The organism is Mycobacterium sp. ZZG (genome assembly GCF_054786995.1).
On record NZ_JBTBFV010000027.1, the window covers coordinates 1 to 57671 of the forward strand.

The window sequence follows — 57671 nt, forward strand, 5'->3', positions numbered from 1 at the left end:
AAAAGGGGGTCTGGACAGATTCATGGCCGCCGACGGGCACTTTCGTGTCCGCCGGTGGGCAGTTCTTATTGGCCGCTACTGGGCATTTTCATGTCCGCCGGTGGGCAGTTTTTCATGTCCGCCGACACATCTCGAACGGGTTAACCGGACCGCCGAATCCCGGGCGGGATATCCGCACACCGGTGATGTCGGGAAGATGCGCAATACGGCCAGCTGTCCGTGAGCAGCGGCCCTTCGCCGCCACCCATTCGTCGTCTGACACATCAGATCTCGGTGTCACGGCGGGCAGACTGGCGTAGCCGGCAAGTACCTCGTCAGGCAGGTCGGGACCAGCCATCGCCCGAAGCCCAGCGGTGAACTGACACAGCTCGAGCAGGGCGCTGAACGCCCGCTCAAAGTCGCGCACCTGTTCCGCTGCTCGCCGCAGGAACCGTGGATTCAACTTCAGATCGTCATTGTCACCCATGTACGCAGCTCAGGGCCCAGTCGCATACGGCGCGTTCGCCCGCACGTTCTCGGCGGCGCGCTCCGCGTTGTAAGAGCTGGCGAACGACTCACCTGAGGCGGCAACTTTGTCACTCGACCGCCATGCGCGCCACCGCCAGCTTCCGCCGACGTCCTGGAATGTCTCATACCGTGCTGCGGACCCGCCGGACTTGAAGGCATTTGCCGCTCTGGTGGCGTTGGCTTGCGATTCGAAGCCTTCGCCTGCCCAGGCGACCATCTCATGGTTGTCGCCGTACAAGGCCCACGTGGGATAGCGGTTGGCGTCACCAGTGACCGTGACCTTGAAGTACATCGGATCCTCCTGCCTGTTGACCACAGGTACGCAGTCAGCTCGCAACAGTCTTATCAAGAGACACCGACAGCCAGCGCTTGCGACGCAGCGAACAAACTCGTCCTCGAACAGACCTCTGATTTGGGCATTCACCCCACTCGGAATTCGACCCCTCTGCCAATAAGCACGATCACTTAACGACGGACGATATCCGGATAAAGATCCGCGGCGCAGACACCCCGCGTCCCAAGGATTGCGAGACCGCGGATGCGAGGGGTTGCCCGCGAGACACCTCACGGACGTAGGGGGAAGAGTTCTCAACGCGGGAAACGGCGGTCCGAACACTGAGGTGGTGCACTCACTTTGCCGGCACGAATCGTCACGCGGATGCCCATGGAATCTGCGCGCACGGCCTCGCCGATGATGGCGACGAACGGTCCTTCGATGCCATCGCCGACGCGATTTGCGAGAAGGCGAAAAGGGCCCGAAGACCAGCCGGCTGGACGCTGTGATTTCGTTGTGCCTAGCGAGCTAAGCGCGCGGGGCGGCCCGTCTTCTTGGTGGCGATCTTCGACTCTTTGGCGTCGCTATCGGTCTTGCGGTGGGCGGCGAGGAAGTCATCGACGATGTTCGCGCAGTCATTGTGAGTGATGGTGCGAAGCCCGGTCATTCGGGCGAAGGCGAGTGGTCCGACGAGTTGGCAGAGCGCCAGTTCCCGGTCGAAGTCGTCGAGTTCGGCTTGTGCTCTCGGGCTGGTGAGTATGGCGTCAAATGGTTGACGGTACTGGTCAACGACTCGGGCCCGTAGCGCCCCGGATGTGTGGCGCTCATCCGCTTCGTTAGTGGAGCCGGTGGGCCCCAATGAGAGCCACGCGAGTGTCGTGACATGCAGCGGTGCGTCGTTGAAGAGTGCGGCTTGGCGGCTGAGCAATTCGATCAGCTGCTCACGGAGGGGTCCGCTGGTCGGTGCCGGAGTGGTCACTTGCGGAAGTAGGCGTTCGAACGTGGCTGCGAGCAGATGCGACGAACTGTGGAAGTGGCGGTACAGCGTGGTTCGGGCCACTTTGGATGCTTTGGTGACGGCATCAATGGTGACCGCTTCCACCCCACCGGTGCTCAGTAGCGTTGCCGCAGCATCCAGCAGCCGGGTGCGTGACCGGATGCGCCGCGGGTCCACGTTGTCGTCAGGGACTGGCACTGACTGGCTGTCGCTCACTCATTCACCTCGGCGGTCGATCTTTCACGCGATGCTGTCACGGCAGTCTAGCAGTGTGGTACTAACGGTAGCGCAGCGAAACCGATCGTATTGGAGGGTGATGGTGCCCGAAAGCGTGTTGCCGCCGGAGCGGCTGCCCTCGCACACCACGACCTGCATGGGTTGCGGCCCGGACAACCCCCACGGACTGCGGCTAGTGGTGCATCGCAGCGGCGACGCGGTGTACACCGATGTGACGTTCGACGAGCGGCATATCGGGGCCCCGGGCCTGGCTCACGGCGGGGCAGTGGCCGCCGCATGTGATGACGTCCTGGGCTTCACGTTGTGGATCGCCGGCACCCCAGCGGTCACCCGCACCCTGACGGTCGAATATTTGCGGCCGGTGCCGCTGCATCAGACCCACCGGATTACTACCCACATCGTCTCTCGTGAAGGGCGGGCGCTGCATGTCACGGCGACAGGCACGGGTGAGGGTGGGATCGCCCGCTTCACCGCCAGTGCAGTATTCATTGCCGTCAGCCCTGAGCACTTCGCCGCACACGGCGATGTCAGCGCTTTCGGCGATCTTCTGGAGCAGTTCTCGCGCCGCGGCGGTCTCGACCCGGAGCCGTCATGACTTTCCCTCAGGCGCGCTGCCACGGGAAAACCCTGCCTTCGGAAGCGAACTCGGTCGCTACCGAGAAGCGGGCCGCTAACGCGTCGCGTTCACGCGCCTCCGCACGGCGCCGGGAAACGATTCTGGATGCAGCTTTGGCCGTGGCCGCGGCCGGTGGTTACGAGGCGGTTCAGATGCGGACGGTTGCCGAGCGGGTCGGCATCGCCGTCGGCACGCTTTACCGCTATTTCCCGGCGAAAACCCACTTGCTGGTAGCAGCGCTGACGCGCGAGTTCCGTCGACTCGACTCCGCCGGCGACTGGGCGAGTGGTGAGGGCCCACCGCTGCAACGGCTCGAACGCCTCACCGCACATCTGCATGACCGCTGGCAGCGCGACCCACGGCTGACGACAGCCATGACACGGGCCTTCGCCGTCGCAGACACCCGCGCCGCCGCGGAACTCGACCGCGCGGCCGATGAAATCCAGATCCTGCTGGCCCGCACGCTCAGGGGCGGCGAGCCCACCCCTACCGATCTGCACGTCGCTGGGGTCATCTCCGACATCTGGTTGGCCAACCTCGTGGCCTTCAGCGGCCACCGCGCGACAGCCGCCGACACCCGCGAGCGCATTGACCGAGCCACCAGGCGCGTCGTGACCAGCGCTGCTCGGCCCACCGCAAACCGGTAACGATACTACTGATATCGCAGCGCTACTTAGCGTACTCTTTGGAGATACGGCTCAACGATGCGTCGAAAAGAGACTGCCATGTACACCCAATGGATCGAAAACCGTGTCGTACAACGCCTCTCGCTGCATGGCGGCCTGGTTCTGGATTTCGATGACTACAACGAAATCGTCATCTCCTGCCCCCTGCTATTGACCCTTCCGGCCGTCGGCACCTACCCCATCGAGGCGGTGCGTATTGACCCCCTCAGGATCGCAACCCACGAACGCCCACTGCTGAACCTCGCCGGCGCAGTGTGCACCCAGGCCTGTTCCAGCGACGATGGAGGACTACACCTGAGCTTCTCGCGCGGACATCGCATCGATGTCGATCCCGACACTGAACAGACAGCGTGGGAACTCTACGGCATGCGCCACGGCTACATGGCCTGCCTACCTCAAGGACGGGTTCGCGTGGTCCGCCATGACCTCCCCGACACCGACGACGCCAACATCGTCAACAGCGCCACGCAATCATCGGCGGGGTCGGCGCGGCAGAGCCACTGATGCGGCCGCGGACGCGGCGACGGGTCGACGTGGGCGGCAATGCGTGGATCAGGTTGAACGTGGACCGGACCGCCCTCGCGACATCGAGGCGGGCGAGCATTCCCCGATGATGCTGTCGACGTTTTGCTGCACGCGTTCCGCAGCGATGCCGACCGATGGTGAATACAGCATGATGTGGTCGAGGACGCCGTCGTAGCGTCTCAGTTGTTCACGGACTTCGTGTGCCGTCCCGGCGACGCCCATGGTGTCGATCATCTCGTCGGACACCGCGGCGAACATCGCCGGGAAATCGCGCTGGGCGAATGCTTCCCGGATGGTTCGGCCTTCGCTGGCGAATCCGTTCACATCGAGTACCGTCTCGTAGGATTTGACCGAGGAGTAGAACGCAATCTGCTGCGCCAGTTCGCGCCTGGCGACCTCGGTGTCGTCGTGGATGGCGCACATCACCATGGAAATGATTTCCACGTCATTGGGGTCGCGGCCGGTGTGCGCGGCACCCCTGGCGATAGCGGGCCGGACGATCTCCTCGACGTAGGTGGTTGTGAACAGCGGATGTCCGGCCAGGCCGTCGGCCACCCGCCCGGCCGCCTCGCACATCCGGGGCCGGACACCGGCAGTGACGATCGGGATCGGCCGGCTGGAGGGTCCCATGTCGCCGGTCGGGGTGAGATTCATTCTGTAGAAACGGCCCTCGTGATGGATCGGGCCTTCATGCAGGTTCCATATCCGGCGCAGCAGCATCACCAGTTCTTCCATCCGCAGGGCGGGTGCGGAGGTGTCGGGCACGCTGTGCCAGTCGCTCATCATCCGTTTGGTGCCGTTGCCGATGCCGAGTACCAGTCGCCGGTTGGAGAGTTCGTCGAGGTCACGCGCCTCGGTGGCCAGCACCAAGGGGCTTCGGCCGACGCCGTAGAGAATGGAGGAACCGATCCGACAGTTCTGTGTGCTGTTGGCCATCGCGGCCATGGAGATCGATCCGGACCGAGAGTAGAACTCCGAGGCCCATACGGCGTCGAACCCGGCCGCGTCGGCGGCCTGTGCGGTCTGGGCCAGTGACTTTAAATCCGCGCCGAGAACCGACAGGCCGTAGGTGCTCATGACTGGTCTCCTGTGCGCGGGCGCAGGCCGTCGAACATGACGGCGCTGAGCGTGCCGGCGACAACCGTCTCGTCGAGGTGGTTTCCAGTGACCAGGTACATGAGTGCATTGATGGTGACCGCGCCGAACAGCGCAATGGACGTCGATCGTGCATCGGGCTGAGCGACGAGGGACCCGTCGCGGGCCCCTTCGACGAGCAGAGTTTCGACGGGTTGTTGGTAGGCGGTATTGATCATCTCGGCGATGGCCGGCATGCGGGCCGCTCGTCCCAGTTCGCCGATGAGTGCACGGCATACCGCTGGCCGCTGCGCCATTGCCCGCAGTTGTGCGCGGATGACGAGTTCGAGGCGTTCGGCACCGGTGCCGTCGGTGTGCACGATCGTGGTCACGGCCTCGGAGATGTCCTTGAGGAGGTCTTCGAGCAGGAAGGCGAGGATGTCCTCTTTGCCGGCGAAGTAGTAGTACAGCGTCGCTTTCGGCACACCGGTCACCGCGGCGACCTCTTCGATCTTGGAGTCGTTGAGCCCCTTCTCGGCGAACAAGTCCGCCGCGGCGGGAAGCCGGTCAGAGATCTGACGTGGAATCTTGCGCATTGCCCCCCTGTCCCGTTCGCCCGGTTTAGACTGCAAGTCTAAACCGTCGTTACGTTGGTGGTCGGAGGTCTTGGTGGTCTCGGTGCAGATTCGTTACGACCCGTTCGACGCCTCAATCCTCAACGACCCCTATCCGACGTATCGGTCGTTGCGTGAGACGGCTCCGGTGTACCGCGCCGAGGGATCCCATACCTGGGTGTTGAGCCGGCACGCCGACGTCCAGGCCGCAGCACTGGATCACGGCACGTACTCCTCGGTGGACGGCATCTTCCCCACCCCGCCGGGATCAGACTTCATCGGCTCATTCCTGCCGATGATGATCGTCATGGACCCTCCCCGCCACGACCAGTTGCGTGCCCTGGTGAGCCGGGCGTTCACTCCTCGGCGGGTGGCCGGGTTGCAGGGCACCATCACGCAGATGGCCGCGGAGTTGTTCGAGCGCCTCGACGAGGGGTCCGGATCGGCGGACTTCGTGACCGACTTCGCCGCGATCCTGCCCGCTGCGGTGATCGCCGATCTGCTGGGCGTTCCCGCCACCGATCGTGATCAGTTCCGATTGTGGTCGAGCCAACTGGTCCAGGTCGACGTCAACCACGGACAAACCACCGATGCACTGGCCGCCGCCGCCGCGATCTACGCCTACTTCACCGACTTCCTCGCCGACCGCCGCAAGAATCCCCGCGAGGACCTGATGTCGGCGTTGGCCAACGCCACAGTCGACGGGATCGGACTGACCGACGAGGAAGTCCTCGGCTTCTGCGCGCTGCTGCTCGTCGCGGGCTACGAGACCACCACCAATCTGCTGGGGAACTCCGCGGTCGTGCTGGCCCAGCATCGGCAGACCCGCCGACGCCTGGCCGCCGATCGAACACTGTTAGGGCCGGCAGTCGAGGAGTTGTTGCGCTACGACTCACCGGCACAGGGACTTTCACGAACCCTGACCCGCGACGTCATCCTGCATGACACGACGATGCGTCAAGGTGAGAAGGTGCTGCTGCTGTTCGGGTCGGCCAACCGCGACGAGCGTGCCTTCCCCGACCCAGACGTGTTCGACATCGAGCGCACCAGTGAGCACCAGGTCGCCTTCGGTCGCGGCATCCACTTCTGTCTGGGTGCGGCGCTGGCGCGGATGGAGGCCCGCATCGCTCTGGATGCGTTGTTGGACAGGGTGCCTGACTGGGAGGTCGATCTTGAATCGGCGCGGCGGCTGCGCTCCGGACCGATCCGCGGCTACACGTCGCTGCCCATCACTTGGACCACACCAGTCTAGCTCGTGTCCCTCTTCAACGACGCGTCGTGCGCTTCACCGCAACGGCCAGGTTCGTCGCCGTCGAGGTCGAGCCCTCCGCCGCGCACGGCGACGTCGGCGCATTTCGGCGACATGCTCAAACGATTCGCGGGCTCGAACGGTGATCGACACATGACCGGACAGGAGAAAGGGGCATGGTGGTGGCAGTGACATTCGCGCACTTCGATGAGCAGATCGCCGACCAGCTGCTCAGATCGGCGAACACAGCCGGTGGACTGTCGACGTTTCTGAGCTTTCGGCACACCGACCTCGCCGCCGGTCGGCTGGTGGCAGAGATGGAAACCCGTGCCGAACTGCTCACACCCTTCGGCACCCTGCACGGCGGATGTCTATCGGCGATGGTCGACCACTGTCTCGGAGTCGTGTTCTACCCCGTCATCCCGGCAGGATCATGGGTCGCCACCACCGAATTCAAGCTGAACCTGCTGCGACCCGTGTCCACCGGGGTGTGTGTCGCAGTCACCGACATCGTGTCACTGGGCAAGCGCAGTGGAGTAGCGCGCATCGACATCAGCAACGGCGACAAAGCCGTCTGCGCAGCCCAGGGCACGGTCACGATCGTGAACGCCGCGGGCAACGCACAATGAAGGTGCTTGTAACCGGTCGCACGCTTCGGGCGGACTCCGATCTTGCCAGGAAGGTGTCATGACCTCCGCCGTGCAGCATCGGGTCCGAACCCAGGACGGCATCACCCTGGCCGCCGACTGCTACGACCACGATGACGCCCGTCCCGTCGTGCTGCTCCTGCACGGCGGCGGCCAGAACCGGCACGCGTGGAGCACTTCAGCGCGTCGTCTCCACGCATGCGGATACACAGTCGTCGCCTACGACACCCGCGGTCACGGCGACAGCGACTGGGACCCAGCCGGCAGGTACGACCTCGAGCGACTCGCGACCGATCTCCTCGCCGTGCGTGAGCACTTCAGCGCCGATACCGCCCCTGCCGTCGTAGGTGCATCCCTTGGGGGCATGACCGTGCTCGGCACGCATCTGTTGACATCCGGGGCGTCGTGGACGGCGGTCGTCCTGGTCGACGTCACCCCGCGGCTTGAATTCCAGGGCGCTCGTCGCGTGGTGACGTTCATGGCCGCACATCCCGATGGCTTTGGCACCCTCTCCGACGCCGCCGAGGTGATCGCCGCATACAACCCCCACCGCTCGCGCCCGGCCAACGTCGACGGCCTGCGCAAGGTGCTACGGCAGCGTCACGACGGCCGCTGGATCTGGCGGTGGGACCCGGCATTCATTCACTCCAACTTCGACTTCCTCCGCGACGAATCGACCACGGGAACGGAGCAATTCGACGCAATCAGCCGCCTGCTGATCGACGGAGCCCGACGGGTCAGCGCCCCAACACTTCTCGTAAGGGGTCTGTTGTCCGACGTGGTCTCCCAAGCCACCGTCGACGAGTTCAAGCAACTGGTTCCCCACGCCGAGACCGTCGACGTATCCGGCACCGGACACATGATCGCCGGCGACGACAACGACGCCTTCGGCTCCGCCGTCACCGAGTTCCTCGGCCGGAGCTTCCTGTAGGTCGCGACGTGATCGAGCACCATCGAGCGGCCAGTAGAAAGGACTGGGCTTGACTTCACTGCGCGCGGAGCGAAGCCCATGAATTGTTCTTCGCTTAGGCCGACTTTGACCGCGACGGGCTCTGGTCGAGCTAGACGTTACTACGCATTTGTTGGCCACCATCGGCGTCGAAGAGTTCCTTGGTCCAGCGTTCGAGGATTTCTGCGCTGTCCCAGTCGTCGGGATGAAATCCGGCGCGGGTGTAGGAACGAAAGCGCTCAATTGCTGCTGGGCTGAATAGCGGGTTATGACGGAAACCTCGAAGGCTGCGCAGCAACCGCACCGGGTTGTAGGCGGCACGGTCACCGGCCAGAGAGCGGGTGGTCTGGATGACCAACTCGCTGAACAAGAGGAGGCTGGCGATCCGCATCCCCCAGACCCTGGTGCGTTCGCTTCCACCGACCGTCTCGTAGACATCGAAAGCGACGGCCTTGTGCTCGCATTCTTCCAGTGCGTGCCAGAGCAGAATAGGCCGCACTTCGGTGTCGCCGATCAATTCTTGAGCTTCGTCGCTGGTGAGAATGATCTCGGCGAATGTCGCTGTGTAGTGCTCGAGGGCGGCCGTCACAGCCAGGCGCATCTTGGGAGAAAAACGCTTCTCAAGTCGGCCAACCAACTTCTTGATATGGCGATCGATCCCCTCGGTGGGATAGCCCATCGCTTGGAGCCGATCGTTGAGCAGCCGATGCTGGTGTCGGTGCGTGGCCTCTTGTGCAATGAATCCCTTGACCGCCTCCTTGAGGTCAGCGTCGCTGATGTGGTCCCGATACTCGCGGACTGACCGGATGAAGAAGTCTTCGCCTTCGGGGAACGTGGCCGACAAGGTGGACACAAAGTGGCTCATCACCAAGTCGCCATCGACGAAGTGCTGCCGACTGGTCCCAGCAGGCATGTCGAATCGAACACGGCGGGGCTTCGGGACGACCCTCGTGGTGGGCCGAGTGAACGAATCGTCGCTCATGTTGTTCTCCCGTTCGTCAAGGGCACGCTGGCAATCTGACTCTAAGACTTGTCAGAATTAGATGGCAAGCTATCCACGTGGTTTCGGCGCGGGTGTATAGCGGGATGTCCGCCGAGGAGCGTCACCGGAACCGGCGCACCCGTCTCATCGAGGCCGCAACCGAGTTGATCGGCACGCGCGGTGTTGCCGCCGCCACTGTGACTGCCGTCTGCGCTGAATCAGGTGTCACGTCACGCTACTTCTACCAGCACTTCTCCGGCCGAGACGCCCTCCTGCGGGCTGTCTACCAGCAGCTCTATGCCACCTTCCAGGAGGTGATAGTCGACGCGATCCCCGATGCCGGCGAGCCACCGGAGGTGCTGGCGTACGCGCCGATCCACAGGCTGGTCAGCATGATCGACGACGACCCTCGGCTGGGTCGGATCCTGTTCGTGGAATCTGCAACCGAGCCGCTGCTCCGAGAGCTACGCAGCGAACTGATGGCCGGTTTCACCGACCTCGTATTGCGCGAAGCCAGACTTCACCTCGATATCGCCGACTCCGCCGTGGGGGTTGCCCATTTGGCTTCGACCTTGGGCGTGGGAGGGCTATTCGAAGTCTTGCGCCGCCGACTCGACGGAGAACTGGAGTTCACCACCGATGAACTCGTTCAGCACTGCGCAGGTTTCCTGGGCAGCCTAGGCAATTACGTGCTGCTGCAGAACACGGGCCAGTCGGCCACAACCGAAGCGCAAACCTAGAGCTAGCGGCCCCGCTACGCGATGTGGCCGTCCGTGCGCTCGATGTCAACGTCCGAGACCAGCAACAGCAAGACCTGAACAACATCCAAGGCCAATGCCGTCGACTGAACAACGTCGGCCTGGCTTCAGAAGCCAACTGAGTGTTCGACCATTCCCTGCCGGCTGTGACCGGCGGCCGGCGCTGGACTCGATAGCGGCCGCCTGTCCTTCCCCAGTCGCGCATTGCGCGGCCTGGCGTCCTACGACGCCGTCACCACTTGCACTACATGCGGTAGCGTAGCGATACCGACAGTATCGCTACGCTACCAGTGGAGGTCTAGTGACCGACGGCACTGCAGATTCCCCAAGCCAGGCCACGCGTTCTGGTCGGGGCGCCAACGGATCACCCGACCCGGCCGACACCCGCGAGTACAGCGAACGGTTGGCAGCGCTAGCCCGATTCACCCTCCGGCACAAAGCGCTGGTCATCGGGGTATGGCTCGGCGCCGCGGTGGTTCTCGCGCTGCTGTTTCCCCAGCTGGAAACCGTGGTGCGCCAACAGTCGGTGGACCTCATTCCTCGCGATGCGCCGTCCTTGCAGACGGTTGACCGCATGAGCGCCGCGTTCGGCGAAGAAGGCTCGAAAACCATGGTGTTTGTCGCCATGGAAGACCCCAATGGGTTGACTCCGACTGCACGGCAGCGCTACGGCGAACTCGTGAGCCGGTTGCAGACCGAAGGCGACCACGTCCTGCTGGTGCAGGACCTACTGGCCGATCCGATTACCGAAGCCCAGGCGGTCAGCGTCGACCGCAAAGCCTGGTACCTGCCCGTCGGCGTCGCCGGCACCCTCGGAGACCCCACTGCCGCAGAATCCGTCAACGCGGTGCGCGACATCGCGGCGGAGGTGTTCACCGGCTCGACCACGACCGTGCAGGTGACGGGACCACCGGCGACCTTCAGCGACATGATCGCCTCGGCCGAGCACGACCTGCTGCTGATCTCAATCGCTACCGCGGGCGTGATCGCCCTGATCCTGCTGATCGTCTACCGGTCGGTGTTCACCGCGCTGTTACCGCTGCTGGTAATCGGGTTGAGCCTGGCGGTCGGGCGCGGCGTGCTGTCCGCCCTCGGCGAGATGGGCATGCCGGTCTCCCAGTTCACCGTCGCCTTCATGACGGCGATCCTGCTCGGCGCCGGAACCGACTACACCGTGTTCCTGATCAGCCGATACCACGAGCAGCGCCGCGCCCAACTACCCGCCGATCAGGCCATCATCCACGCCACCGCCAGCATCGGGCGTGTCATCCTCGCCTCCGCCGCCACCGTCGCACTCGCGTTCCTGGCCATGGTCTTCGCGCGGCTCAGCGTCTTCGCCGCCCTGGGCCCCGCGTGCGCCATCGCCGTGCTGTTCGGATTTCTGGCCACCGTCACCCTGCTGCCACCCGTGCTGTCGCTAGCCGCCGAACGCGGCATCGGTGAACCCAAACCCGACCGCACCCGCCGCTACTGGAACAGCGTCGCCGTCGCCGTGGTCCGCCGTCCCGTGCCACTACTCATCGTCAGCCTGGTCATCCTGCTCGCCCTATCAGCAGCCGCCGCAACCATCAAAATCAGCTACGACGACCGCAAGGGACAACCAGCCACCACAGCCAGCAACCAGGGCTACCACCTGCTGGACCGCCACTTCCGCAAAGACGTCGTCATCAGCGAATTCCTCGTCGTGGAAAACCCGACCGACATGCGGACCGGGAAAGGACTGGCCGACCTCGACGAAATGGCCTCCCGCGTCTCCCAGATCCCCGGCGTCACCAAAGTTTCCGGAGTCACCCGCCCCACCGGAGAGCGCCTCGACCAAGCAGAACTGGCCTGGCAGAACGGCCAGATCGGCGACAAAATGGCCGGCGCGGTCGCCGAGGGCAACTCACGCAAAGACGACCTCGCCAAACTCACCGGCGGCGCCGACCAGCTCGCCGACGGCCTCGCCCAACTCGACAGCACCGTGCGCACCGCCCTCACACCACTGGCCGGAATCCTCACCCAAGCCCAATCCGCAGGAACTCAGGTCAACCAATTCCGGCCACTGCTGCACCAGCTATCCGCCACCGCGCCCGCCGTCGACCAAGCCATCCAATCCGGCCCAGGACTACGACCGCTGGCCAACCAAGCCCAAAACGCGATCACCCAACTCGACCCACTCGTCGGCGCCCTCAACACCTCACCGTGGTGTGCCACCACCCCGCAATGCGCCCAAATCCGCGACCAGGTGCAGATCCTGGTCACTCTGCGCGACAGCGGATTCTTCAACCAGATCGCCGACCTCGGGGACCGCTACGATCCCGCCACCAACGCCACGGTCGGTGGCACCCTCGCCAACGTCCAAAACGCAGTCGCCTCGCTGGACAAGGCATTCGGAGCCCTCGGTGACCCCGCCGACCTGGCCACCAACCTCCGCCGACTACAGGACGGAATCGGACAGCTCGCCTCCGGCGCCCAAGCACTCGCCACCGGCGTCCGCACCCTCGCCGACAGCAACATCGAAATGCTGTCCGGCATGAGCCAGATCGCCACCCAACTACAAAACTCTTCACGCGCAGCGGCCGACTCCGACTCCTCGAGCGGTTTCTACCTGCCCGCCAACGCATTCGAGAACCGGCAATTCACCGACGTCGCCGAACAATTCCTCTCACCGGACGGCAAAACAGCGCGGTTCATGATCGAAAGCAGCCACGACCCATACAGCGTTGAAGCCATGGACCTCGCCAGCCGCATCACCGACACCGCCAACACCGCACGACCCAACACGTCACTCGCCGACGCCACCGTATCCGTCGCCGGCTTCCCCGCCGTAAACTCCGATATCCAACGACTCCTATGGGCCGACTTCGCACAACTGGCCATCGCCACCATAATCATCGTCGGCGTCATCCTGGTCCTACTGCTGCGAGCGCTCCTAGCACCGCTCTACCTACTAGGCACCGTCGTGCTGAACTACCTCGCCTCGCTCGGCATCGGCGTTGTGGTCTTCCAATGGGGACTGGGCCACGAAATCGCCTGGCCCGTACCGCTGCTGGCGTTCATCATCCTCGTCGCCGTCGGCGCCGACTACAACATGCTGCTCGTCTCACGGCTCCGCGAAGAATCCGGAACCAACATCCGCGTCGGCGTCCTGCGCACCGTGGCAAACACCGGAGCCGTCATCACCTCCGCTGGCCTGATATTCGCCGCCAGCATGTTCGGCCTCATGGTCGGCTCAGTCGCCATCATGATCCAAGCCGGCCTCATCATCGGCTTCGGGCTGCTGCTCGACACCTTCCTCGTGCGCACCCTCACCGTGCCCGCCATCGCCACACTCCTACGCGAAGCCAGCTGGTGGCCGACCAAAGCAACAAACCCGCGACGTGGTCAGACCAACGCAGGAGGCATGAAGGACGCACCTCACGTGCTGGTCCAGGAGAGGTGAGAAGCGAACAGAGCAATACCCGGCGCTACATGCCGACCAGCGTGAGGGCGTATTCACCCCGAATGAATACGACCCCTGCGCCAGTACCTCGAATCTAAGACTTTTCTAAGAACCCCCGGGATGGTCGTGGTTTTTTCCGCAGGAAACTTCGTACTGTCCGGGCCATGCGGACCCCTGTGTGCGCGTCATGGTGATGACGCTGCACAAGCTGACCGCCGGGGACGGATACCTGTACCTGGTGCGGCAGGTCGCTGCCGCTGACAGCACCGAGCGGGGCCGCTCCACGCTGGCCGACTACTACTCGGCCAAAGGCGAATCGCCCGGTCGGTGGATGGGGCGCGGCCTGGCCGGCCTCTCTGATACTGGCCGCTGCGAAGTCACACCCGCTGTGCGCGAGGAGATTTGGGCTGTTGACGAGGGATCCGGCGTCAGTGAGGCGCAGATGCGCGCCCTCTATGGGGAAGGTCTGCACCCCAACGCCGAGCGCATCGACAGCTACGTCGCCGGCCGAAGCATGGGCACTCAGCATGCGGCCAGCCGCCTTGGGCGCAAGTTTCTGGTCCGCGACGGCGAGCCGGAGTTCGCGCGCCGTTTGGCGGTGGCCTTCCGCGATCACAACGCCGAAACCGGCGCGCATTGGAACGCCACGATCGCTCCCGACATTCGCGCCCAGATCCGCACCCGCGTGGCCCTGGAGCTGTTCGGCGAGGAGTATGGCCGCCCGCCCGCTGATGACCGGGAACTGTCGGGGTTCATCGCGCGTAACACCCGTGCGCGCACGACCGCTGTCGCCGGATATGACCTGACGTTCTCACCGGTGAAATCCGTGTCCGCACTATGGGCCATCGCTCCGCTGCCGGTGGCTGAGCAGATTGAGGCCGCCCACGATGCAGCGGTCGCCGACGTGCTGGAGTGGCTGCAAGATCAAGCCACTTTCACCCGCACCGGCGCTGGCGGAGTCGCCCAGGTCGACACCGAAGGGCTCATCGCCGCAGCGTTCACCCACCGCGATTCTCGTGCCGGTGACCCCGACCTGCACACTCACGTAGCGATCTCGAACAAGGTGTCCCACATCGACGCCAACGGCGTGCGTCGATGGCTCGCCCTGGATGGCCAACCGCTGCACCGTGTGACCGTCGCGGCTTCGGAGTTGTACAACACCCGCCTGGAAGCGCACATGATCGCCACCCTGGGCGTGCCGTTCGTCGAACAGTCCCGTGGACGAGGGAAACGGCCGGTCCGAGAGATCGACGGAATGTCAGCAGAACTGATGTCTCGGTGGTCGAGCCGGCGGGCCGCAATCAAGGCGCGCACCGCCGAGCTGTCCAAGCAGTTTCAGGCCGATCACGGTCGCGAACCGACCAACACCGAAATCATCGCGTTGGCCCAGCAGGCGACGCTCGAATCGCGCGAAGCAAAGCATGAACCGCGCTCGCTGGCCGAGCAGCGCGACGTGTGGCGCACGCAAGCTGTGGAGGTCCTTGGACGCGACGGGCTGCACAGCATGCTGGCCGGTGTCCTGGCCGGCCCCAACCGAACCCGCACCGCACCCGTCATCGACGAAGAATGGGTGGCGTCGCGTGCTGGCGAACTCGTCGCCACGGTGTCAGAAGCCCGCTCCACCTGGCAGCGGCACCACGTGCGCGCCGAGGCGCTGCGCATCGCTCGAAACCACGACGTGGCGCACGATGTCGCACTGGTCGAACGGCTCACCGATACCGCGCTCGGTGACGCCTTTTCGGTACCCCACGCTCGCGTCACCGACGCCGAGTTGAGCGAGCCTGTCGCGCTGCGTCGCCGCGACGGTGCCAGCGTCTACTCCCGCCACGGTGTGGCGCTCTACACCAGTCGCGACACCCTCAATGCCGAGCGGCGCATTCTTGACGCGGTGCAGCGCTGCGACGGACGCGCCACCACCGCCGCCGATGTCGAACTGGCGCTCGCAGATTCGGCCGCGCGAGGACGCACGCTCAACCCCGGCCAGGCGGCCTTGGTATCGGAGATGGCGACCTCCGGACGCCGTGTCGCACTGGCGCTGGCGCCCGCAGGAACCGGCAAAACCACGGCCATGGCGGCGTTGACCCATGCGTGGCGCAGCTCGGGCGGACACCTGATCGGCTTGGCCCCCACCGCCGACGCGGCCATCGTGCTCGGAGAAGACCTGGGCGCGGTCACCGACACGCTCGACAAGTACGTCTGGTCCGCCGACCCGAACAAGGCCGCAATCTCCGGTGTGCCCGACTGGTTCACCCACGTAGGCCCCGACACTCTCATCGTCGTTGACGAGGCCGGCAAGGCCGCCACCGCGGGCCTGGACGCCATGATTGCCGACGCGCTACGTAAAGGCGCGAGCGTACGACTTGTCGGTGACGACGGGCAGCTGTCGTCCATCTCCGCCGGCGGTGTTCTGCGTGACATCGCCGAAGCCACCGACGCGCTCACCTTGAGCGAAGTCGTGCGATTTAAATCCCCCGCCGAAGCCGCCGCCGGGCTCGCGCTGCACGACGCCGACCCGGCCGGCATCGGCTTCTACATCGACCACCATCGCATCCACGTCGGCACCGACGAGACCGCCGCCGACATGGCCTATCAGGCATGGCGGGCCGACCTCGCGGCGGGCGGGGACTCCATCCTGCTCGCCCCGACCAACGACGTCATCAACGAACTCAACGCCCGCGCCCGCGCCGACCGCTTGGCCGCTGATCCCGAGGCTGCCGACGCTGCCAGCGTGATGCTGGCCGATCACCTGCACGCCAGCGTCGGAGACACCATCCGCACCCGCAAAAACAACCGCCGGATCACCATCGGGCGCAACGATTTCGTGCGCAACGGCTACCGCTACACCATCACCGAAGTTCTCACCGATGGCAGCGTAAAAGCACGCCACCTACGCAGCGGACGCATCGTCACGCTGCCCGCCGACTACATCGCCGAACACGTCACGCTGGGCTACGCCGCCACCATTGACTCCGCCCAAGGCCTGACCGCAGGACGGCGCGACACCAAGGGCACCTGCCACATCGTCGGCTCCGACACGCTCACCCGCCAGCACCTCTACGTCGCGATGACGCGCGCCACCGACGAAAACCACCTGTACCTGTCCACTGCCGAAGGCGATCCGCACCGACTGCTCTCCCCCAAGGCCACCCACCCCGACACCGCCGTCGACGTCCTGACCCGCACCCTGGCCCGCGACGGCGCACAGGTGTCAGCCACCACCGAAGCCCGCCGCGCCGAGGACCCGGCGACCCGACTGCAAGCTGCGGCCGACATGTTCTACGACGCCTTGGGTGTCGCGGCCGAAAATCAACTGGGCGCCGGTGCACGGGACAGGCTGGATGCCATCGCCGACGACGTGATCCCCCGGCTCAGCCAGCGCGAAGCCTGGCCGGTGCTACGGCGCAACCTCTCCGTCCTGGCCATCGGTGGCGCCGATCCTCGCCAACTGCTGACCGACGCGTTGGCCAAAGGCAGCGTCGACGACGCCGCCGACCCCGCCGCAGTTCTCGATCACCGCATCGACCCCGCCGGCACCCACTCCGCGAGCATCGGGGTACTGCGCTGGCTTCCCGGCATCCCGCCCGCGCTGGCCAATGAACCGCACTGGGGCGCGTACCTGACCCGCCGCGAACAGCTGGTCGAGGGGTTGGCCGACCAGATCCGCGACCGCGCACGGGCCTGGACCAACGCGACCGCCCCCGCCTGGGCACGCCCCTTGATCACCGTCAATCCGGCGCTGACCGCCGAAATCGCCGTCTTCCGCGCCGCCACGGGCGTCGAGGACACCGACACCCGCCTCACCGGTGCGCGCCAATACCCCGTGCGAACCCGCGACATGCAGGCCACCCTGCAGCGCTACGCCGCCGCCGACATCGGCCGGCGCAGTGCAGACACCACCCGCTGGAACGACCTCATCGACGCCATCGACCCCCGCCTACGCGCCGATGCCTACTGGCCACAACTGGCCGCCCAGCTCGCCCAGGCCACCCGCACCACCCCCGACCTACGCCAGATCATCACCACCGCCGCCCGCCAGGGACCACTGCCCGACGAGCTGCCCGCCGCCGCGCTGTGGTGGCGCATCGCGGGAGCCCTGTCCCCGACCGCGACCCTGGCCACCACGCACTCGCGCCTACGCCCTCCGTGGGTCGCAGATATCGATGTCGTGTTCGGAACGGCGCTGGCTGAAACCATCACCTCAGATCCGGCCTGGCCCGGCCTCGTCGCCGCCATCAGCGCCGCCGACCCGAACACCTGGACCCCACGCGACCTGCTCCATGTCGCGGCCGAACACCTCGCCGACGCCACCGACGCCGACCACCGGATCCCGCCGGGCGACTACGCCCGCCTGATCACCTACACCGTCGACGCCTTCACCCACCGCCTGCAAGCCCGTCTAGGCATCGACGTCGAGGACCTACCCACACCCGAGGACGCTCCGCTCCACCCCGACGAGGAAGCACTCTTTCCGCCCGACCCGGAAAGCCCCTTCGCCGAGCTCGACGAGGCCCCGCCCTTCGACGACTACTTCGACATCGCCCCGCCCGAAGACCTATCTGAATACGCGTCCGATGAATTCGGAGACCTTCAATTCGAAGAACTCACAGCAAACCGCCCCGCACCGGAATTGGGCATCACCATGGAATGGATTACCACCCTGAAAGAGGAATACCGCGACGTCAGCGCCGCCATCAAATCCCTCGACGCAGAAATCCGAGCAGGAAATGGCCCGGCTCTGCGCGGCGCAGCCGACGAGCTGTTAAGAATGCGCCGCCAGGTCGACGCCGACCGACCCTATGCCCACGCAGTGACCGCGGTGATGGAGCAGTGGTCCGACGCCGATGCCGTCTACAACGACAAACTGCGCATGGTCGAGCACGCCCGCACTCAGCTCGCACTCCTGCAGGCCAACCCCGACGCCGACGAACTCGACATTGCCTCTGCCCGACAAGATGTCGCGTTCTACACCGAGCTACTGCCGGACAAGCCGCCCTCGATGCAATTCCAGCAGGCCCTCGCCCAGGCGCAGGCCGCGCGCACCGCGGCCGCCGGCGGACACAAGATCGTCACCGAGCACGACATCGCCAAAGCGCGAGGCGACGCCGAGCGCGCGGACCTGGCCGCCCGCGCGCAGCTGCGCGACCGGCGGCAGGTGCTGCGCCGCGACCTCGAGCGCGCTGAGCGCGACGTCGCGACAGCCTTCGCCGCCGCCCAGACCGCGACCTCCGACACACTCGACCGCTTGCTCGAAACGGCGCGCTCGGAGGTGGCCCTACTCCAAGTCGCCAGCGACGTCGACCCCAGCCGCACGCCCCTCGTCATCCCCGCGGCGGCCTTGGCAGGCCACGAGCCGCACAACGCGGAGCGACTCAAAGCGCTTGCCGCACAGCCTTATCGGATCAGCGTCGTCCGGGCCGACATCACCGACGGCGAAACCGCGGCGTCGCTCTACACACTGCGCAACACCGCTAACGCTAACGACCGCAAGGTGCTGTGGCTCTCGACCACGGACACCGGGGCGGCACCCGCTCGCGACGCGGAGTTGGCCGACACCATCACCACGGTCAGCCACGCGCACCAGCAAGTCAGCGGCCAGCAGTGGGCACTACCACCGGGAGCCATCGTCGTCGTCGATGACCCAGCCGCTGCCGACCCCCACCAGCTCGCAGATATCGCCCGTCACGCCGCCGCGTCCAACGCTCGGGTCATCCTGCTCGACCCGGAAGCCAGCCGCGGCGCAGGCTCCTCAGCGCTGCGGCTGCTCACCCATGCGTTGCCGTGGAGCACCACTCTCACGACGGCGCCGTCCGCACCTGCCGACCCGCTGCTTGACCCGGTGCCGGCGGTCACGTTGGCCGACCGTCTCGGCCGCACCCATCTGGGCGACGAGTGGCGCCAGGTCCTCACCCAGTACGACAACGCCGCGCGCGCCGTTCGAGCGGCTCAGCGCCGTCAGATCGCATTGGGCTGGAACGTGCCGGCCAACACGATCGACGAGCGCGGACAGCAAGCTCTCGATCATGACGAGCGGGGGCAGGCCTTCGATCACGACGAGCGCGTGCAGGCTCTCGATGACGACGACCTAAGCCTCTAAACCAGCTGTCCCCGTGGACCGCTCAATCTTCGGGCAGCAGGTCGTCTGGGAGGAAGTAGGTCGGCGCGACCCCAAAAAGCACCGCCAGCTCGTAGACCAGAGTCACACTCGGTCTGGCCTCACCGTGCACGTAGCGGTACATGTGCGTCTGCGACACGGCCAACTCAGGTGCCTGCTCATGCAGCAGCTGCTGCAACCGTCGTACTGTCAGCTTTCGCGTCCGGCCGGTTTCCAGACTGCGGACAGCCAGCCCGTCCATCAGCTCACGCAGTCGCGCCGCGAAGTAGAGCGTTGCCGGGTGAGGTGTCGGCTGCCCGCCTGCATCGGTGCCGTTCTCCTCGGCCGGAACTAAGGCGCCCAGCGCCCCCGCGCTCTTTTCGCGGACCGCTGTCCCACGATGGCTGCTCATCTGGCGTCACTCCTTCTTGCTGCTTGTCATCCAACTTAGGTGCCAATCCGGCTCTGGTGGTGGACTGGCGCGCACGATCCCCGCGACGATGAACCGCATGAGCAAGCACCCCGAGCCGTACAGCCCCTACTGCGGACTTGTCGTCAACGACAACGAGCAGTACGAAAAGGTTCAGGGCGCTCCACATCTGGCGATCAGCGCACCCACTCGAACCGGTAAGACACGGCGCCTGCTGGCCCCGGCCGCGGTGCTGCACCCCGGCCCGCTCGTCGCCGTCTCCAGTAAGGAGGACCTCGCCGAGCTGGTGTTGATGCGCCGCGGTCTGGGGCCCACCGGCGTCATCGACTTGCGGCCGGAAAAGACCCTCGTCTGGCCCGATGGCGTGCGTTCCATGGTCAGTGACCCCACCATGTCCATCACGTCCGCCGATGAAGCGCTGACCGTCGCGGAAACCATGCTCGCGACCTCCGGTGTGGGGTTCGGCGGTGCGTCAAGCGGACAAACGGTAGCCGCCGGCGGACTGTGGGAGTCCACTGCCAGCCGCCCCTTGGCCTGCCTGCTCTATGCGGCCAGCCCGCAGGGCAACAGCCAGGGCATGCCCTGGGTGCTCGAAGCCGTCGAGAACCTCGGCATCGAGGACGACGAAGAAGGCGGTGCCACCACACAGTTGTCGCTGCACGCCACTCCATCGTGGATGACCGCCGCCGCGCTGTGCCCGCACCCGATGCTGTCCGACCCGATGCAGCGCGTGCTGACCTTCAACAGCCGCATGCGGGACAGTGTGGCGATCACCGTGTCCAAGGCGGTGACGCCGTGGGTGCGTCTCGGGCTGAGCACCACCGAGCATCTGGACCGCCTTAGCGGTGTCGACGAACTCAGCATCGAATCGTTCGATGTCTCGATGCTGGATGACCCTGACGCGAGCTTGTTTGTCATCGCCCCCAACACCGGCACCGTCGCTGGCGCAGCCGTGGCACTTATCGACTCGATCATCCGTCACTTCCGCAAGCGCACGGCCCAGCACCAGCTTGAACACCGGCTGCTGCTCGAACTCGACGAAGTGTGCAACTCCTGCCCGCTGCCGGCGTTACTCAACTACGTCGGTGAGTCCGCCGGTTTGGGCGTCAACATCATGGCCACCGTGCAGGCCTCCAGCCACTTCGACGTTGTGTTTGGCCCGAAGTACGCCGATGCGCTGCGCGACATCTTCCCGGGCACCGTGGTGATGTACGGCGCCCACGAACGCCATCTGCTCGAACAGGCCTCACACTGGCAGGGCCTGGGGACGCGGCGAACTGAGTCGTATGAGCCCAACGGCGGAAGTCGTTCACAGTCCTCACAACTGGGCTCGATCATCGACTGGCAGGAGTTACTCCCCCAGAGTCTCGAAGAGGCCCAGCTGCTGCTGCGCGGCACCGCCGGGCGGCGAGTCCAGATCCCCGACTGGAGTGTCTTCCTCGAAATCTACGACGGAGCGATTGAGACTCGCAGGCGGCGCCAGCGGACGTCAAAGGCGTCGGCGTAGGTAGGAGACACGGGTCGCGTTCAAGTGAGGATTCTGCCCAGTTGAACGAGCGCCGGTGCGGAACCGTCGCGGTTACTCAGACTTGCGGCTGAAGAGTTCGCTGCAAGGGCTCCAGATCGCGGCCACCTTCTCTGGAAAGGTGTTGGCCCAGGTGCTAAGAAAGGCGCGTTGGACTAGGGATTCAGAGAGGAAGTCCAGGTCTTCTCCGATCTGCGCGAAGATGATGTGAATGTCGCGGTTTGTGCGCCGCCGTTCTTCGATCGAGGCACGTACTCTCGACTGCATCGGGGTGTCGAGCTGCAGTGCAATGGTGAGCTTGCCGAGAAGGTTGCCAACGGTGTCGAGGCTGTCGTGAATGTCCTCGAAAACCGCTGCCTCGGGGTGTCCGTCTCCCGGACCATACGTGATGTCGGAACGGCCGGCCTCTGGTGCATCATCTGTGTCTGCTGGGTCCGTGATTTCGCGGGCTTCGTATCCGTCTTGGTCTCGCTTATCTCCGTCAAGCAAGGCGACTGCGCGAAACCGCCGCACCGGGTTCTCGTTGTGAAAGCGCGTGTGATCGCGGGCCGGGGCCGCGCCGCCGAGACTGTGAATCTCGATGCCGGCGAGTTCGTAGTTGTTGGCTTGGCAATAGGCCCGGAGTGTGACCTCAGCGAGCATCGCTGTAAAGCCGTCTTCGGTGAACACCGCCAACTGTGCCTCTACCTGGCCGGTCAATGTGCGGAGCGCGGCGATGTCGAGCTTGCCCTGGGTTACTCGGCCTCGGTAGGTGGACCACACGGCCTCGGTTGGCAGCGGCGCTAGGGCGTCATTGGAGTGGGTGGTGAAGATGACCTGACATGACTTCCGTCGCGCCACGTCAATTAGGTACTCGACAAGGCGGCGAGTCGCGACGGGATGCAGGCCGTTCTCGATCTCTTCAATGAGCAGCAATGAGTCATCCGGGGCTTCTTCGATACGCGAGACGATGCGGATGATGCTTGCCTCGCCCGCGCCGAAGTGGAACTCGCTGTAGCTATCCTCGTCTGCATTGGTGCCGCGGACGGCATAAATCGAGTTCTTACCCTCGACATCCGCGTCAACTTGGAGGTAGTTAGCTGCGGCCTTACCGAGGATGTTCTCCACCGCGGCTACGACGTCCATGGAGAAGGTGACTTCGCGGGCGCCCTCGAAGTCACCCTTGATGAACCGGTAGGTATCTTTCCGCTCACTCGCGGGGAGGGTGCGGCCGATACCCGAGATCACGACGACTCGGTTGACGGCATCGCGGTTCCATTTGGCCTGTAGATAGCTTGCGGTTCGATTGATGGAAGGTGAACCCTGCCGACCCTTGTCGATGAGTTCGTACTCGATCTTCCAGCCACGCATCGAGCCGTCGTAGGTGCCGCTCTTGGCGAAGAATCGCCGAGGCGGCACCGAGTCGTAGATCAGCCCCGCTGCTCCGAGGATGGTGGTCTTCCCCGCTCCGTTGGGGCCGATGAGCGCGGTGACAGGAAAGTCGAAGCGGACCTCGACATCGGTGAATCCTCGCAATTTCACCAGACGCATGCCCGTCAGGTACTTCGTGTAGTTCCGCTTGCGCACGCGCTCTGACAAGTTCTGAATCGTGCTGTCGCGAATCTCTGACCTCAACACGTCCCCCTCGACTAACCGCAAGCGATGCGGTCGGAGTGGTTAGACATACCACATCTAGCGAAACGAGATGGCCGACCGGGCAACCAACGAGACGGTATGCACCGCCAGTGCGGTTGGTTTCATGTGCGACGAGCCAGTCGTCGATTTTCAGACGTCTTTACACATGTACTCATCACCTGGGACTGGCAAGATCCGTAGTCTCAAGGTCCGTTATAAATAAGCAGTTTAAGAGTGCGATGACCACCAGGCGTAGAGCCCTTCTAGGGTGGCCCCGGGCGTCTCGGCTCGAACAACACTGAGCAACAGTTCGTCGTCCTCGGTCCAGACCACGACAGGCTGGTTGGCCTGTAGCCCGCAGAAGACCGTGCCGCGCACCACCGTGGGACTGTCGTTGCGCCGCCATGGCCCCGGCGACTGAATGTTGGGCGGACAAATCCGGGGAGTGGACCGATTCACGGTGTCGGTGAAAGACGCTTGCAGAGCGGCGGCATCCCCGCTGAGCGTGTAGGTCGACGTGGTAGGGCCGCCAGGATCGGTGTTGGGGCCGCACGACATAGCCGCGGTCACGTCCGCGTCAGTCGGCGCAGGTGTACACCTGCCGGGCGGATAACCCGGCGGAAGCAGCTCAGCAAGCGCCGCCGCCGGGGCAGTCGCTGATGACGTGGCCGTGTCCGACGTCGCTGGGGACGCCGCCTCCGACGCATCCGATCCCGTCCAGCGCGAAATCAGAATCGTCCACAGCACAGCGGCGATCGTGACTACCACGACGACGATTGACCACAGGATGACCAGCGGACGCTGCACGCGAGGCTTGCGTGGCGTAGGCGTCACCCGTATTGCTTCGTCGAAGCTTCTCGCCAGTTCAGGTCTGTTGGGCTGCAATCGATTCGATGGTGAGGCGGGCCGGGCCACCGGCAGCACGGGGCGCTCGGTGAGCGAGCCCGCGGCCGCCGCCGCGGCCGCGGCGAACTCGCGTGCCGAGGTGAAACGGTCGGCCGGATTCTTGGCCAGCGCCCTGGCCATGACCACATCCAATTGGCGGGTCGCCTCTGGCAGATGATCGGAGATCCGGGGCGGGGGCTGGTGCAGGTGCGCGAGCGCCAGAGCGGTTGTTCCCTCAGCGTTGTAAAACGGCTGCTTGCCGGTCAGCAGCCGGAACAGCGTGCAGGCCAGTGAGTAGATATCGGCTCGGCCGTCGATCGCGTCGCCGGTGATGACCTCAGGAGCGGCATAGGCCAATGTCACTGCCAGCGTTGAGTCGTCGCTGCCATCGTCTGGGCCACCTGCTGCTCTCGCCACCCCGAAATCACTGAGCAGCACCTGCTCATCGTCGGGCGACCCGTGAGCGAGCAGCACGTTCCCCGGTTTGACGTCGTGATGAACCACGTTGCGCTGGTGGGCGTAGTCCAGTGCCTTGGCGACCTCACCGGCGATGCGGACAGCGCGTGCAGCGGTCATCGTCCCGGCCTGCAGCGCTGCCTCCGCATCGGTGCCGGCGACGTACTGCATCGCGATCCACAGCTGGCCGTTCTCGGCTTCGCCGCGATTATGGATCGACACGATGTTCGGGTGGTCCAGCAGCGAGGCAATATCGGCTTCGCGCACGAACCGCTCACGGAAGGCCTCGTCACCGGAGAGGTCGGCGCTGAGCACCTTGAGCGCGTCGCGCCGCGGCAAGGTCGGATTCTTCGCCACGTACACCGTTCCCGTGGCACCGGTGGCCAGGACCTGCTCAATCCGATACCCCGCCACCAGGGAGCCCACCGCAAACATAGACACAGCATCGCCTACTGATGGGGTGGCCCGGCCGGTGAGGCGGGGCGTGTCCGGTGCGGCCTTCCCAATCATCTGTGGACCTCAGCGCCTTCTGTGAGGCCCGAACAGTGCGTGCAAACGCGCTCGCGCCCCGCGTTTGGGCGCGCCGGAGGCCTCGCGTGACCGGTCCGGCTCGAATCTCACGTGTGCTGACTGAGCCGGCTCGCCGTCAGAGCCGGTGGTCAGCGATTCGGCGACGCGGTGCCCCTGGGCGGTCAGCGAGTCGACAAGCTGTTCATGCAGCCGATCGGCAGCGAAGCCCCACCAATCGTTCACTGCGGCCAAGACTCTGCTGTGTTCCGGCGAGGTGGGCCGGGCCGGTGGCGGGCTGTCGGTCTCCGGCATCCATCTGCCGATGTCTGCCAGCCAGGACTGCCACTGGTGGGTCAGCTCCACCAAGGCCTGATCGAGGCCAGGTTGGTTCCCCACATGGTGAAGCGCCTGGACGAAGGCTGCGCCGGGCAGCCCGTCGACATCGGGCCCGGCCTGGGCGCACGTGCGGGCGAAAGCGGCCACCGCGCGGGTCACGGCGAGCTGGGCGTTGAAATCGGCGCGCAATGACTCCACCGGCGCGCCGGCGTGACGCTCGGCGGCTTCGCCGACCTCCCGGTGCAGCTGATCACTAATGACCGTCCACCGTTGGTAGGCGTCCTCGACGGCCCTCAGCGCGGCAACTTCCGCATCGCGTGCCACGGTTACCCTTGCTCGCGGGTCTGGATTCCTGCACTGATGAGGACCTCGCGCAGAGCGTCGGTCATATCGGCCTCCACGACGGTCCGCAGCAGATCCGAGTCAGCGGTAGCCAAGTCGATCGACGGGTCGGAAACGATCCGCGCCTTCATCCTCTCCACCGCCTCGGACACCACGTTGCGCACGTAGCGGCCGTTGCCCGCGATGTCGACGAGCATTTCCGCCGGGTTCTCGGGGTTGTTGGTCGAGGTTGCGGTGAGCCAGCTCGTGTACCGGTCAAAGGTGGCGGCCGCGCCGGGATGCACCAGTACCCGGAAGTTCTCGGCGAACATCGCCGCGATCTGGCCCAACTCCTCAGCGCTGTAGGAGCTGAACTCCAGTTGGGTGGGAAACCGCGAGCGCAGACCGGGGTTGGCCGAGAGCAGCCGGTTCATACCGTTGGCGTAGCCGGCCAGGGCGATCATGGTGTCGTCGCGGTGGTCCTCGGCGAACTTCATGATGATGTCGAGTGCGATACGCCCGAAATCACGCTCGTTGTCGGCTTTGTACAGGTCAGGGGCCTCATCGACGAACAAGACGCGGCCCTTGGCCTTCTCCAAATACTGGCGGGTCTTGACCTCGGTTTCGCCGATGACGCCGCCCACGAGGTCCGGACGGGAGACTTCGATGAAGTCTGGAGAGTCCAGGATGCCCAGGCCGAAATACATCTCACCCATTACCCGCGCGATAGAAGTCTTGGCCGTTCCCGGGGGACCGACGAGGGTCATGTGCAGCGCGTTGCGCTGCCCGACTCCCTCGCCGCGCGCGGCCATCGCCCGGTCGTAAATCTGCACGTTCTTAAGCTTGTAGACGTGGGCTTTCACCTTGCCCAGGCCGATGAAGGACTGTAGGTCCCGCTCGGCCTTCTCGAGGACGGCTTCAGCAGCCTGAGCCTGCTCGGCTTGGCGCAGCTCCTCGGTTGTCGGTCCGGACTCCGGATCCCAGCGGCTGGTCCGGGCAGTGATGGCCTGCGCGGTGGTGGTCCTGGGTCCGAAGGTGGGGTCGGCCAGAGCTGAGGAGGCCTCGGGGAGAATGCGCCCGCCGACGCTCGCCCTGCCAAACTCGACGCGGGCGTCGTCCTCCCGGCCCAACAGACGCAGCGCGAAGCCGCGGTAGAGGGCCGCCAGGGCTGCGGCGTGCGGGCTGACTTGATCGGCGGGGACGCCCTTGAGCACGACTAGGCCGGCATCGAACTCGCCGAGACTGACGTGAGCGAGCCCGGCCATCAGGTCGGTGGCGGCGTCCACGGCCCTCAGGGTCCCGGCAACTGGCCGGTCGGCCCAGTCCAGCACGTCGGTCCAGCGCTGGGTGACGTAGTGCAAGGTGGTGCCCAGGCATCGCCAGATGGGCGTCTGCGTGGGTTCGCGGGCGGTGTCGTAGGACTCCAGCAGCTTCTCGGCGGCGTCGTAGTCCTTCTCGCTCAGCAGCGCCGCGATGTAGGCCAGGGTGATCGTCGCCGCGGTGTAGGGGAACACCTCGATGAAGCCCGGCGAGGGCACCGAGGCCTCCAGAGCAGTGTCCTGCAGACCCAGGCGGCGCGTCTCGCGGTGCACGGTGGCGCTGGTTTCGTGGGCGTGGCGCAGTGTCTGGCTGGAGTGATCGCCGGTGGCGATGAGCCCCAGCCAGGCGTCGCACATCCCGGGGTCCATGCTGACCGCCTGGCGGAACCGCTCCCGCGCGGTAGCGGGGTCGGCTGGATTGCCGAGCAGGCCCAAAGCATCAAATCCGGCGTCGAGGAAGTCGCGCGCAGTGCTCATCGTCTATGACCCAATCTCTCGGGGTGGTCGCGGCGGTCGGGCGGCGCGAGGCGCCGCGGTGTCGTTCTGGCGGCGCTCGTCGATGTCTATTGTCCCTGCTGGGGCACCGTTGCCGCGCGGAGGTTGAGAGCCCGCATCTGCGGGCCGTCCGGGTGTCTGCGCCGTGCTGCGACTGGCCAGGGTCGGCGCCTGTGCGGGTTCACGGGCAGGCGGGGAGCCGCCTGTGGTGTCCGGGCGTGGCTGGCGCAGCGGGGCCGGTGAAGCCTCACCCCCCGCCCCCTGGGCGGCGGGGGATGCCGAGTTGCTGGTGTTCTTCGCCCTCTTGAGCACGTGCCCGGCGGTGCCGGCGACACCGGCCGCCTTGGCCGCGGCCGCGACGGGGACGGCCACCTCGGGGGCGGCGACCTTCACCGCGCTCACCGCGGCGGTCGCGGCCGCCGATTTCACAGCAGACTTCGCCGGCGACGCGTCGTTGCCGGTCCCGGCTCCGCTACCGGTGACAACGGTGCGCGCCGTGCTCGACGAGCGCGGCTTGAACCACTCCATGCCGGGTGTGCGCCGCGCTGACGAGGAGCCGGTGCCATCGTCCTGGCCGCCAGCGGTGTCCTTACCGCCGCCCCGTCCTAGACGCGCACTCGCGGACTGCGCCTTATCGCGGTACGAGCCCGCTTCGTTGCGGACGGCGCCGGTGCCGGCATGCCACGCGCCGGTGACCTGACGGCCGATGGTGCCCATGCTGTCGGCGTGGAAGGAGCGGTCGACGAACCGGAAACCCAGCCAGAGAACGCCGGCGGCCACGGCCATGATGAGCACCCGAGGAATCGCTGTCGCCGTGGACGCGCCGAAGGCGTCCGTGGTCAGCACCCAGGTAATGCCGATTGCGGAAACGGCGAGGTAGACCTCGAACACCATCAGTTGGATCACGTGCATGAAAAGCTCTGTGCCGCAGTGCTTGGCGAACGCCAGAGCCCGTCCGAAACCCAGCATGCCGATGAGGAAGGACGGCCCGACCAGGATGCCGAAGTACAGCGACTTGATGCCGACCAGCATCGCCGACAGGCCGACGTAGAAGTAAAAGAAGGCCACCACGATCGCGACCAGGACCAGCAGGAGACCAATGGTGGCGTCCGAGCCCCCGAGACGCTGCGCATAGGCCAGAGCCTGGGGAGCGCCGCAGTTGGCCATGGCGTGCGCCGGGCCGGGACCATCAACGCCTCCCGCGCTGGTGATGGCCGAGTTCCACGCCTGCCGGCAGCCGCCGACATCATCGACGACCATGCCGAAATTGAGGACCTGCAGCGGATGGCGCACGCCCGCCGTCACGACGTTGGCCATCAGGGCATCCAGCTTGGCGTCCAGCGAGGTACCGGACGCGAATGGTGCCCCGGTGGCGGCCTGGGCGATCTCCAGCCCGGTGCCACGCCCCAGCGCCAGCAGACCGTGCTCGCTGTACAGGTCACCGATGGGGTCAGAGAACACCGTGGCCAGCAATACCGTCAGGACAAGGGCGGTGCCCAGCATGGCCCAGCCCCGGCCGGGATGACCACGCAGGATGTGATAGCCCGCCACGGTGACACAGACCGTAATCGCGATGGGGGCCAACATCATTGAGCTAACCAACGAGGCGACCGCGTTGTACAGCGGCAGGCCGAAGGTCGCGATGGCCACCAGCCAGCCAGTGGAGAGCGCGAAGCGCAGAAACCACAGCGCAGCGGCCATGATGAAGATGAACGTCCCAGCGATCATGCCCAGCCACCATGCCGCCGTCGCGTTGTCGACCGCGCGTTCCATCGCCGCGGCCATCCACGGCATCCAGGTGCTCGGATCGACCATCGAGATGTCTTGACCGTTGTTGGTCGCGGCCTCCCGCGCCGACACCATCGACAAGAAGTAGAACGCGATCGGCACACCGTCGTTGTCGCGCAGTCCTGTCCAGCCCAGGGCTGCCGAGCCGCCCGCGGCGACAGCATTCGGCGCGCACAGCAGGGCAACGAACGACAGCGTGTAGGTCAACGTCATCGTCACGACGGTGCGGCGTGCGCGCGGGTGGTCAGCCAACCACAGTGTCAGCGCGCCGGAGGTCATGCGAAAACCTCTTGAGGCGGGGTGCTGTCCAGGTCAGCGGCCAGCTGCGTGGTGGGAGCACCCAGGAAGCGGCAGCGGGCCCGCCGGCCGCGCTCGTCAACGATGAACCCCTCCCCCATCCGCGAGGGGTGCACCTTGCCGAATGCTTCGTCGTCGCTGTCCTCGTCGTCGGCCGACTCGGCCGGGCTGGTGTCCTCGTAGTAGGACTGCACCACTTCGGGGTACAACGCGGGATCGACCCCTGCCCACTCCAGCGTCTTGGTCGCCAGCTCCTCGTTACGAATCGCGAACAGCCACTTCTGGGTGATGAACTCGTCGCCCATCCGCTCGAAGTCCCGGTAGTCCTGGGAGATCAGCCAGATACCGGTGGCGTGCTTGCGGCCCTGGCGAGTGATGTAGTGCGCTGCGCGCGCGCTGGCGGGGTAGGCCATCAGTTCGGCCGCCTCTTCGAAGATCATCGTGGAGAACTGCTCGCGGTGCAGAAACTGGTGACGCTGCACGGTGTCGATGATCAGGCCGTAGATCGCCATCCCCGCACGCGCCCTTTTGGGCAGCTTGTCGTAGAGGTGCGGGTTGAGGATGTCGTCTGCGGAGGGCAGGCCCAGCCGGTTGGTCAGCCAGATCGTGGCCAGCGACTGCGACGGTGAGTACGCCGGCAACGTCTCGTCGAAGATCGGCCGCGCTGCCGGCTGGGTGGCCCAGGCTTCCAGACGGGCGAGCAGCATGTCGTTGGCGGAGTCAGGCTGATCGCGCAAGTAGCCAATCAGCGAGCGCATCGATTTAATTCCGTTGGCGTGGCGTAATTCTGGACTCACCAGAAGGGTGAACCGGTTCTCCATGTCGCTGTCGGCGGGGACGCCGATCATCGGCAAGATGTGATTGGCGGCGACGTCGCCGGCGTCTTCGAAGGCGAACATGCGCAGCGGGTCGAGGCTGAACCGGGAGTCTCCCAGATCGATGGTCGTCGTGTGGGTAACGTTGCGGAACGCCTGGCCCCACTCGCCATGAGTGCCCGGGTCGAACATGTCGACCTTGCCGCCGCGCAGAACCACCTCGATCGCAGAGAGCTTTGCGCGATTGGACTTCCCCGCTCCAGGGTCGCCAATGATGATCAGTCCGGTGTTCTTCCTGCGTTGGGCGCATCCCTCCGGATCGTGCAGAATCAGGCTGCGCCGCAGGGTGTTTTGATTCTCGGCCAGCGGAGTTCCGCGGGAGTCACCCACCCGTGTTGAGATCAGCGGTGTGAACCGGCCCCACAGGTGCGCTGAGGTCGGATCGCGGAACTCGTCGAGGTGTGCGTGCTTCTCACTGCCCGGATTGAACGCCGACCACAGCTTGGATTGCGCGCCGCGCCAGCGACTGACCGCAATTTCGGCTTGGTCGAGTTCGTGGCGGACCTGTTTCACCGCGTCCTCGCACATCTCCAGGGTCGGAGCACCCACCGCGATCAGGGTGGCCACGTCCAGCTCCCGCTCGCTGGGGTTGGCCTTGATCTGCGCGTTGTACTCGCGCGTGTTGGCCAATTTGATGTCGAGTTCGTCGTCCTCCTCGATCATGCGGCCTCGTTGGCGCATCTGGTCTTTGATGTTCTTGGCCGCGCGCGCGTTGAGCGCTTCGGCGCGGTCGGGGCTGCGCACGGTGACGTGCTGCATCCAGTCGATAGCGGCTTCGGTGTCGACGTTATCGAGGGCATATAGGTACGCCGCCTTGGTGAACCGCAGACCGGTGTCGGGGAAATGCGTGACCGGAAGCAGGGCCTGATAGCTCCACGGCCCGTCCGGGTGGTCGGCGTCGTAGAGGCGCACGATGGGACGCATCGTCGGCCACCAGGAGGAGCGCACAGCGTTGGCGCCCTCGTCGACGCCAGGGCGCAGGAAGTCCGCAGCGGTCAGCCGGTCTGGTCCGGCCCCGGCCGGCGGCATCGGGTCGCGCAATGTCCCGCGAAAGACGTTGTGTCGGTGCTGCCACAGGATCTGCAGTGGGCTTGCCGGTCGGACGCTGAACTGTTGAGGCAGCGAGGCGACCACTTCGGCGGCAAGGCGTGCATAGGCGGCGACTGAGGTGTCCGAGTCGACGTCGCGACCGACTACCCAGTCCTTTGCCTTCGTGGCCGCTCCGGCTGCGGTGCGACCGCCTTTGCCGCTATCGACGGGGAAAGTCAGCCAGCCGCGGCGCCGCTCTTCCAGGAACACTGGTGCGCCTGCGGGTGCGGCGGCGGGGTTGAAGGTGGGCTCCCACAGTCGGCAGTGCTCCACCCAGCCTGGTCGGTGGCTGTGGTTTCCAACGATGTTGCGCATCAGTCGATTTGGATCGGTGGTGTCCAACAGTCCGGACAGTGACCAGCCCGAGGGCAGTGCGCGGGCCAGGTTGCGGTAGAACCGGCTGCCCCGTTCGTGGGTGCGCAGCGGTCGCAGGACGAGCGGCAGGCCGTCGATGAGGTAGTCGGCATACACCCCGCCGCGGGTGAAGCGCAGGTTGCCGATCACGGCCAGCGGCGGATCGAAGAGATGATCGACGCGCGGATCAGCGTTGCGTGCCATGACCGCTCCTGGTGGCGGGGCGCGCGGCGCATCCGTTCTTGGGGAGAATCGACGCCAGGGCGAAGCTGGCGCGCGCGGCCAGCGACGGTCGCCGCTTGGGCAGCACCATCCGCAGGATCACGGTCACGACGACAGCTGCCACGGCAGCGATGCCCAGGACGCTGAACCCGGCGCCTTCGTGGGTGCGGAACCACCACAGAGCGGGCAGCATGATCATGCCGATCGCGATGAGTTCGGCACTGCGGTACGGGCCGCCAGGCAGGCGGTTTCCGGTCGAGGACTCCCCGGCGTAGATCGGGACATCGCGGATGCCGGTGAAGACCTTCGCCGGCTCCCCAGTGGGTACCTCGTTGTTGGGCATGGTCAGCTCTCTTCGTGGTGGCTGATGAGGATGGGTTGGTTGTTCGCGTCGTCGATGAGCCCGGTGGTGGCGTAGATGAGCGCGGCGATGACGAGGAAGCCAAGCAGCGACGCGGCCAGCTCGGACATTCGATGCGTCATCGCCCGTAGACGGAGACGATGCCGCGCTGTTCCAGCTCCTGGTTGCCTGACTGTTGGAAGCCGGCGACGTTGGCGATGATCAGCGACAAGATGATGCCGCCGACCACGGCGCCGATGGCCGATCCGATTCCCTGCTTGAAGCCGTTGCGCAGGCCGACCGCGATGCCCAGCGCCATGGCGGCCAGACCGCCGACGACGACCACGATCGAGAAGATCTCTTGGGACATGCCCACGATCCCCTGCGCTGCCAGAACCGTTGTGTTCGAAGCGATATCCATCGGTGTTCCCTTTCAGTGTGATGGTGGATGGACCGAGCTGGCGGCGGGGTGCCGCAGCTACGAAGGGATGTTCACCGTGTGCCCACGGCGACGGGAGTAGGCGGGGCATCAGGGTCGATCGCCGGAACCACGTCAATGCCCGCAACCGACCAGGCGCCGCCGGTGGCGCGCAGGGTGAGCGGATACTCCAGTGGCGTGGAGGTGTAGTCGGCTGCTCGCGCGCTGACCGTCACCCAGACCCGCAGCTCGCCGCCCTCGGTCGGAGCCTCCGGGACCGGGTTCTGCGCTCGGATCGAGGTCACCTCAGCGGTGGAGTAGGCGCGCAGCGGACCCAGCCCCGAGTCCACGGTGACGAATCGTTCGATCCCGTTGGCGTCGGTGAGGTAGCACGTGACAAAGCCGCTGATCACCGCCGCCAGAACGGCATCGTTGGTAATAGTCACCGGATAGTCGAGCGACACATCGACCCCGGGTGGTGGCGGGTCGCGGCGTGCCGGTTTGGCCATCGCCCGGGGCGCAGCGCCGTTGTAAACGCTGACCGGGAGCTGGTAGTAGCTGCGCACCGGAGGGGCGTTGGTATAGGACTGCTCGGTCACGGAAACGATGACGCCGTAGGTCGCGACGCCAGGCGTCGTCTGGCCGAGGAAGGTCGCTGACGCGGCCTGCGCCGAAACGATCAGCGGGGAGGTCGTAGGCAGCGACATATCGGTGCTGTTGGGAAAGCAGCGCGCCACCTCACCGGCCCGACTGCTGCTGGCCGTCAGAAGCACTGTCACGCAGTCGATTGCGTAACTCTCCACCAGGGCGGTCTCGTTGCCCACCGAGCGCGCGGTCACTGCCACCGGGGTCTCGTCTTGCGGGAACACCCACCGCCACAGCGTGGACGCTCCGCTGATGACCGAGCAGACCACGAGAATCGTCACAATCACTTTGGCGCTGCCCTGGCCGGTCGTGGTGAGCCGTCGCCGCCAGGTGTTGGTCAGCTGCATGTCAAACCGCCTTGTGCCCAATGATTTTGATGCTCGACACGGCGAAGGTGCCGTCAGCCGGATCCCGCGGCGTCGACCCGCCTGGGAACACGGGGACTGGTGTCGGCGCGGCACCCTGGTTGCCGCCGAGAATGTCGCCCAGGATCGACGGACCAGCGCTCGGTGGCGGTGCGGCCGGCGAGTTGGTTGGTGCAATCGCGGGCGGGCGGCTGGTTTCTTGGATGATCAGCGTGATCTTCGAGGCCAGCACGCCAGGGCGGATGGATTCCACGGCTTCGCCACGGACATTGCCGGTGTTCTGGTTCTTCACCGTGCGGTCGGTGTCGTTGAACTGCCACTGCACACGGGTGACCACGCGATGCTGCAGCCACGGATCCGGTTGATCCGGGCTGACCTCGGTCTTGTTGACTGCGCCCGGCACGATGGACACCGCGGTGATGACGAGGGTGCGTCCCAGGTCGATCTCCAGGACCTGACCGTCAACCGACCGCACACAGACCCACGGAGTCGTCGAGCTGGGGTCGGCCACCGACTGCGCGGACGTCGATCCCGGTGGGCAGTCCGAGGACGCCGTAAAGGGCAGCGGCCCATCGGTGTTCGGGGGCGGGCTGGGTGGTGCCACCTCAACCACACGGGGCGCTACCGGAGCGGATGCTGGCTTGGGTGGCTCCGCGCTCGGCGAATTGGCCATGGTGACGACGAGGGTGATGATTGTGCCCAGGACGGCCGCAGCGCCGAGCGCGGCGACGACCCACGGGGTGTATCGGCGCGGCGACGGATCCTGGGAGGGAATGGCGGCGGTGTCAGAGGATGTGCTGTCTAGATCCACCACCGGCCCGCCGACGTCGAATGACCCGCCGACATCGAAGGGTGAGCCCAGCAGTACGGGCCCGTCGCCGTCGTAGTTGTAGTCATCCTCGGCATAGCCCAGCGGTGATTCCTCGCCGTCGCCGTCGCCGTCGAAGTCTGCGGACTGTCGCTCGGACGCGAAGTCGTCGGCCGGGTCGGCCTGCGTTTCCTCGTTGGCCGAGGGGGACGTCGATCGAGAACCGTTGTCGACGCCGAAGGTTCCATCGCGGTCATCGTCATCGTGAACGGTGACCGCCCCGATGTTCTTCAGCCACTCGTCGTTGTCGATACCGCGCGTCATGGCCGCCGGCCCCGGACGGCGCGAGACGGGCGGCTTCCTGCGCGAGCACGCCGCACGTGCGTCCCCGCTGCATGAGTCACGGCGGCCGGAGCGACGTCGAGGTCCTCCGTCTCGGGCGGCCCCCACCGCAGATGCAGCTCCTCTGCGGGGTCAATCTCAGCGCGCGGTAGCGCCGCTGCGGTAGGAGCTGGCTGTGGGGGAACCGCGGGGTACGGCGCCCACTGCGCGGCGGGAGCGACGCGGCTGCGCCCACGCCGGCGGAGCACATGCAGCACCAAGGCGGCAAGCGCCACTACCGCCAGGACCGGGGCTAGCTGGACAAGTACCTGGACCAGCACGGCCACGACGACGGTCAGCCCGACCGCCACCCCAGCCGCCACCATCAGCACGATCTTCACGTCAAGCCTCCCTCGAATCGGCTCATGCTCAACTCTGTGACCGCACCGTATCTACTAAGGGGCAAATATGTCCACACTCATGGACGACTAAGGGCGAAATATGATTCTGTTAGCGCATGGAGGCACCAGAACAGGGCATCGAGCGGCTGCACCACTTCGTCACCGAGCGGCGACGCGCACTCGGCATCAGCCGCGCGCAGATGTTCGCCCGCGGCGGGCCGTCACCCTCGACGATGAACAAAGCCCTCACCGGGGACCGGGGGTTGTCTCGATCCACCCTGGAGCGCATCGACCGTGCGCTCGGCTGGGCGCCGGGCTCGGCCGAGACCGTGATGAGCGGCGGCGCCCCCACTTCGCGGATTCCGGCGCCCAGTGACGCGGCATGCCCTGCGCATGAGCACGTGGTCACAGTCCTGGAAAGCATTCGGACCCAGCTGCACACCGCCGAGCAGCTCGTTGAGGATCTGCTCGGGTCCGGCCATGCCCGCTGAGGTATTCGACGAAGAACGCCGCGCCTGGGTCGCCGCCCGCGCCGGCATCTGGATGTTCCAGAAGCGCCGCGCCGAGCTACTCGGCAAACGCATCCGTGCCCGTAGCCGCGCCAAAGTGGGAGCCCGACCCGACCCACACGACGATCAAGTGACCCCGCCGCTGATCTTCCGCACGTCCTCCACCACGACCGGCGCCCTCGAAACCGGTGTCGTAGCCTTCCTCGCGGCGGCCGCGCCGATCGGCTGGCCGGCCGGCCGGATGCTCTACAGCCTGATCATTGGGCTGATCCCGGAACGTCTGCAGGCGTACCCCATTGCGGCGCTGCTCTGGGCCGCCATCATCAGCGGCGCACCCTTGCCGCTGCTGTATGACCCCAACCCCTCGCTGGCCAGCACGCTGCTGATCCCGTGGCTGCTCGCCCAGATCCCCGCCATTTTCGCCTCCGCCGCCGCGTACGGAGTCCTCGAAGGCTGGTTGGCCATCGACGGCTCCAGCGACTGGTGGCCTATGACGCCGGCCCAGCGCGACGTTGACGACACCCTGATTCTCGGTCCAGCGCCCGTGTCAATGCCCACGCTGCTTGATCCCGACCCGTCTACGGGCACCCGCTCGTCGGACGCCCTGCCCGTCCCCCGCCGGCGACCGGCACCTGTCAACTGGACCCGGCTCGTGATCCCCACGTCTCTCGCCGGCGCGGGCACCTGCTGGTACCTCGTCGCCGTCGCCGGCGCGCTGATGACGGTCCCCGGCGAGCTGCTGGGCGGCTAGGTACTTCCCCGGTTTCCGCATCGGGGCGCTGACCTATCCGTGCGTCGCCGTGCTCGGCTGTCCAGCACGAATACCCTGGCGGGCATGAAGTCGTGGGATTTCTGGACGGAGCGCACGGTGCCCGGCCCTGACCCGTGGGGCGGCGACGAGCGCACTGAGCGGGTGCTCGATGAGCAACTGTTGAAATCCCTCACACAGGGTCCGCTCGCCGATCGCACCGACATCGAAGTGGCGGTGGCCCTGGCCCGCTTCGCTCACGAGGAGTTCGAGGGCCACGGCACCGGAGGTGCCGATATCACCCAAGACGAGTCGGTGTTGGTCTTTCGAGCGCTCAAGGCCGTGTTGAAACGCTTGGGCATCACGACGTTCGATCCCCCGTTCAGAGACTTCGCGACCTTCTACAAGCACTGGCGATCCGAGGGCGCGAGCGGACCTGGCGGCTGGCAGGCCCGCCGAGACATCCTCGACAAGTACTTCGAGCCGCTTCAAACGCTGCTCGACGAGCGAGAGGCAGGCTCAATAGCCTCCACTCTCGCTACCGCCATCTCGCCCCGCAAAGTCACAGGCTGGCCGCGCGTCGACGAGGAGATCTCCGAGCTGCGCCGCCACTTCGAATCGGCGTCAACACAGCAGGACTACTCCAACGTGGGGAACGATTGCGTGGCCATCCTGGAAGCGCTGTCGGCCACCGTCTACGACCACTCGAAGCACCAGCGCGGCGACGACGCCGAGCCTCCCGTGGCAAGTACGAAGGCCAGGTTGGACCGCTACGTCGAAGTTGAGTTCGCGGGAGCGGAGAATGCCGAACTTCGGAAGCTGGCCCGCGCCACCATCGAACTAGCCCAAGCGGTCAAACACCGCCGCGCTACGGTGTCGAGAGTCGAGGCCGGCATCGCAGCCGACGCGGTGATCCTCTTAGCCAACATGCTGCGCCGGATCCAGCCCTAATCCGGGCTCAGGTCAACCGGTCTCACCTTGACCTACGCTCGACGACCTTCTGGCTTGTCAGGGAGAAGTGGCTGGGCAACCTGGGTCGCCTGTTGCCGCATCTGCTGGGCGATCTGTACAGGTTCTCGGTCGAGTGCTTGAGTGATCTGCGTTGGCAGTTGCCGCATTTGTTGCATGGTCTGGGTTACCTTACGAGGCTGTCCCTGCGGGTCGTTGTTGCCGTCCGACATAGTGTAATTCCCTGTAGTTGTTCGCGTTTCGTTGATACGGGCTCCTACGCTTCCCACACAGCGGCCAGGAAGGGCCCTCGCGTGGCAGGTCGCCACCCTTCATCATCATCACCATCAGTTTAGGAACGTCTGTTCGTTGCGGAAGGTCACCGCGTCTAGGCGGGCGGTGAACCGTTCGGTCTCGATGCGGATTCGTCCGTTGCGCTGGGTGATCCGGACGTCGGGCTCAACCGACCGAGGTCCAGCGCCGACGCTGATGCTGACGAGAGCGCCGGGGTAGGGATTGGCTGACCCGTTGTGCACCACCACCGTTGGCGGCCGCGGCGGCTGGGCGCGTAGGTCGGTGGTGTTCCAGATCCGCGACGACGCTGCTGCCATGGCCCACCGGCGACGCGGGTCATAGACCGCCACCACCTCGCCGCTGGCCGAAGCGCGGCGAATGAGCTGCCGGACAGCGAAATCGTCGTCGGAATCGATGACGATGCGGGTGGGCCCCGCCGGGTCGCGCAGCGGCATGAGTAGCAGTGCATCGTCGACCTTGCCCAGCATGACCCCCGACGAGCCGATGGCCACGGCTGCGTCGAGATCGGAGGTCAGCGTTCGCGCTGGCATGCCGTTGATCCGATCGGAGCCGGGCAGCAGAGCAGACAGCGCCCACCACTGGCGACCTGTGTAGCGGTTGAGGATGACCGCCGGCGGGGTGAGCAGCGGCTGCGCCGTGGTGAACCGCACCGTGGCCGACACGGTGATCCCCTCGCTCGAGCGGCGTAAGTGCAGTGCGAGCAGCGTGTGCTCTGAGGCGATTGCCCACATGTCATCGAGGCGTTCGGCCGTGAGGTCCTCTGAGCTGAGGTAGTAGCTGGTGACGTGGGCCCCGCGGTGGGTGAGGTCCTTCCAGCCCTCGCGGAAGGTGCTCTCGATGTCTTCCTTGCTGCCGCCGTGCATGTCCAGAACAGCCTGGCGCATGTCGGCGGCCGTCATTGGTTCTGCGCGGCAACCGCTTTGGCGCAACGCACGTGTGATGCGACGGGTGACTGCGGCGACGGCGCCAGCGGCATCGGTGCGCCACATCAGCCCGGCCGTGGTGTCCGGAGCGCGGGTGTCCATGCGGATCATCAGCATGGTGCTGCGCTGTCCGGCTGCGGGTCGGTCGGCTAGGAGCTGGGCGTAGAACTGGCCATAGTTGTCACTGGCGGTGCGGCGGCCTTGAGCGATGACGTCGACGTCCACACCAAGTCCAAACCGTTGCATCTGCTCAGCAATCACGCTCAGTGGCAACGTGTTCGGGGTCTCAGCACCCTGCGGACGCAGCAGCGTGGGGATGTAGGGCCGACCCCACACGTTGACCATTGTGACCAGGGTGTGCTCATTGACGTGCACGCCCAAGGGCTGCCCATCGCTGTCGACGTCGACGTACTCGCCGGTTTCCACACGGTGTTCCTTATGGCGGAGCCGTCCGATGGATCGTGTGAGCCACTGCCAGGGTGTAAGCCGCGACACCTTCACCATCAGCAGCAGTGCGCCGAGGACCGCGCCGCCGGCTGCACCGGCCCACCATGGCCCGTCGAAGGCGATGGCGATGGCCGTGCCGACAACGGCGAGAATTTCGGTGGGCAATGCCGCGCGCAGATCGGCGCGCGCGCTCCAGGTGCGTTCCTTCATCGTTGATGCTTCCTTCGCCAGACAGTTGTCCCCCACAGCACCGCGCCAACCAGCACCACGCCAGCCCCAATCTGGGCAGCCAGCATGCGTGCCGGTCGCGGATCCGGCGGCGGTGGGGGTGGCGGAACGTGCAAGGGCGCTTCGGTGGGTGTCGGTGCTTTGGCCGGAGCTGGCGGCACGTCCCAGGTCAGTGCAGCGAGCGGGTCGACCACGCCGTAGCCGATCACGTTGTCGCGCCCGCCCGCAGGTGCGTGCGCGGTGGCCGTGAGTCGGTGAATGACTTCGGCCGCGGGCAGCTGCGGGAACTTGGCCCGCACCAGTGCTGCCACTCCAGAGACATAGGCCGCCGAGAACGAGGAACCGATGATGGGTTTGAACTTGTCCTCGTCGATCGAGGCGTTGATGACGTTTCCTGAGGTCGACAAGCCCACGATGTCAGACCCCGGCGCCGCGAGGTCTACCCACGGCCCGTGCAGCGACGCAGCTTGGCCCATTAGCGGTGTGCCGAAGTTGTCGGTGGCCGACACCGCCAACACGTAGTCGTCGAACCAGGCCGGTGAGGCGATGGTCACCACTTCATCCCAGCCGGATGCGCCGGTCGGTGGTGGCGGATTCTGACTGCATCCCTGGGTGCCCGCGTTGCCAGCGGCCGCGACGATCACCGCGTCGCGGTCGACCGCTGCATAGCGCAGTGCCGCGCCTAGGATTGCCTGGTCGGTGGGCTTGGTTACCGGGATGCAGGACACCAGCGAGATGTTGATGACTCGTGCGCCGAGGTTGGCGGCATGCACGATCGCACGCGCCAGCGTGTTGATGTCGCCGGTTCTGCGGACCTGTTCTTGGTCCTGATCGATGCGGGGATCTTTCAGCCCGAAGTTCTGCGAACTCTGTCGGATCGCCAAAATCACTGAGTCCGGGGCGATTCCGACCAGGCCATCGGGGCCACCAGTCGGGGGCGGCAGCTGTGGATGGGGACGCTGCGGCGCCTGGGCGACACTGCCGCTGGGGCCCCACGCCGGAGGTGGCCCGGGCGGCCCCGGCGGCGGCGGAGGTTCTGCCGGCGGTGGCGGGGGCGGAGGCGGAGGCTCGGTGGTGGTCTTGGTAACGGTGATTGTGGGCGGCGGTGGTGGCGGTGGAATCGGTTGTGGCGCAGGGGCTGCGGGCGGTGGCGGTGCCACCTGGGCGCCCGCCGGACGCACCGGCAGCGGGGCACCCGAAGGTGCTGCGCCGATCAACGATGCGACCAAAGTCCCGTGTCCGTCACAATCTGAGAGCCCATCACCGTACTGCGCCAACACGTAATCCCCGCCTGCCACCAGGTGCGGCAGGCGCGGAGAGGGCGCCACCCCGGTATCGATGACGGCGACGACGACCCCGGCACCGGTCGACTCTTGCCACGCCGCGGTCATATCCAGCATTGCCAGCGCCGGGGGCAGCTCGCGCAGATCGCTGCCGGGGACGACACCGGTCAGCGTGCACGCCCGCGTCTGCTTCATCGGCCAGTCTGGGGCTGGCGCGGGATCTGGCGGTGGCGGGCCGGGCGGCACCACCGGTGGGGTGATCGCCCAGCTGGCTCCCATGCTGGTGGCGGCGAGCAGCGCAACCGTGCCTACCAGTCCAGCACCGGTACGCACCCGGTCGGCAAAAGGCTTGCGGCTCATATCCCGTGCCTGACTGCGTTGCGGATTACCGGATACAGATTGAGCAGCCACAGTGCCCAGGGCAGCAGCGCGAGCAACAAGACGTACTCGATCATTTCCACGAACCGGCGCATCGGGGCGGTGTATTCGCGGAAGGGCACCACAAGCGCCGAGAGCAGTCCCAGCACGGCGAGGCCGAGGGTGACCGCGACGCAAATCATGGCCACCTTCAAGCTGGTGGAATCGCTGGCGGCGTAGCGGCCGATGGCCACTGCCGCTGCCCCCATACCGGCAACCATCAACGTGACGGACTGATAGCGGTCCACGAACGAGCGTGAGCGAAGCACCAGGATCACACAGACCGCTCCCACGAAGGCGGTGTAGCGCCATCCGCCGGGCTGGCCGGGTACCACGGCGTAGCGGGCGGCGACGATGGTCACCACGGCGAGCCCAATCATCATGCCGGTCAAGGTGTTGTTACCGCGCATCACCCATGCGCGGACCTGTTCCGCGGTGGCCACTCCGGTCGGGCCGACTGGCGACACGGTGTCGGAGGGCTGGCCGGGCAGCCGCTCGAAGACGCCGCGATTGGTCACGGACGGAAACAGCGGTGTCGGCACGCCGGAGGCGGCGACGGCGGTGCTGGTCGCCCACGTCACGGCGATAACCACGCCGATCATGGCGATGACGGCGACCCGTTCTGGACGGACCTCCCACGTCGAGGCCGCGACGACCGCCGCAACGAAGGCGAACGCACTGACGGTCAGAATCGCGGCGATCGCCACGATATGGCGGCCCCAGATCGTGGCGAGCACGATGACCCCGACGATGACCGCCACAAGCGGTGCGGCGAGGTGCCACAGGCCTGGTGCGCCCGGAAGAGACATGGCCGCGGCAGCCGCCGCGGGAATGAGCGCGACCCAGGACAGTGCGTGACCGGTTGCGCGGCGCTCACGGCCGGCCACAGTGCTGGGGTCTGCCTTGGACAGTCCGCGGGCTGCCGCGACGAGCGCCACCAGCATCGTCCAAGCCGAGGCTGCGCCGATCCAGCCGTACGAGGCGTCGGTGCCGCCGATGCTCCACCACCAGTTGACCAGGATGAGGCATGCCCACCCCACAACGCCTGCGGTGAGCCAGCTGGCGACCTTGCGGCCCATGTCGGGTGTCAGGGTGGCCAGCAGCTGATTGGCGGCCCGCGCGATGGCGGTCGAGACCATTTCCGTCACCGGTTCGTAGGTCTCGGCCGAGGCCGCCGGCAGCAGCCACAATTGCTCCCCGTCGAGCACCCCACACTCATCCAGCGTCTTCTGCGGGTCCAGCGGTTGTGCGTCCGCGCGGCACAACCGGTAGCTCTGCTCGGGATTGAGCAGTGGGCGGCCCCGTTCGCGCAGAACCTCGTTGACGCGGGCCACCAGGTCTTCGGTGACCGCGATCAGCGCCACCCCGGCGGGCAGGGAGTAGTCGATCTCGAAGTCCTCACCCACCAGGAGCGCGACCCGGCACAGCGCCGGGGTGGACGGCTCGGCGGGGTTCACTTCCCGTCCTCACTGCTGTTGAAGCCCGAGGCCAGCCGAGCGGTGATTTCCAGGTAGCGCCGCCGTGTCTCCGGGCGCAGCTCGTTGATGTCAATCACCCCAGCAGAGGCGATATGCGGATCGAACGGGACGACGAAGACGCGTTGCGGGCTGACCCAGCGAGAGAACTTCTCCACCAGTGAATCCACCAACTTGCGGTGAGCCTTGCCTGTCTCGCCCCGCACATCGTTGATGACGACGACGGTGCGTTGCAGTAGGCGGTGATAACCAGCCTCGTAGGCCCAATCCATCAGCTCAGCAGCGCCTTTCGCGCCGTCCGGCGCTGTCGAAGCCACCATGATCAAGGCGTCGGCGCGGCTCATCAGGCCGGGGATGACCTGGTGGTCGACGTCGGTGCCGGAGTCGCTGATCAACACGCTGTAGAAGCGCTGCAGCACCGCATGAGTGTCGGTGTACACCTGCGCAGTCAGTGGCTGACGATCGCTTTGGTATCGATTGCCTAGGACATCGAGGCCGGCAGACTCGTTCATCCCGACGTGCGAGCGAATATCGCTGTAACCATTCAGGTTTCGATCCGACAGCACGTCCTTGTAGGAGTTCGTGGCTTTGGGGTCGATCCGATCGGCCAGGTTCGAGGCGCGATCGGGGTTGGCGTCGATGGCGATCACTTTGTCCTTGCGCAGCGAGGCGAATGTCGACCCGATCGACGCGGTGGTCGTTGTCTTGCCCACGCCACCCTTGCCGCCCAGCACCACGATGGAGTAGGTGCCGCGCAGGTGGCCGGCGACCGTCGCGTTGAGGTTACGCAGCAGCTGCTCATCCGGTGACTCGCCGGTGTTGATGAGCTTGAATGTCCCGTAGTAGAGCCACTTTCGCCATCCGCGTGACGAGGGGATCTTGCGTGGAGTGTTGAGTTCGGAAGCGGAAATCTGCTCGCTGCGCAGCTCAGCACCCCCGGACCCGGTGTTGTGGGACCAGTCCCATTCGGGCGGTCGCGGCCCGCTGGGCGCTACGGGTTCACTTTGCGGCGACTCCGGCGCCCGCGCCGACCATCCCGGCGGTGGCTGGGTGGGTCGCTGTCCCCCGCCTGACTGGGGGGCACCGCCCTGAGCCGGCCAACCGGGAGGAGGCGGTGGTGTTGCGTTGGACCCCAACGCGTTTCGCAGCGTTTCGCGAGACAGAAACTGTGTGCTTTCCTCCGGCGCGACCGGCCGAGGAGCCGGTCGTCCCGGCGGTTCTGCCTCCTGGCGTGGTACGTCACTGCCGAAGGCTGACGGTTGTCCACCCGGGCGTGGGCTCCACGGCGGCACCGCAGGCCCCTGGTCGGGGTGCTGCGGACCTTCGGCGGCGGGCGGCCTGGGCGTCGCGTTCACTTGAGCTGTTGGCTCATCGCCCGCTGTCGGGAATTTCGCTGCCGGAGTATGCATCTCACCCTGGATGGGACTGGCTTCGAGGCTCTGGTTGGGGCCTTCGAGCGACTGAGGCGGCCAGGGCGCCGGGGGGTAACCCGGCGGGGGCGCTGCGGCATCACTGCGCGGCGCGTTGGTCGCCGGCGGGGTCTGGCCCGTCGTCGGTGGCTGTTGGCCCCATCCCCTGCCGTTGTCGCCGGGTGGGTCGATGTGGTGCCGGCCGCCGGCAGGGTCGCCCTGGGGTTCCTCTGCAGCAAATGGTGGCTGCGGATAGCTGGGGGCTGCTGGCGGCGTTTCGTCGCCGGCGCTTGCGGCCCCTGGTGCACTCCCGCGCGTGTCTTCGTCATCGCCGCGCCCCGTGTTGTTCAGTGCGTCGAAGAACTGTTGATCTCTGGACTCGGTCATGTAGCCCCGCCCTCCTGCCGATTTCCACCGGGGAGCGCTGAAGGCTCCTCGAATCGGTGAATATCACCGTCGCAGAAAGACTACCAACCACACATTTCAGGCGTCCACGACGTTAGGCACATCAGTGTGCGTGAAATGTCTGATTTCTTTGATGCTGGTCCCAGCCAGCACCGCTGGGCAGGTCCTTCAGCACGTCGCTCACCGCGCGATTGATCCGCGTCGCGGTGCCGGGAAACAGCATTGTCCAGCGCTGCTGGTCGTCGGTGGTGCTGGAGGAGATGACGACCCGGCCCATCAGGGAGTCGACAACCATCGCGCCCGTAGCGGCAAACTCTGGCCCATCCACTGAATATTGGGTGGCGCCGATGGCCGCGCGCACGGCCCCGGTGTCGGACACTGCGACGATAACGCGAGCCTGGCGTGCCGTCAGGCCTAGCTTCAGCAGTTCGCCGATCACGTCGTAACCCTGCGGGTCAGCCTGCCAGCTTCCCAGCACTGACTCCAGCTGTTCGGCCTCGATGTTGACGCCCTCGAACTCGGCCGGGATCTCCTCCCCGAGCAAGTCGTTCACAGCCTCGAAAACAGTAGTGTCACCGTCGAGGGGGCTGATGGTCACTTCGTCGAGCGGTTCCTCACCGGTTCGCCACACGCGCGCTGCGACAACCCATTTACCGTCACGGCGACACAGAACCGCTGTCCGATCGGCAGATTGGTGTGCGCGCCATGCGCGTAGCGCTGCCGCGGCAGCAAGAGGCTCTTTGAGCGGATCCGCTGGCGGCGTAAAGATTTCTGGGGGGCCGGTGAGACGCTCAGACTTCTCGTCCGGGCGGGACACCCTGATTGACACGTCGATATCGCAGCGGCCCAGTGTCCAAAGCCATTCCTGCACATCAGGGTCCAGTGTCCGGCCCTGGCATACCCCCGCCTCCTCCAGTACCTGCAGGCCGGGGTGGGAGGCCAGCATAGCCTCGGTGTCGCCCACGGGCCGCACGCGCAGCGCCGCAGGAAGTCTGGTGACGCCAGAGAGCGCAGCTGTCAGCCACAGTCCTTCGGAGGTGGTCGACAGCTGCGCTCCCATGGGTCAGTCCTTACTCAGATGCCGACGAAGCGGGCAGCGTTCGCCGCGTCACCCATATCGGTGTTCTGCACCGCGCCGCCCTGGGCGCCGCCGTGCCGCTGGATGGTCTCGAAGACCTGCTGGTAGGCCTGCGTGATCGAACGCTGAGCCTCGGCGTAGGCGTTGGCACCCTTGTCGCTCCAGAAGTCTTGCGTCTGGGCGAGAACCTGCAGTGCCTGCTCCTGAAGACCGTTCAGATGCGAGACCAAGCCGGCCTGGGCGGCCACGTGGTCCATCATCTTCGCCTGGTCGTACCGCATACCCTCCATGTGGGTTCTCCTTCGAAAGTTGTTGTCGGTAGGTGGGTTACGCCTGGGTGGCGACGCTGGACAGCTTGGCCTGGTTCTCGGCCTCCACGCGGTCGTACTCGTTGGCGCCGGTCTGCATGGCCTGGATCACCTGATCGAACCGGGCCGAGACGTTGCGGCCGGTGGTGGCCACTTCCTCGGTGGTCTTCATCGAGGCCACGGAGGCGATGCCGACGAAGGCGCTCCCGCCGAGGTCCTGGTTCATCGTCATGTAGCGGCCCAGGGCGTTGAGCGTCTGGTTCTTGATCTCGTCGAGCTGGCTGGCCGAGTTGCGCAGCTTGGTTGAGTCAGTCTGGAACATGTCCACTTCCTTTCGGTTCCCGTATGGGATGTGTGTGCTGGTTGGTTGTCATGTGTTGCGCCGGTTGCCGCCGAGCGATCACCCTCCCCCGTCTGTGTAGACCACGCCATTGGCGGTCAGGATGGGGATAGCGTCCGCGTCGTCGAGGACCACCGATAGGGAGGTGTCGTCCTCGCTGCGGCTCGCGCCTTGATCGCGGCGCTGCCCGGCCTGGGCGGCGCCCATCGGCATCATTCCGGGCATGCCGGAGCCCATCGGGCCCGTAGCCATGCCCGGCATGCCTGCGCGTGCGGCCGCCGAGGGCTTGTTCTGGCCGGGCGCGCTCGACCCGTCTGCGGCCGAGGCTGGGCCCCACCACGCCGAGGGCATCCCGATCGGGCCACTGCCCATGCTGGCGCCGGCGGGTTTGGTGAGCGCGGCCGTCACCGGGCCACCGCCGGATCCGAAGCCGCCGCTGACGCCGTTCATTGACGCAGCGAGGTTGGCGCCGGGAGCGTTGGCCGATAGTCCGCCGAACGGTCCGCCGCCCATGCCGCCCATGCCGCCCATCATGCTGCTGAGCTGGCTGCCCATCTGCATGGGCGCTTGGGCCAGCTGCGACAGCGGCTGGGTCATTCCCTGGGCCATGGAGGGCAGCGAGCTAGCCATGCCCATCATCGATTGGCTGCTGCCGAGCAGGTCGCTTCCGCCTGGCTGAGCGAGTTGCGGGGTGCCGGTAGTGCCAACATCGCCTTCGCCGCCTGACTGGCCGGCGCTGGTGGCCGCCGACAGTGCGGCCGGGGCCGCCGACGAGACGGCTTGACCCGCGGCCTGTAGTGGGGCGCTGAGTCCCTGCATGGACGCTTGGACACCGGTCTGGACTCCTTGAGCGCCCATGCTGGCGGCCCCTGCAGCCAACGCGGCCGGATTGCCTCCGGCGGCCAGCGGTGGGCGAAGCGGGACGCTGAGGCCGGACACGATGCTGGCCGCGGCGCTGGAGTAGCCGGTCATCGCGGTCGCGTTCTGCGCCCAGTACTCGCCGTACTCGACGTCAGCCTCGGCGATGGCGGGGGTGTTCTGGCCAATGATGTTGGTAGCTTGCAGCGTTGCCTCGCGGATGCGGTTGGCAACGACGACCGGGTACGGAATGGTCGCCGCGACCGCCGCAGAATGGGCACCAGCAGCAGCGCCGATCAGACCGCTGGCCTTCTCCGCATGAGCGCCGGCCTCAATCTGCCACTCCGACTTCGGAACAGCAGCGGCCATCATGGAGGTGCCACCTTTGCCCCACCAGCTGCCGGTAGCGGTCGTCGCCGCAGTCGCCATCATCTGGGCGCCCTGCTGCATGTGGGTGACCCCGGCGGCCTGGTAGCCGGCCACGACCGAGGTCATGGCCGCCGCGCCTGGTCCGGTAGTCAGCCGGATGGCGTTGGTCTCGGGTGTAAGCCCCCAATATTGAGCGGGCATGTGCTCAGAGGAGCAGCGAGGCCTGGTTGACGGCCTCGGTTGCCACCGACATCACACCGGAGACACCGACATCGCCAGCGAACATTCCCCGGTCCGCGACGCTGACGCCGGTCTGGGCGAGGAACTGCGCGTTGTGCGTCTGGATCGCGGTGGCCAGAAGGGCGGAGACCTCCTCGCTTCCCATCGGGACAACGGCAGTCATCGCCGGTGCTGAGCCCGCGAGCACGCCGGCGGTGGTCGCCGTTCCGGTCGCTTCAGCTACGGATTGAGCAGCAACGCCAACTGGATCCACAAAAAAGGTCACGATAAGCCTCCCCTAAGGCGCTAGGTACCTGATAAGCCGAGAGTAGAGCGGTTCGGCAGTGGCTGCCACCAGCGCAGCCACATTCGCTGCAGAGAATTTCTTTATTCTCCGGTTGTCTGCTCTACACTCGGACATTTCGTCACTCCCCCATTGTCCCAGCTACCTGCGCATGGTCAGAACACTTATTTATCGCGTGCGCGCGGCCAGCTGAGCTGCGGATTCCGCAATATCGCCGATGACCTGCAGTCGCTTGCTCAACGTGTCCGCGGCCGCAGACCCAGCCCTTGCCTCCTGGGCAATCTGCGTTAGCTGCTCCACCAGCACCTTCGTGGTTCCGCTCAGCGGATACTCGGTACCGTTGCGCAACGTAGGTTCCGCCCCGTCCAGCACCGTGGCGAAGCTGCCCGGGGTCCATCCGAGAGCGGCTTCTATCCGCCCTCGCGTGACTTCACGTCCGGGGATCTTGCCGCGGTTGATCAGGTCGGTAATCGTGGAACGGCCCACCCTGGCGATCTTGGCCAGGTCCATCTTGGACAAGCCCAAGTCCAGTCTTGCCGCGTCGACGGCTGCGCCGAGCCGATGTCCCGGATCACTCAAGGGGCAGCACCTTCGCGATCTGCGCGGGGGCCGACAGGCGGTCGGTCACATAGATTCCTCGGCCCGCCGGCTGCCTGGCTGCACGAACGCCTCTGATCAGCTCGCCCTCCATGCGGTGGCCATCCATGACGATCAGGGGGGCGGTTTGCGCGATGAGCCGTCCCGCCAGCGGAGAGGACATCGCCGGCCCCCACGGGAAGCGCCGGCCGATGATCAGGTGTAGACCGACCTCGCGAGCGCGGTCGATGTACTTGGTCAGACCCTCGGTCGCCGGGCCCTTACCGTCCGCGCGGAACATGTTGGCCCCAGCGCTCCATCCCGCCACGATCTGTTCGTCGTCGACGAGGACGAAGATTTCCGGTCCCGACCAGGAGCGCGTGGCCTGAGCAAGTTCTTCCTGTCCGGCGCGGCCGCGCGGCATGCGCGGGGCAAGGAGCGAGTCGATATGGCGGGTCATCGCCCGCACATCGTCCTCGTAGTAGGTGTAGCCCTCGGACTCCACACCGTCCTCGCCGATGTAGCGGCCCAGGTGCGGCCCTTGCACCACCCGGACAAGCGAGTTGCCCGGGTCGATGACATAGATCTGAGCTTCTTCGGGTCGGTACGACCGCATGATCGCCCGCGCGACGGCGGCCACGGAGTTCGATACGCCGCACTCCGGGTTGCCGATAAAGAGCAAGTGGGGGTTGCGGTTGAAATCGGCTTCGGCCGCCACCAGGCCCACCTCGGAAATGCCGAAGGGCACCACTCCGCGCTTGGGCTCGCGCTGGGCGGCGAAGACCTCATCGAGGCTGACCGTGCTCGGCAGCATGCGGACCTGTGCGACCTGATCGACACCGGTGAGCTTCGTAATCACCTCGGCGGCCTCCCGCGGGCCGATCGTCCTTCCTTCCGGTGTGGACAGGATGGGCAGCCCGGCCTGGAAGTGATAGCCCGCCATCGACGTGCCTCGGCCGCTGATGGTCTCGGTTCGCGTCTCAGCGGTCTCGTCACTGGGATCACCGAGCAGTTCACGCTTACCGAACGGCACCTTCTTGGCGACATCGCGGTTGTTCTTCGACGGATCGTCTTGGCTACCCAGCGCCAATTCGACGTTGAGGGTGAACGTGTTGGACATCCAGGAGGGGAAGCCGCCCGCGATCCAGCCTGCAGCGGCGATGATCGCGCGAACCCCGAGGCTGTTGCCGCGTTCCATGATCACGCCGAGGTCGGCCATCATGTCCTCGCCGAACGTGGTCCGGAACTGCTGCCAGCCATCGATGACCAGGAACACCTCACCGAAGGCGTCATCGGGTACCGGGCCGGCCTCGCCACCGAACTTGCGCGCGCGGAAGCTTTCGATGCTCAAGCCGAGCCGGCTGAACGCCTCTTCGCGCTCCTCCACGAGAAGCTTCATTTCCGCGATCGTGCGCTGCACACGCTCGCGGTCACCGGCCCGGGCGAACGAGCTCACGTGCGGAAGCGCCTCGACCTCGTTGAGACCTGGACCGCCCATGGCCACCACCACGAACTGCACCCGCTTCGGGTGATACATCATGGCCGCACCCGTGATCATCGTCGTCAAAGCGGTGGTCTTACCAGAACTCTGCTGGCCGATGACCGCACAGTTGCCCGCGGAGAAGTCCAGTGCGTACACGCGTTGCGCGTGCTGGAAAGGCCGGTCTTCGATCCCAATCGGGAACAACAGTCCCGGGGTGTGTCCGTAGTCCTGATACCAGGGCTTGCGCCGCAAGCGGCGCACCAGATCTTCGACGGGCACCGGCTCCAGCGGCGGCAGCCACATCTGGTGGACCGGCACTCTGGTCTGCTCACGCAACGAGTTGATCGAGGCCTCAAGCTCGCGGATCGGTTGCCCGTCCGCGCCGAGCACGGTGTCGGTCGATTCAACGGGAGCGGCAGAGAGCTTGGGCGCGGACGCGATCGCGGCCATAGGCGCAGCGGTAAAGACCTCGGGGGCCATGTACCCGGCTTGGGTGCGCACCGCTTCGGCGGCCACCCGGCGCGGCGGATGGTAGACCTTGCGCGCGAACGCGGATTGGAACCGCACCAGCCGATCGCGGCCCTGCACGCGCAACAAGCCTGCACCGGCAGGCTTCTCGGGAAGGTGCTTGGCTTCGTCGGTGCCGATGATGGCCATCGACTCGCCGGCGTCCAGGGTGCGAAGACCTACGCGGATCGGGATGTTGGCCATGATGCCTGACTGCATTTCATGCCCGAGTCGCTGCGAGCCCAAGATCATCTTCACGTTCAAGGCGCGGCCCTGGCGGCCGATCTCGTCGATGATCTTCTTCGAGTCGGGCGCTTCGATGAACATCTGGGTGAACTCGTCGATGACGATGATCAGCGCGGGCAGCGGCTCCAGCCGCTGGCCCAGGTGGATTCGGCGGTACTCATATTCGGCGACCTCGCTGATTCCTGCGCGGTCGAGCAACGACTTGCGGCGCTCCAGTTCGCCGTTGATGACGTCGCCCATGCGCTCGATCCACAACGAGTCGTCCTTCAAGTTGCCCATGGCGGCAACGACATTCGGCAGCCCAGCGACCATGTTGGCCGTCGTTTTGCCCTTGAAGTCGAAGAACGCGAACACCAGCGTCTCCGGAGAATGTGTCAGCGCCGCCGACAGGATCAGAGTCGTGAGGAACGACGACTTACCCGAGCCAGTCGTGCCGGCGATCACCATGTGGTGGCCCATGCCACCTTCGTGGGTCTCTTTGAAGTCGATGTGAACTGGCGCCCCGGTTGGATCGACACCGATCGGGAATTGCAACCACTTTGCGCCCCAGGCATTGTCTTCAAAGGGAGGACCTTGCAGCGTGGGCGCCCACAGCTTTTCCACGTCGAGGTTGCCGGGGTCGTCAATGCCGAGGACCTTGTAGAGGTCGGCGTCGACCGAGGTGTCGTCGATCAGGCTGCGAGAGCGTTCGCCCTCCACGCGGTACCGGGCCATCTTGCGTGCCAGCACCCGGGCGCTGGCCAGGTCCATCGAATCGGGGCGGCAGAACCATTGACCGCGGTGCGTTACCTCGGACTCCGACACCCAGAACGTATTGGCTTCTTCGAAGCCGAGCCCGCGACCAGGCTCATCGGACAAGGCCAGGAAGGTCACCCCGGCTACACCGCCTGCGCGGGTCAGCGTTTCCCAGTGGCGGTCATCGCCGCGGCGGCGGCGGTCGTCGATCACCAGCCAGTGCGGCGTGGTGGTGGCGTTCGTGCGGAAGGCGTCGCGGCCGTGCAGCTCCGTGCCGACCGCCGCGTCCATCTGCTCGCCGGTTGTCCAGACCATCCGGGTTGGACCGCCGCGGTCGCGCAGCGTCGGGTGCGCGCAGTGCGGCAGCCACTTGCACCACTCCCAGCGGGCGATGTCGTCGGTGACGATCATGATTTTGAAGTCCCGCGGTGAATGCGCTACGGCGGCTTGGCAGATCAGCGCCCGGGCCAGCCCGTACACCGCGTCCATGCCGTCACGCCCGATGAGGGCCATACCGGCAATGTTGCGCAGCAGCAGTGGTTTCGGCGCGTTCTGTAGCTTGCTTTGGGTCTGCAGGAACGCCGAGGAGGCGTCGTAGGTGACCGGTTCGTAGTCTTCGCGGCGGCCCAGTTCGTTGGTTTCCAGCTCCTTGACGACCTTCGAGGTACCCAGACCTACCCTGACCTGGCTGTAAAACACCTTCAGCACTTGATCATTGGGCGTGCGGCACCACATCCGGGCCGACCCTACGAGGCCTGACAGTAGTGCCGGCTCGGGATGGAGATATTCGAATTGCGCGTGCTGGGCGCGGGCGGCATCTTGTACCTTGTCCCGCGTCTCATCGAGGGTCATCGCATAGTCGCGCAGTGCCTGCTCCATCTGCGGCCCCGACAGCTGCTTATCGCCGCCGCCACCGCGATTGGAGAACATGTAGGACCCCATCGACACGATCATCATGATGGGGAACAACAGGGTCATCATGCCCATCGTTCCGCTGCGCAGACCGGGCTGAGACAGCATCAGTGCCATGATCCCGAGGAACGCGACACCCATGACAACAGGCAGGATGATCGCGGCCTTGCTGCGTGGAATTGGCCGAGGGGCCTCCAGCGGTTCGGGCACCGTTTCGCGGCCGCCCATCGTCGGTGGGATCTTCACCGAGCCTTGACGGGGCTTCACTGTTGCCATGCGGTCTACCGTCCTTGTTCGGTGATCGGGGCCGCGGAGCCGGCCAACGTGTCGTGCATCGTCATGGCCGCCTGCTTCGACAGCTCGGGGCCTGCGGGCCACACCCGAAGTAGTGGCCACGGCGCCAAACGCGGTGCGACATTCTTAAGTCCCAGCGACTGCAGTGCTTCGTCGTCAAACGGCACGCCGTAGCGCGCGCCGGATTCACTGATCAGCCAAAGGGTTTCCCGACGAGCGGACTCAGCGCTCGCACCCGTCGTCGAGACCCACGTTGCCGGATTGTCGGCGAGCAGAACCTGATCGGCCAGCGTGCCTTGGTCCGCAGTGCTGACGACCAGAGGAACCAGATGCACTTCCTGCTCTGCCGTCACCGGCAATGCTCGGCCGACCAGAAGTCGTTGGCGGGCTTGCCGATCCGTGGCTCCGCGGTCCCACGCCACGCACAGCACCGGGTCGGCGCGCCAGTCCACGACTTTGAGTGGCTCTGCGGGATACCCGGTCACGTCGAGCACGTCCCTAACGGGAACATCGCCTAAGACGTCCGGGGAGATGCGGGGAGGTTGTGAGACGCCGAATGAATCGCGCTGCCGCAGCATGGCCGCCACCACTGACGACACCGGCTGCACACCATTGCCGAGTACGACGTAGAACTGATCTTGACCCGAGGCCACGTCCTGAGACACCACGACCGCGCCGTTCACTAGCGGTGTTGGTGTGCCCAGGTTGACCGTGCTGGGCTGGCCCGCCCCCGGCACGCCCGGGACGACCAGGGGACGGCCGGCCGGCAAAGCGTCGACCATGGCCTGAGAGAGAACAACCGGGGCACCGGCTTCCTCCAAGCCCAGAGGCTCCACTACTGCCCTGTCGGAAAGGTCGATCGGCATCCGCACGCCATTGGTGATGACATACGCCTGCTCGTTGAAGATGCCCAGAACCGCAGTGTCAGCGGCGACCTCGCGGGCGCGGTCGCCCAGCGTAAGGTCACCGTTAATCCCAGTGATTACCGGACGCCCGCTCATCGTCTCGGACGCCGTGTCGCACACTGCCCACCGCGATACTTCAGGGGTGAGCACCTTGGGCGGCTCGGTGGGAGCGCCTTCAATGCCGACCAGCGGCCCCCGCGGCCACTTGGCGAGGTCGTCGGGACTGACGAACGTCGGCTCGGCCGGTTGTCCGGCGATTAGCCATGCCGACACCAGATTCAGCGCCGGGTGAAGCCGGCCGTCCACTGACACGAAGACCGTGCCGAGTTTGCGGTCGGCCACGATTTTAGAGTCGTTCACCAAGCCCGCGGGCCGTAGCCAGCCCACCACGAGCGCCCCCACCATCACCAGGACAGCGAGCAGCGCCGAGATCATCAGCATCAATCGCTGCGTGCGCATACGGTCGGTTTGCATACGCACCGACCGGCGCTGAAATGCAAATCCCAGCCGCCGGCGCAGGAAGTAATGACCTCGCACCTGTGTCTTGGAAGCCAGATTCATCGGCACCCCAAAACCGTACCGTGCAAAACAACGAGTCAGCCACCACCGCAGCCAAATTGACTGCGAACGAGTTTCGGCGAGGTTGCTGAGCTGGCGTCAAGGCGACGCCTACGGGGGCTGGGCCGGTTCACCCAGCGTGCAAGAGGTCCTCTTCGACGCTGGCCAGTGACTCAACGATCAGATCGCGGATGTGGACGTTACCGGCGGCCGCAGCTGCGTAGCACATGTCGGGAAGCGGCAGCGGGCGTGTAGCCCATCCGCCGATCAGCTCAGCGGTGCGCGCCACCATCCAGTGCGCGCGATAGCGAGCGAGTTCTTCAATCGTCTCGCTCGGATCGGCCTGGCCAACAAAACCTGGCCGGAAAATCGACGTGACGGTATTGAAGTCCTTGGCCGCCGCGTCGTAGTCAGCCCACTGCTGTGGGCTTGGATCCCGATCTCCGCCGCGGGTCAGCCAGATCTGACGGACCGCGTTGGGGATCCCGCCTTCAACCGCGACGCCCTGGGTGGTGGCCGTGTTCATCAGCAGGGCGCTGGCCGCAGCCACGATCCTGTCCTGGAGCAGGGGGTCAGCGTCCATCACCCGAAGCAGCCGCGGATACACATCGGGCCACAGCGCCGCCAGGCGGTGCTCGTGCATCCCATCCATTCCGGGCGCGGCGGTCTGCTGGCCTGGTTGAAGCAGTGGGTTCGTCTGTCGCGTACACGACGGCGGATGCTCCACACCGGCATCGCGCAACGCCGTTAACGGCCCCGTCGTCGCAGCCGCCACCAGGCGCCAACCCATTTCCGCGCGCAGCTGCGCGTACTCGATGAGCACTCGCGCCGGGTCAGCCCAACCGAACCACAGCTGCCGAAAATGGTCGTCCACCAGAGGATCCGTCGCCAAGACGCGTGCCGAGCGGGGCACGTAGACCCCAGCGGGAATGTAGCTGGCCCCATCATTAGACGTGACAACAGTTTCAGTGCCGCTTGGAGAGCGGAATACGCCCACCGCCCACTCGATCGGATAACCGACCGCCTGAGCAGCGTGCTGCAACTTCCACGCCAACTCCTTGGCCGCCGCCGCGTCGGCCGACTCCCGGCGCTCACGCGCCGCAGCGGACTGGCCCGCGGCCACCACACTCGCCGGAATCAACGTCGCACCGGCCCCAGCCCCTGCTGGCGGCGGCGAAGCCGAAGGGGCATTGCCGCCCGCGGTGAGCGTGCCCGCCGGGACCGTCGCCGGAGGCGGCGGCGCGGCGCCGGCCGGTGGACCCATCGACCCAGGCGGCAGCATCATCGGGGCGCCCCCACCAGTACCCATTCCTGCCCCGGTCGGAGCGGCGGCAGCTGGAGCGGCGGGAGCGACCATGCCCGGCTGAGCCGAGGCCGGTGATACGCCACCGCCGGGAGCGGCCGAGACCGGTGCCACCGGTGCCGCGTGTCCCCCTCCGGTCAAGGCCGGCGAGGGACTCGGCGGAGCCGGTGGAGCAGACGGCATCCCACCACCGATGCCCGCCCCAGTCGACAAGCCTTGGGAGAAGGCCGCTGCCGGTGAACCAGCGCCGGTGCTCGCGCCCGGTACGCCTCCAGCACTTGGCAATCCGCTTCCCGCGCCGGGCACCTGACCCATGCCGCTACTCAGCGGATTAGATCCCATTCCCGGCATGCCGCCGGAACCAAGACCGCCCGGCATCTTTGGCATACCGCCGCCGGAACCTAGACCGCCCGAGCCGAGCCCACCACCACCAGATCCCATGCCGCCCATCGACGGCATGCCACCACCGCCAAGCGGTGTAGCCGCTTGGCGCGGTGACGTCGCACCGGGAGTCGCCTGTGTCACCGGCGGGCCGGCCGCCGCGGTGAGTCCACCGTCGCCCGTTGCCGTGGATGTTCCGGGCTCAACGCCAGGTTGAGTTGATGTTGCACCGTCTGCCGCGGTCGGCGGGCTGGCTGTCGGCTTGTCTTCGGAACCTATGTCGTGTGAGTTCTTTAGCGGATCATCTTCTTGGGTGATCCCAGGTGATGTGTTGTGGTCGACCGGGGTAATGGCGGGGCTCGCCGCGATGTCACCGTAGCGAGTGAGAAGGTCGAGAGCGCGGGTGTTTTCGGCTGTGGCCATGAAAGAAGTGTGTAGCGCCATTGCCGCTTCCACGCCCCAACCGGTCTGGGTTCGGGCCTGGGCGTGGTACGCGGTTACTAGAGTTTCGCGCTCCCCCGGGAGCTTGGCGGCGTTGATGGCGGCGTCCGCATCACGGACCAGTTGGTCTTGCCCTGCAGCAGTTTCGCGGAGTACCACGGCAATGCCGTTGCATTTTTTCGCAACACCGTCGTGCCACTCACTGATGGTCTTGGCTTCCTCAGCCAGCATTGCACCGGCCTGATGTGCGCTATCGAATCCCGTGGAGTCGGCAGCGTCTCGGAATGCGGCATTATCTTGCACGATCTGCTGGTGGATACCGTCCCACGCCGTCGCTCCCGCCTTGTAGGACTGCTCCTGGGCGTCCCAGTGCGCAGCGTCTGGCGGAACCATGTCCGGCGTAACGATCAGCGGGCCATATGATCCCGCCGCTCCCCCTGTCGATGGCATTAGCGCAGCCCGCACGCAGGCGCGATCACATCCACAAGGTCATTCCCTCGATCGCGAGCCGCGTTTGACGCATCCCAGTCGCGGATGTTCGCATAATGGAAGCTGTCAATCTGCGCTGCCGTCCACTCGTTGACTAGCGCAAGCAAGTCGGGCGGCGTGGCGGTGCTCGTTTCGTCCCGTAGGAATGCGATCTGCGAAGTTCCGACCAGCTTCTCACTTGTGCGTGCGCCGCGCGTCTCGGGACTCGACCCTCCGGTCGAGTCTGCAAGTGCTGCCCGGCTTTTAGCCGAGGTGGCGAGGGTCCGCGCGGCTTGTTCCCACGCTGAGCAAGTAGCCGCTTTGGCCGACTCGATCTCGGAGCTGCTGTATTCGGCCGGCGGTGGCGGGACGACGTTGATGGTGTGCTGCGCCGGTGTGAGCGGGCTCGCAAGGGTCGCCGCAGTCGCTACGGCTGCAGCGCCAGCAATAACGAATGCGCCTGTGGCGGCGACGATTCCGGCCCCGCGTGGTCGCGGTGTCAGTTGAGCTGGTGGCCCACCCGCGTTTTGGGGGGGAGGTGCGGGTGGACCACCGGGTTGGGGGTGCTGGTGGGTCGCGTAAGTGGTCATACCGCCACGGTCCCGCCGCTGGGGATGAGGGTGAGCGACTGCCGGTTCTCGTTCTCGATCGTTTCCATCGACGTGACGGACTCAACCTTGCGCCGATAGATGCCCGCGATCCGCCGTCCACCGCCAGCGTTGAGGCCCTGGCGAATGGCTTCATCCTCGGCGATGGTCTCTGTCAGCGGTGCCCACATCGGCCGAGCCGCGCAGGCAGCGGCAGCGCCGGATGACGCTGCACCAGACGGCGCTTG

Annotated in this window: 45 protein-coding genes; 13 read left to right on the plus strand and 32 right to left on the minus strand. The window is 66.0% G+C overall.

Translation table 11 applies throughout. The annotated features are described in order from the left end of the window. Window positions 1-112: 112 nt before the first annotated feature. From ACXMYJ_RS16115 to ACXMYJ_RS16125, 3 genes are all read right to left on the minus strand, one after another. Window positions 113-466, minus strand: a complete 354-nt coding sequence (locus tag ACXMYJ_RS16115; RefSeq protein WP_460357591.1) for a hypothetical protein — start codon at window positions 464-466, stop codon at window positions 113-115. Between the two features lie 9 nt (window positions 467-475). Then, entirely contained in the window at window positions 476-799 is a 324-nt protein-coding gene (locus ACXMYJ_RS16120) for a YegP family protein (RefSeq protein ID WP_030133890.1), read from the minus strand. 502 nt (window positions 800-1301) lie between these two features. Further along, window positions 1302-1994, minus strand: coding sequence for a TetR/AcrR family transcriptional regulator (locus ACXMYJ_RS16125; RefSeq protein ID WP_099961886.1), 693 nt, complete (start codon window positions 1992-1994; stop codon window positions 1302-1304). Between the two features lie 103 nt (window positions 1995-2097). Here ACXMYJ_RS16125 and ACXMYJ_RS16130 point away from each other — a divergent pair, with 103 nt between their 5' ends. The 3 genes from ACXMYJ_RS16130 (at window position 2098) to ACXMYJ_RS16140 (ending at window position 3821) form a co-directional block, all read left to right on the plus strand. Beyond that, entirely contained in the window at window positions 2098-2610 is a 513-nt protein-coding gene (locus ACXMYJ_RS16130) for a PaaI family thioesterase (protein WP_099962761.1), read from the plus strand. After that, window positions 2607-3278, plus strand: a complete 672-nt coding sequence (locus ACXMYJ_RS16135; RefSeq protein WP_099961887.1) for a TetR family transcriptional regulator — start codon at window positions 2607-2609, stop codon at window positions 3276-3278. The genes ACXMYJ_RS16130 and ACXMYJ_RS16135 overlap by 4 nt, the downstream gene beginning before the upstream one ends. Window positions 3279-3356: 78 nt before the next feature. After that, a complete protein-coding gene (locus ACXMYJ_RS16140) occupies window positions 3357-3821 on the plus strand; it encodes a DUF6188 family protein (RefSeq protein WP_173838230.1) in 465 nt (154 codons plus the stop codon). A gap of 48 nt (window positions 3822-3869) precedes the next feature. Here ACXMYJ_RS16140 and ACXMYJ_RS16145 read toward each other — a convergent pair whose 3' ends face one another. Together ACXMYJ_RS16145 and ACXMYJ_RS16150 are read right to left on the minus strand one after the other, a co-directional pair. Beyond that, entirely contained in the window at window positions 3870-4919 is a 1050-nt protein-coding gene (locus ACXMYJ_RS16145; protein WP_099961889.1) for an LLM class flavin-dependent oxidoreductase, read from the minus strand. Further along, entirely contained in the window at window positions 4916-5512 is a 597-nt protein-coding gene (locus ACXMYJ_RS16150; RefSeq protein ID WP_099961890.1) for a TetR/AcrR family transcriptional regulator, read from the minus strand. The genes ACXMYJ_RS16145 and ACXMYJ_RS16150 overlap by 4 nt, the downstream gene beginning before the upstream one ends. Window positions 5513-5585: 73 nt before the next feature. Between ACXMYJ_RS16150 and ACXMYJ_RS16155 the strand changes: the two genes are divergently transcribed. The 3 genes from ACXMYJ_RS16155 (at window position 5586) to ACXMYJ_RS16165 (ending at window position 8357) form a co-directional block, all read left to right on the plus strand. After that, window positions 5586-6782 (plus strand): cytochrome P450, encoded by a 1197-nt coding sequence (locus ACXMYJ_RS16155; protein ID WP_099962762.1) that lies wholly within the window; start codon window positions 5586-5588, stop codon window positions 6780-6782. A 173-nt stretch (window positions 6783-6955) separates the two neighbouring features. Continuing rightward, on the plus strand, window positions 6956-7408 hold the full coding sequence (locus tag ACXMYJ_RS16160; RefSeq protein WP_059098023.1) for a PaaI family thioesterase: 453 nt from the start codon (window positions 6956-6958) through the stop codon (window positions 7406-7408). Window positions 7409-7466: 58 nt separating this feature from the next. Further along, window positions 7467-8357, plus strand: coding sequence for an alpha/beta fold hydrolase (locus ACXMYJ_RS16165; protein WP_460357598.1), 891 nt, complete (start codon window positions 7467-7469; stop codon window positions 8355-8357). A 130-nt stretch (window positions 8358-8487) separates the two neighbouring features. Here the strand turns inward: ACXMYJ_RS16165 and ACXMYJ_RS16170 are convergent, their stop codons facing one another. Further along, entirely contained in the window at window positions 8488-9357 is an 870-nt protein-coding gene (locus ACXMYJ_RS16170) for a metal-dependent hydrolase (RefSeq protein WP_064403591.1), read from the minus strand. A 104-nt stretch (window positions 9358-9461) separates the two neighbouring features. Between ACXMYJ_RS16170 and ACXMYJ_RS16175 the strand changes: the two genes are divergently transcribed. The 3 genes from ACXMYJ_RS16175 to mobF all read left to right on the plus strand — a co-directional run bounded on the left by ACXMYJ_RS16175 (window position 9462) and on the right by mobF (window position 19633). Then, window positions 9462-10097 (plus strand): TetR/AcrR family transcriptional regulator, encoded by a 636-nt coding sequence (locus tag ACXMYJ_RS16175; protein WP_099961893.1) that lies wholly within the window; start codon window positions 9462-9464, stop codon window positions 10095-10097. 319 nt (window positions 10098-10416) lie between these two features. Next, window positions 10417-13539: an MMPL/RND family transporter gene (locus ACXMYJ_RS16180; RefSeq protein WP_099961894.1), complete on the plus strand. Its 3123-nt coding sequence runs from the start codon at window positions 10417-10419 to the stop codon at window positions 13537-13539. Window positions 13540-13726: 187 nt separating this feature from the next. After that, window positions 13727-19633, plus strand: a complete 5907-nt coding sequence (gene mobF, locus ACXMYJ_RS16185; RefSeq protein ID WP_460357682.1) for a MobF family relaxase — start codon at window positions 13727-13729, stop codon at window positions 19631-19633. A 22-nt stretch (window positions 19634-19655) separates the two neighbouring features. Here mobF and ACXMYJ_RS16190 read toward each other — a convergent pair whose 3' ends face one another. After that, entirely contained in the window at window positions 19656-20042 is a 387-nt protein-coding gene (locus ACXMYJ_RS16190; RefSeq protein WP_241479827.1) for a helix-turn-helix domain-containing protein, read from the minus strand. A gap of 97 nt (window positions 20043-20139) precedes the next feature. On the opposite strand from ACXMYJ_RS16190, the gene ACXMYJ_RS16195 reads away from it, so the two are divergent. Then, window positions 20140-21567: a type IV secretory system conjugative DNA transfer family protein gene (locus ACXMYJ_RS16195; RefSeq protein ID WP_460357603.1), complete on the plus strand. Its 1428-nt coding sequence runs from the start codon at window positions 20140-20142 to the stop codon at window positions 21565-21567. A 72-nt stretch (window positions 21568-21639) separates the two neighbouring features. Here the strand turns inward: ACXMYJ_RS16195 and ACXMYJ_RS16200 are convergent, their stop codons facing one another. From ACXMYJ_RS16200 to ACXMYJ_RS16250, 11 genes are all read right to left on the minus strand, one after another. Continuing rightward, complete coding sequence (locus ACXMYJ_RS16200; RefSeq protein ID WP_460357606.1) at window positions 21640-23163, minus strand: ATP-dependent nuclease; 1524 nt, start codon at window positions 23161-23163, stop codon at window positions 21640-21642. 264 nt (window positions 23164-23427) lie between these two features. Next, window positions 23428-24975: a serine/threonine-protein kinase gene (locus tag ACXMYJ_RS16205; protein ID WP_460357609.1), complete on the minus strand. Its 1548-nt coding sequence runs from the start codon at window positions 24973-24975 to the stop codon at window positions 23428-23430. Between the two features lie 84 nt (window positions 24976-25059). Beyond that, the gene (locus ACXMYJ_RS16210) at window positions 25060-25710 is read right to left on the minus strand and encodes a hypothetical protein (RefSeq protein WP_460357611.1); all 651 of its coding nucleotides are present in this window, start codon (window positions 25708-25710) and stop codon (window positions 25060-25062) included. 2 nt (window positions 25711-25712) lie between these two features. Then, the gene (locus ACXMYJ_RS16215; protein ID WP_460357613.1) at window positions 25713-27503 is read right to left on the minus strand and encodes an AAA family ATPase; all 1791 of its coding nucleotides are present in this window, start codon (window positions 27501-27503) and stop codon (window positions 25713-25715) included. Between the two features lie 3 nt (window positions 27504-27506). Next, complete coding sequence (locus ACXMYJ_RS16220; protein WP_460357615.1) at window positions 27507-29588, minus strand: hypothetical protein; 2082 nt, start codon at window positions 29586-29588, stop codon at window positions 27507-27509. Next, the gene (locus ACXMYJ_RS16225) at window positions 29585-32128 is read right to left on the minus strand and encodes an ATP-binding protein (protein WP_460357618.1); all 2544 of its coding nucleotides are present in this window, start codon (window positions 32126-32128) and stop codon (window positions 29585-29587) included. The genes ACXMYJ_RS16220 and ACXMYJ_RS16225 overlap by 4 nt, the downstream gene beginning before the upstream one ends. Beyond that, the gene (locus ACXMYJ_RS16230) at window positions 32112-32489 is read right to left on the minus strand and encodes a hypothetical protein (protein WP_094295595.1); all 378 of its coding nucleotides are present in this window, start codon (window positions 32487-32489) and stop codon (window positions 32112-32114) included. Before ACXMYJ_RS16230 ends, ACXMYJ_RS16225 begins: the two co-directional genes overlap by 17 nt. A gap of 2 nt (window positions 32490-32491) precedes the next feature. Continuing rightward, entirely contained in the window at window positions 32492-32629 is a 138-nt protein-coding gene (locus ACXMYJ_RS16235) for a hypothetical protein (RefSeq protein WP_460357621.1), read from the minus strand. Then, complete coding sequence (locus ACXMYJ_RS16240; RefSeq protein ID WP_094295596.1) at window positions 32626-32907, minus strand: hypothetical protein; 282 nt, start codon at window positions 32905-32907, stop codon at window positions 32626-32628. The genes ACXMYJ_RS16235 and ACXMYJ_RS16240 overlap by 4 nt, the downstream gene beginning before the upstream one ends. Before the next feature lie 71 nt (window positions 32908-32978). Continuing rightward, window positions 32979-33896, minus strand: coding sequence for a conjugal transfer protein (locus ACXMYJ_RS16245; protein WP_460357624.1), 918 nt, complete (start codon window positions 33894-33896; stop codon window positions 32979-32981). A 1-nt stretch (window position 33897) separates the two neighbouring features. Beyond that, window positions 33898-35046, minus strand: a complete 1149-nt coding sequence (locus ACXMYJ_RS16250) for a hypothetical protein (protein ID WP_460357627.1) — start codon at window positions 35044-35046, stop codon at window positions 33898-33900. A 514-nt stretch (window positions 35047-35560) separates the two neighbouring features. Here ACXMYJ_RS16250 and ACXMYJ_RS16255 point away from each other — a divergent pair. From ACXMYJ_RS16255 to ACXMYJ_RS16265, 3 genes are all read left to right on the plus strand, one after another. Next, window positions 35561-35935: a helix-turn-helix domain-containing protein gene (locus tag ACXMYJ_RS16255; RefSeq protein ID WP_094295600.1), complete on the plus strand. Its 375-nt coding sequence runs from the start codon at window positions 35561-35563 to the stop codon at window positions 35933-35935. After that, entirely contained in the window at window positions 35925-36704 is a 780-nt protein-coding gene (locus ACXMYJ_RS16260; protein WP_460357630.1) for a hypothetical protein, read from the plus strand. Before ACXMYJ_RS16255 ends, ACXMYJ_RS16260 begins: the two co-directional genes overlap by 11 nt. An 84-nt stretch (window positions 36705-36788) precedes the next feature. Next, complete coding sequence (locus ACXMYJ_RS16265) at window positions 36789-37652, plus strand: hypothetical protein (RefSeq protein WP_460357632.1); 864 nt, start codon at window positions 36789-36791, stop codon at window positions 37650-37652. A 344-nt stretch (window positions 37653-37996) separates the two neighbouring features. Here ACXMYJ_RS16265 and eccE read toward each other — a convergent pair whose 3' ends face one another. From eccE to ACXMYJ_RS16335, 14 genes are all read right to left on the minus strand, one after another. Then, a complete protein-coding gene (gene eccE, locus ACXMYJ_RS16270; RefSeq protein WP_094295603.1) occupies window positions 37997-39544 on the minus strand; it encodes a type VII secretion protein EccE in 1548 nt (515 codons plus the stop codon). After that, window positions 39541-41205: a type VII secretion-associated serine protease mycosin gene (gene mycP / locus ACXMYJ_RS16275; RefSeq protein ID WP_419125616.1), complete on the minus strand. Its 1665-nt coding sequence runs from the start codon at window positions 41203-41205 to the stop codon at window positions 39541-39543. Before mycP ends, eccE begins: the two co-directional genes overlap by 4 nt. Then, window positions 41202-42719: a type VII secretion integral membrane protein EccD gene (eccD, locus tag ACXMYJ_RS16280; RefSeq protein WP_460357635.1), complete on the minus strand. Its 1518-nt coding sequence runs from the start codon at window positions 42717-42719 to the stop codon at window positions 41202-41204. Before eccD ends, mycP begins: the two co-directional genes overlap by 4 nt. Beyond that, window positions 42716-43471 carry a MinD/ParA family ATP-binding protein gene (locus ACXMYJ_RS16285; protein ID WP_460357639.1) on the minus strand — a complete coding sequence of 252 codons (756 nt, stop codon included), beginning with the start codon at window positions 43469-43471 and terminating at the stop codon, window positions 42716-42718. The genes eccD and ACXMYJ_RS16285 overlap by 4 nt, the downstream gene beginning before the upstream one ends. Window positions 43472-44654: 1183 nt before the next feature. Continuing rightward, window positions 44655-45611 carry an ESX secretion-associated protein EspG gene (locus ACXMYJ_RS16290; protein WP_460357642.1) on the minus strand — a complete coding sequence of 319 codons (957 nt, stop codon included), beginning with the start codon at window positions 45609-45611 and terminating at the stop codon, window positions 44655-44657. 14 nt (window positions 45612-45625) lie between these two features. After that, complete coding sequence (locus ACXMYJ_RS16295) at window positions 45626-45919, minus strand: hypothetical protein (RefSeq protein ID WP_094295048.1); 294 nt, start codon at window positions 45917-45919, stop codon at window positions 45626-45628. 37 nt (window positions 45920-45956) lie between these two features. After that, the gene (locus tag ACXMYJ_RS16300) at window positions 45957-46259 is read right to left on the minus strand and encodes a hypothetical protein (RefSeq protein ID WP_094295095.1); all 303 of its coding nucleotides are present in this window, start codon (window positions 46257-46259) and stop codon (window positions 45957-45959) included. A 78-nt stretch (window positions 46260-46337) separates the two neighbouring features. Further along, on the minus strand, window positions 46338-47705 hold the full coding sequence (locus tag ACXMYJ_RS16305; RefSeq protein WP_460357646.1) for a PPE domain-containing protein: 1368 nt from the start codon (window positions 47703-47705) through the stop codon (window positions 46338-46340). 4 nt (window positions 47706-47709) lie between these two features. Next, on the minus strand, window positions 47710-48009 hold the full coding sequence (locus tag ACXMYJ_RS16310) for a PE domain-containing protein (RefSeq protein WP_094295050.1): 300 nt from the start codon (window positions 48007-48009) through the stop codon (window positions 47710-47712). A gap of 186 nt (window positions 48010-48195) precedes the next feature. Continuing rightward, complete coding sequence (locus tag ACXMYJ_RS16315; protein WP_241479848.1) at window positions 48196-48606, minus strand: helix-turn-helix domain-containing protein; 411 nt, start codon at window positions 48604-48606, stop codon at window positions 48196-48198. After that, window positions 48599-52762 (minus strand): type VII secretion protein EccCa, encoded by a 4164-nt coding sequence (eccCa, locus tag ACXMYJ_RS16320; RefSeq protein WP_460357649.1) that lies wholly within the window; start codon window positions 52760-52762, stop codon window positions 48599-48601. The genes ACXMYJ_RS16315 and eccCa overlap by 8 nt, the downstream gene beginning before the upstream one ends. A 5-nt stretch (window positions 52763-52767) precedes the next feature. Further along, on the minus strand, window positions 52768-54246 hold the full coding sequence (eccB, locus tag ACXMYJ_RS16325) for a type VII secretion protein EccB (protein WP_460357684.1): 1479 nt from the start codon (window positions 54244-54246) through the stop codon (window positions 52768-52770). A gap of 127 nt (window positions 54247-54373) precedes the next feature. Then, window positions 54374-55366 (minus strand): hypothetical protein, encoded by a 993-nt coding sequence (locus tag ACXMYJ_RS16330; protein ID WP_460357652.1) that lies wholly within the window; start codon window positions 55364-55366, stop codon window positions 54374-54376. Window positions 55367-57422: 2056 nt separating this feature from the next. After that, window positions 57423-57614 (minus strand): hypothetical protein, encoded by a 192-nt coding sequence (locus ACXMYJ_RS16335; protein WP_460357654.1) that lies wholly within the window; start codon window positions 57612-57614, stop codon window positions 57423-57425. Window positions 57615-57671: the final 57 nt, after the last annotated feature.

Coding starts and splice junctions, on each gene's coding strand:
- mobF (WP_460357682.1), top strand. CDS start 13,727: ATGGTGATGACGCTGCACAAGCTGACCGCCGGGGACGGATACCTGTAC.
- ACXMYJ_RS16115 (WP_460357591.1), bottom strand. CDS start 466: ATGGGTGACAATGACGATCTGAAGTTGAATCCACGGTTCCTGCGGCGA.
- ACXMYJ_RS16165 (WP_460357598.1), top strand. CDS start 7,467: ATGACCTCCGCCGTGCAGCATCGGGTCCGAACCCAGGACGGCATCACC.
- eccCa (WP_460357649.1), bottom strand. CDS start 52,762: ATGGCAACAGTGAAGCCCCGTCAAGGCTCGGTGAAGATCCCACCGACG.
- ACXMYJ_RS16265 (WP_460357632.1), top strand. CDS start 36,789: ATGAAGTCGTGGGATTTCTGGACGGAGCGCACGGTGCCCGGCCCTGAC.
- ACXMYJ_RS16135 (WP_099961887.1), top strand. CDS start 2,607: ATGACTTTCCCTCAGGCGCGCTGCCACGGGAAAACCCTGCCTTCGGAA.
- ACXMYJ_RS16220 (WP_460357615.1), bottom strand. CDS start 29,588: ATGACCTCCGGCGCGCTGACACTGTGGTTGGCTGACCACCCGCGCGCA.
- ACXMYJ_RS16295 (WP_094295048.1), bottom strand. CDS start 45,919: ATGGAGGGTATGCGGTACGACCAGGCGAAGATGATGGACCACGTGGCC.
- ACXMYJ_RS16250 (WP_460357627.1), bottom strand. CDS start 35,046: ATGACGCGCGGTATCGACAACGACGAGTGGCTGAAGAACATCGGGGCG.
- ACXMYJ_RS16205 (WP_460357609.1), bottom strand. CDS start 24,975: ATGTTTGCGGTGGGCTCCCTGGTGGCGGGGTATCGGATTGAGCAGGTC.
- ACXMYJ_RS16245 (WP_460357624.1), bottom strand. CDS start 33,896: ATGCAGCTGACCAACACCTGGCGGCGACGGCTCACCACGACCGGCCAG.
- ACXMYJ_RS16140 (WP_173838230.1), top strand. CDS start 3,357: ATGTACACCCAATGGATCGAAAACCGTGTCGTACAACGCCTCTCGCTG.
- ACXMYJ_RS16290 (WP_460357642.1), bottom strand. CDS start 45,611: ATGGGAGCGCAGCTGTCGACCACCTCCGAAGGACTGTGGCTGACAGCT.
- eccE (WP_094295603.1), bottom strand. CDS start 39,544: ATGAAGGAACGCACCTGGAGCGCGCGCGCCGATCTGCGCGCGGCATTG.
- ACXMYJ_RS16240 (WP_094295596.1), bottom strand. CDS start 32,907: ATGGATATCGCTTCGAACACAACGGTTCTGGCAGCGCAGGGGATCGTG.
- ACXMYJ_RS16195 (WP_460357603.1), top strand. CDS start 20,140: ATGAGCAAGCACCCCGAGCCGTACAGCCCCTACTGCGGACTTGTCGTC.
- ACXMYJ_RS16305 (WP_460357646.1), bottom strand. CDS start 47,705: ATGCCCGCTCAATATTGGGGGCTTACACCCGAGACCAACGCCATCCGG.
- ACXMYJ_RS16215 (WP_460357613.1), bottom strand. CDS start 27,503: ATGAGCACTGCGCGCGACTTCCTCGACGCCGGATTTGATGCTTTGGGC.
- mycP (WP_419125616.1), bottom strand. CDS start 41,205: ATGAGCCGCAAGCCTTTTGCCGACCGGGTGCGTACCGGTGCTGGACTG.
- ACXMYJ_RS16190 (WP_241479827.1), bottom strand. CDS start 20,042: ATGAGCAGCCATCGTGGGACAGCGGTCCGCGAAAAGAGCGCGGGGGCG.
- ACXMYJ_RS16145 (WP_099961889.1), bottom strand. CDS start 4,919: ATGAGCACCTACGGCCTGTCGGTTCTCGGCGCGGATTTAAAGTCACTG.
- ACXMYJ_RS16225 (WP_460357618.1), bottom strand. CDS start 32,128: ATGGCACGCAACGCTGATCCGCGCGTCGATCATCTCTTCGATCCGCCG.
- ACXMYJ_RS16160 (WP_059098023.1), top strand. CDS start 6,956: ATGGTGGTGGCAGTGACATTCGCGCACTTCGATGAGCAGATCGCCGAC.
- ACXMYJ_RS16255 (WP_094295600.1), top strand. CDS start 35,561: ATGGAGGCACCAGAACAGGGCATCGAGCGGCTGCACCACTTCGTCACC.
- ACXMYJ_RS16235 (WP_460357621.1), bottom strand. CDS start 32,629: ATGACGCATCGAATGTCCGAGCTGGCCGCGTCGCTGCTTGGCTTCCTC.
- ACXMYJ_RS16150 (WP_099961890.1), bottom strand. CDS start 5,512: ATGCGCAAGATTCCACGTCAGATCTCTGACCGGCTTCCCGCCGCGGCG.
- ACXMYJ_RS16170 (WP_064403591.1), bottom strand. CDS start 9,357: ATGAGCGACGATTCGTTCACTCGGCCCACCACGAGGGTCGTCCCGAAG.
- ACXMYJ_RS16230 (WP_094295595.1), bottom strand. CDS start 32,489: ATGCCCAACAACGAGGTACCCACTGGGGAGCCGGCGAAGGTCTTCACC.
- ACXMYJ_RS16335 (WP_460357654.1), bottom strand. CDS start 57,614: ATGTGGGCACCGCTGACAGAGACCATCGCCGAGGATGAAGCCATTCGC.
- ACXMYJ_RS16175 (WP_099961893.1), top strand. CDS start 9,462: ATGTCCGCCGAGGAGCGTCACCGGAACCGGCGCACCCGTCTCATCGAG.
- eccB (WP_460357684.1), bottom strand. CDS start 54,246: ATGAATCTGGCTTCCAAGACACAGGTGCGAGGTCATTACTTCCTGCGC.
- ACXMYJ_RS16260 (WP_460357630.1), top strand. CDS start 35,925: ATGCCCGCTGAGGTATTCGACGAAGAACGCCGCGCCTGGGTCGCCGCC.
- ACXMYJ_RS16300 (WP_094295095.1), bottom strand. CDS start 46,259: ATGTTCCAGACTGACTCAACCAAGCTGCGCAACTCGGCCAGCCAGCTC.
- ACXMYJ_RS16120 (WP_030133890.1), bottom strand. CDS start 799: ATGTACTTCAAGGTCACGGTCACTGGTGACGCCAACCGCTATCCCACG.